60 protein-coding genes (2 of these 60 only partly in view) are annotated in these 57,671 nt (G+C 51.2%); 59 read left to right on the plus strand and 1 reads right to left on the minus strand.

All coding sequences use genetic code 11. From position 1 onward, the window contains the following. The 5 genes from ylqF to H7F31_RS19060 all read left to right on the plus strand — a co-directional run. Positions 1 to 294 carry the final stretch of a ribosome biogenesis GTPase YlqF gene (gene ylqF / locus H7F31_RS19040; RefSeq protein WP_187100066.1) on the plus strand. Its footprint begins 600 nt before the window's first position, so only the last 294 of its 894 coding nucleotides appear in the window; its start codon lies beyond the left edge, outside the window; its stop codon occupies positions 292 to 294. Between the two features lie 117 nt (positions 295 to 411). After that, positions 412 to 1,029: a ribonuclease HII gene (locus H7F31_RS19045; RefSeq protein ID WP_187100067.1), complete on the plus strand. Its 618-nt coding sequence runs from the start codon at positions 412 to 414 to the stop codon at positions 1,027 to 1,029. A 196-nt stretch (positions 1,030 to 1,225) separates the two neighbouring features. Next, positions 1,226 to 3,217, plus strand: coding sequence for a flagellar hook-length control protein FliK (locus H7F31_RS19050; protein ID WP_187100068.1), 1,992 nt, complete (start codon positions 1,226 to 1,228; stop codon positions 3,215 to 3,217). Continuing rightward, on the plus strand, positions 3,214 to 3,525 hold the full coding sequence (locus H7F31_RS19055) for an EscU/YscU/HrcU family type III secretion system export apparatus switch protein (protein WP_187100069.1): 312 nt from the start codon (positions 3,214 to 3,216) through the stop codon (positions 3,523 to 3,525). The genes H7F31_RS19050 and H7F31_RS19055 overlap by 4 nt, the downstream gene beginning before the upstream one ends. Next, positions 3,515 to 3,886, plus strand: a complete 372-nt coding sequence (locus H7F31_RS19060) for a YraN family protein (protein WP_187100070.1) — start codon at positions 3,515 to 3,517, stop codon at positions 3,884 to 3,886. Before H7F31_RS19055 ends, H7F31_RS19060 begins: the two co-directional genes overlap by 11 nt. A gap of 20 nt (positions 3,887 to 3,906) precedes the next feature. Here H7F31_RS19060 and H7F31_RS19065 read toward each other — a convergent pair whose 3' ends face one another. Next, on the minus strand, positions 3,907 to 5,505 hold the full coding sequence (locus H7F31_RS19065) for a YifB family Mg chelatase-like AAA ATPase (protein WP_315970577.1): 1,599 nt from the start codon (positions 5,503 to 5,505) through the stop codon (positions 3,907 to 3,909). Positions 5,506 to 5,835: 330 nt separating this feature from the next. On the opposite strand from H7F31_RS19065, the gene sucC reads away from it, so the two are divergent. The 54 genes from sucC to proS all read left to right on the plus strand — a co-directional run. After that, on the plus strand, positions 5,836 to 6,996 hold the full coding sequence (sucC, locus tag H7F31_RS19070; protein WP_108994289.1) for an ADP-forming succinate--CoA ligase subunit beta: 1,161 nt from the start codon (positions 5,836 to 5,838) through the stop codon (positions 6,994 to 6,996). Between the two features lie 82 nt (positions 6,997 to 7,078). Then, positions 7,079 to 8,011, plus strand: a complete 933-nt coding sequence (gene sucD / locus H7F31_RS19075; RefSeq protein ID WP_087572629.1) for a succinate--CoA ligase subunit alpha — start codon at positions 7,079 to 7,081, stop codon at positions 8,009 to 8,011. Between the two features lie 1,274 nt (positions 8,012 to 9,285). Beyond that, on the plus strand, positions 9,286 to 10,437 hold the full coding sequence (gene dprA, locus H7F31_RS19080; protein ID WP_187100072.1) for a DNA-processing protein DprA: 1,152 nt from the start codon (positions 9,286 to 9,288) through the stop codon (positions 10,435 to 10,437). Positions 10,438 to 10,465: 28 nt separating this feature from the next. Next, positions 10,466 to 12,565 (plus strand): type I DNA topoisomerase, encoded by a 2,100-nt coding sequence (topA, locus tag H7F31_RS19085; protein WP_187100073.1) that lies wholly within the window; start codon positions 10,466 to 10,468, stop codon positions 12,563 to 12,565. Between the two features lie 122 nt (positions 12,566 to 12,687). Beyond that, on the plus strand, positions 12,688 to 14,016 hold the full coding sequence (trmFO, locus tag H7F31_RS19090; protein ID WP_108994291.1) for an FADH(2)-oxidizing methylenetetrahydrofolate--tRNA-(uracil(54)-C(5))-methyltransferase TrmFO: 1,329 nt from the start codon (positions 12,688 to 12,690) through the stop codon (positions 14,014 to 14,016). A gap of 195 nt (positions 14,017 to 14,211) precedes the next feature. After that, complete coding sequence (gene hslV / locus H7F31_RS19095; protein WP_087570983.1) at positions 14,212 to 14,757, plus strand: ATP-dependent protease subunit HslV; 546 nt, start codon at positions 14,212 to 14,214, stop codon at positions 14,755 to 14,757. Positions 14,758 to 14,962: 205 nt separating this feature from the next. After that, positions 14,963 to 16,366, plus strand: a complete 1,404-nt coding sequence (gene hslU / locus H7F31_RS19100) for an ATP-dependent protease ATPase subunit HslU (RefSeq protein WP_187100074.1) — start codon at positions 14,963 to 14,965, stop codon at positions 16,364 to 16,366. 30 nt (positions 16,367 to 16,396) lie between these two features. Further along, complete coding sequence (codY, locus tag H7F31_RS19105) at positions 16,397 to 17,167, plus strand: GTP-sensing pleiotropic transcriptional regulator CodY (RefSeq protein WP_087570981.1); 771 nt, start codon at positions 16,397 to 16,399, stop codon at positions 17,165 to 17,167. Between the two features lie 220 nt (positions 17,168 to 17,387). Next, positions 17,388 to 17,801 carry a flagellar basal body rod protein FlgB gene (gene flgB, locus H7F31_RS19110; protein ID WP_087570987.1) on the plus strand — a complete coding sequence of 138 codons (414 nt, stop codon included), beginning with the start codon at positions 17,388 to 17,390 and terminating at the stop codon, positions 17,799 to 17,801. A gap of 3 nt (positions 17,802 to 17,804) precedes the next feature. Then, on the plus strand, positions 17,805 to 18,257 hold the full coding sequence (flgC, locus tag H7F31_RS19115) for a flagellar basal body rod protein FlgC (protein WP_187100075.1): 453 nt from the start codon (positions 17,805 to 17,807) through the stop codon (positions 18,255 to 18,257). 27 nt (positions 18,258 to 18,284) lie between these two features. After that, complete coding sequence (gene fliE / locus H7F31_RS19120) at positions 18,285 to 18,593, plus strand: flagellar hook-basal body complex protein FliE (RefSeq protein ID WP_187100076.1); 309 nt, start codon at positions 18,285 to 18,287, stop codon at positions 18,591 to 18,593. 41 nt (positions 18,594 to 18,634) lie between these two features. Then, the gene (gene fliF, locus H7F31_RS19125) at positions 18,635 to 20,209 is read left to right on the plus strand and encodes a flagellar basal-body MS-ring/collar protein FliF (RefSeq protein ID WP_187100077.1); all 1,575 of its coding nucleotides are present in this window, start codon (positions 18,635 to 18,637) and stop codon (positions 20,207 to 20,209) included. 11 nt (positions 20,210 to 20,220) lie between these two features. Beyond that, positions 20,221 to 21,237, plus strand: a complete 1,017-nt coding sequence (gene fliG / locus H7F31_RS19130; RefSeq protein WP_087570977.1) for a flagellar motor switch protein FliG — start codon at positions 20,221 to 20,223, stop codon at positions 21,235 to 21,237. Continuing rightward, positions 21,230 to 22,069, plus strand: coding sequence for a FliH/SctL family protein (locus H7F31_RS19135; RefSeq protein WP_187100078.1), 840 nt, complete (start codon positions 21,230 to 21,232; stop codon positions 22,067 to 22,069). Before fliG ends, H7F31_RS19135 begins: the two co-directional genes overlap by 8 nt. Further along, positions 22,056 to 23,384 (plus strand): flagellar protein export ATPase FliI, encoded by a 1,329-nt coding sequence (fliI, locus tag H7F31_RS19140; protein ID WP_087570975.1) that lies wholly within the window; start codon positions 22,056 to 22,058, stop codon positions 23,382 to 23,384. Before H7F31_RS19135 ends, fliI begins: the two co-directional genes overlap by 14 nt. An 8-nt stretch (positions 23,385 to 23,392) precedes the next feature. Next, positions 23,393 to 23,839, plus strand: a complete 447-nt coding sequence (gene fliJ / locus H7F31_RS19145; protein WP_087570974.1) for a flagellar export protein FliJ — start codon at positions 23,393 to 23,395, stop codon at positions 23,837 to 23,839. 31 nt (positions 23,840 to 23,870) lie between these two features. Then, positions 23,871 to 24,782 (plus strand): MotE family protein, encoded by a 912-nt coding sequence (locus H7F31_RS19150; protein ID WP_261800054.1) that lies wholly within the window; start codon positions 23,871 to 23,873, stop codon positions 24,780 to 24,782. Between the two features lie 42 nt (positions 24,783 to 24,824). Then, positions 24,825 to 26,201 (plus strand): flagellar hook-length control protein FliK, encoded by a 1,377-nt coding sequence (locus H7F31_RS19155; RefSeq protein WP_187100080.1) that lies wholly within the window; start codon positions 24,825 to 24,827, stop codon positions 26,199 to 26,201. Positions 26,202 to 26,255: 54 nt separating this feature from the next. After that, positions 26,256 to 26,753: a flagellar hook capping FlgD N-terminal domain-containing protein gene (locus tag H7F31_RS19160; RefSeq protein WP_397372637.1), complete on the plus strand. Its 498-nt coding sequence runs from the start codon at positions 26,256 to 26,258 to the stop codon at positions 26,751 to 26,753. Beyond that, a complete protein-coding gene (locus H7F31_RS19165) occupies positions 26,750 to 27,142 on the plus strand; it encodes a TIGR02530 family flagellar biosynthesis protein (RefSeq protein ID WP_187100082.1) in 393 nt (130 codons plus the stop codon). The genes H7F31_RS19160 and H7F31_RS19165 overlap by 4 nt, the downstream gene beginning before the upstream one ends. A gap of 95 nt (positions 27,143 to 27,237) precedes the next feature. Continuing rightward, on the plus strand, positions 27,238 to 28,050 hold the full coding sequence (gene flgG, locus H7F31_RS19170) for a flagellar basal body rod protein FlgG (RefSeq protein ID WP_108994302.1): 813 nt from the start codon (positions 27,238 to 27,240) through the stop codon (positions 28,048 to 28,050). Between the two features lie 74 nt (positions 28,051 to 28,124). Continuing rightward, positions 28,125 to 28,352, plus strand: a complete 228-nt coding sequence (locus H7F31_RS19175; protein WP_087570968.1) for a flagellar FlbD family protein — start codon at positions 28,125 to 28,127, stop codon at positions 28,350 to 28,352. Next, a complete protein-coding gene (locus H7F31_RS19180) occupies positions 28,349 to 28,813 on the plus strand; it encodes a flagellar basal body-associated FliL family protein (protein WP_087570967.1) in 465 nt (154 codons plus the stop codon). Before H7F31_RS19175 ends, H7F31_RS19180 begins: the two co-directional genes overlap by 4 nt. Before the next feature lie 34 nt (positions 28,814 to 28,847). Beyond that, the gene (gene fliM, locus H7F31_RS19185) at positions 28,848 to 29,849 is read left to right on the plus strand and encodes a flagellar motor switch protein FliM (RefSeq protein ID WP_108994303.1); all 1,002 of its coding nucleotides are present in this window, start codon (positions 28,848 to 28,850) and stop codon (positions 29,847 to 29,849) included. After that, positions 29,839 to 31,089, plus strand: a complete 1,251-nt coding sequence (gene fliY / locus H7F31_RS19190; protein ID WP_187100083.1) for a flagellar motor switch phosphatase FliY — start codon at positions 29,839 to 29,841, stop codon at positions 31,087 to 31,089. The genes fliM and fliY overlap by 11 nt, the downstream gene beginning before the upstream one ends. A 20-nt stretch (positions 31,090 to 31,109) precedes the next feature. Next, positions 31,110 to 31,472 carry a response regulator gene (locus H7F31_RS19195; RefSeq protein ID WP_087570964.1) on the plus strand — a complete coding sequence of 121 codons (363 nt, stop codon included), beginning with the start codon at positions 31,110 to 31,112 and terminating at the stop codon, positions 31,470 to 31,472. A 15-nt stretch (positions 31,473 to 31,487) separates the two neighbouring features. Then, positions 31,488 to 32,129: a flagellar biosynthetic protein FliO gene (locus tag H7F31_RS19200; protein ID WP_187100084.1), complete on the plus strand. Its 642-nt coding sequence runs from the start codon at positions 31,488 to 31,490 to the stop codon at positions 32,127 to 32,129. Beyond that, entirely contained in the window at positions 32,119 to 32,880 is a 762-nt protein-coding gene (gene fliP, locus H7F31_RS19205) for a flagellar type III secretion system pore protein FliP (RefSeq protein WP_108994306.1), read from the plus strand. Before H7F31_RS19200 ends, fliP begins: the two co-directional genes overlap by 11 nt. A gap of 21 nt (positions 32,881 to 32,901) precedes the next feature. Beyond that, positions 32,902 to 33,171 carry a flagellar biosynthesis protein FliQ gene (gene fliQ / locus H7F31_RS19210; protein ID WP_087570961.1) on the plus strand — a complete coding sequence of 90 codons (270 nt, stop codon included), beginning with the start codon at positions 32,902 to 32,904 and terminating at the stop codon, positions 33,169 to 33,171. A gap of 13 nt (positions 33,172 to 33,184) precedes the next feature. Next, positions 33,185 to 33,976, plus strand: a complete 792-nt coding sequence (gene fliR, locus H7F31_RS19215; RefSeq protein ID WP_187100085.1) for a flagellar biosynthetic protein FliR — start codon at positions 33,185 to 33,187, stop codon at positions 33,974 to 33,976. A 17-nt stretch (positions 33,977 to 33,993) separates the two neighbouring features. Continuing rightward, positions 33,994 to 35,085, plus strand: a complete 1,092-nt coding sequence (gene flhB, locus H7F31_RS19220) for a flagellar biosynthesis protein FlhB (protein WP_187100086.1) — start codon at positions 33,994 to 33,996, stop codon at positions 35,083 to 35,085. Between the two features lie 28 nt (positions 35,086 to 35,113). Next, on the plus strand, positions 35,114 to 37,144 hold the full coding sequence (gene flhA / locus H7F31_RS19225) for a flagellar biosynthesis protein FlhA (protein ID WP_187100087.1): 2,031 nt from the start codon (positions 35,114 to 35,116) through the stop codon (positions 37,142 to 37,144). Further along, positions 37,141 to 38,469: a flagellar biosynthesis GTPase FlhF gene (flhF, locus tag H7F31_RS19230; protein ID WP_187100088.1), complete on the plus strand. Its 1,329-nt coding sequence runs from the start codon at positions 37,141 to 37,143 to the stop codon at positions 38,467 to 38,469. Before flhA ends, flhF begins: the two co-directional genes overlap by 4 nt. Beyond that, positions 38,462 to 39,325, plus strand: coding sequence for a MinD/ParA family protein (locus H7F31_RS19235; protein ID WP_187100089.1), 864 nt, complete (start codon positions 38,462 to 38,464; stop codon positions 39,323 to 39,325). Before flhF ends, H7F31_RS19235 begins: the two co-directional genes overlap by 8 nt. Before the next feature lie 26 nt (positions 39,326 to 39,351). Next, positions 39,352 to 40,740, plus strand: a complete 1,389-nt coding sequence (locus H7F31_RS19240; protein WP_187100090.1) for a protein-glutamate methylesterase/protein-glutamine glutaminase — start codon at positions 39,352 to 39,354, stop codon at positions 40,738 to 40,740. Between the two features lie 47 nt (positions 40,741 to 40,787). Further along, the gene (locus H7F31_RS19245) at positions 40,788 to 42,872 is read left to right on the plus strand and encodes a chemotaxis protein CheA (RefSeq protein WP_187100091.1); all 2,085 of its coding nucleotides are present in this window, start codon (positions 40,788 to 40,790) and stop codon (positions 42,870 to 42,872) included. Between the two features lie 12 nt (positions 42,873 to 42,884). Next, entirely contained in the window at positions 42,885 to 43,346 is a 462-nt protein-coding gene (locus tag H7F31_RS19250; protein WP_087570953.1) for a chemotaxis protein CheW, read from the plus strand. Positions 43,347 to 43,349: 3 nt separating this feature from the next. Beyond that, positions 43,350 to 43,973: a chemotaxis protein CheC gene (locus H7F31_RS19255; RefSeq protein ID WP_187100092.1), complete on the plus strand. Its 624-nt coding sequence runs from the start codon at positions 43,350 to 43,352 to the stop codon at positions 43,971 to 43,973. Next, a complete protein-coding gene (locus tag H7F31_RS19260; protein ID WP_187100093.1) occupies positions 43,970 to 44,464 on the plus strand; it encodes a chemotaxis protein CheD in 495 nt (164 codons plus the stop codon). Before H7F31_RS19255 ends, H7F31_RS19260 begins: the two co-directional genes overlap by 4 nt. A 2-nt stretch (positions 44,465 to 44,466) precedes the next feature. After that, positions 44,467 to 44,931: a hypothetical protein gene (locus H7F31_RS19265; RefSeq protein ID WP_187100094.1), complete on the plus strand. Its 465-nt coding sequence runs from the start codon at positions 44,467 to 44,469 to the stop codon at positions 44,929 to 44,931. 4 nt (positions 44,932 to 44,935) lie between these two features. Beyond that, entirely contained in the window at positions 44,936 to 45,721 is a 786-nt protein-coding gene (locus H7F31_RS19270) for a FliA/WhiG family RNA polymerase sigma factor (protein WP_187100095.1), read from the plus strand. A gap of 16 nt (positions 45,722 to 45,737) precedes the next feature. Further along, a complete protein-coding gene (locus H7F31_RS19275) occupies positions 45,738 to 47,144 on the plus strand; it encodes a flagellar assembly protein A (RefSeq protein ID WP_187100096.1) in 1,407 nt (468 codons plus the stop codon). Positions 47,145 to 47,186: 42 nt separating this feature from the next. Continuing rightward, entirely contained in the window at positions 47,187 to 47,516 is a 330-nt protein-coding gene (locus H7F31_RS19280) for a hypothetical protein (RefSeq protein WP_187100097.1), read from the plus strand. A 282-nt stretch (positions 47,517 to 47,798) separates the two neighbouring features. Next, positions 47,799 to 48,401 (plus strand): DUF6115 domain-containing protein, encoded by a 603-nt coding sequence (locus H7F31_RS19285; RefSeq protein WP_187100098.1) that lies wholly within the window; start codon positions 47,799 to 47,801, stop codon positions 48,399 to 48,401. Beyond that, a complete protein-coding gene (locus H7F31_RS19290) occupies positions 48,394 to 48,957 on the plus strand; it encodes a hypothetical protein (RefSeq protein ID WP_187100099.1) in 564 nt (187 codons plus the stop codon). The genes H7F31_RS19285 and H7F31_RS19290 overlap by 8 nt, the downstream gene beginning before the upstream one ends. Before the next feature lie 250 nt (positions 48,958 to 49,207). Further along, positions 49,208 to 49,906 carry a 30S ribosomal protein S2 gene (gene rpsB, locus H7F31_RS19295; protein WP_087570937.1) on the plus strand — a complete coding sequence of 233 codons (699 nt, stop codon included), beginning with the start codon at positions 49,208 to 49,210 and terminating at the stop codon, positions 49,904 to 49,906. 234 nt (positions 49,907 to 50,140) lie between these two features. After that, entirely contained in the window at positions 50,141 to 50,791 is a 651-nt protein-coding gene (gene tsf / locus H7F31_RS19300; protein ID WP_187100100.1) for a translation elongation factor Ts, read from the plus strand. A 115-nt stretch (positions 50,792 to 50,906) separates the two neighbouring features. Then, a complete protein-coding gene (gene pyrH, locus H7F31_RS19305; protein WP_087570946.1) occupies positions 50,907 to 51,635 on the plus strand; it encodes a UMP kinase in 729 nt (242 codons plus the stop codon). Further along, complete coding sequence (frr, locus tag H7F31_RS19310) at positions 51,635 to 52,189, plus strand: ribosome recycling factor (protein WP_187100101.1); 555 nt, start codon at positions 51,635 to 51,637, stop codon at positions 52,187 to 52,189. Before pyrH ends, frr begins: the two co-directional genes overlap by 1 nt. 95 nt (positions 52,190 to 52,284) lie before the next feature. After that, positions 52,285 to 53,055: an undecaprenyl pyrophosphate synthase gene (locus H7F31_RS19315; protein WP_187100102.1), complete on the plus strand. Its 771-nt coding sequence runs from the start codon at positions 52,285 to 52,287 to the stop codon at positions 53,053 to 53,055. A gap of 27 nt (positions 53,056 to 53,082) precedes the next feature. Beyond that, positions 53,083 to 53,877 carry a phosphatidate cytidylyltransferase gene (locus H7F31_RS19320; protein ID WP_187100103.1) on the plus strand — a complete coding sequence of 265 codons (795 nt, stop codon included), beginning with the start codon at positions 53,083 to 53,085 and terminating at the stop codon, positions 53,875 to 53,877. Between the two features lie 19 nt (positions 53,878 to 53,896). Beyond that, positions 53,897 to 55,036 (plus strand): 1-deoxy-D-xylulose-5-phosphate reductoisomerase, encoded by a 1,140-nt coding sequence (locus tag H7F31_RS19325; protein ID WP_187100104.1) that lies wholly within the window; start codon positions 53,897 to 53,899, stop codon positions 55,034 to 55,036. A 90-nt stretch (positions 55,037 to 55,126) separates the two neighbouring features. After that, on the plus strand, positions 55,127 to 56,401 hold the full coding sequence (rseP, locus tag H7F31_RS19330) for an RIP metalloprotease RseP (RefSeq protein ID WP_187100105.1): 1,275 nt from the start codon (positions 55,127 to 55,129) through the stop codon (positions 56,399 to 56,401). A gap of 10 nt (positions 56,402 to 56,411) precedes the next feature. After that, on the plus strand, positions 56,412 to 57,671 hold the 5' portion of the coding sequence (proS, locus tag H7F31_RS19335; RefSeq protein ID WP_087570930.1) for a proline--tRNA ligase. The gene runs 189 nt beyond the window's last position; only the first 1,260 of its 1,449 coding nucleotides appear in the window; its start codon is at positions 56,412 to 56,414; its stop codon lies off the right edge, out of view.

The following is a 57,671-nucleotide window of genomic DNA, read 5'->3' on the forward strand; positions in this document are numbered from 1 at the left end:
AACGTGGACGATATCGCTTATTTTGCGGTGAAGGAGCTCGCGGGACGATACTGGCCCATCATGGAAGAGCGGTATGGTCTCGAGAAACCGCCGGCTGATCTTGAGGACAATGAGGAGATCGTCCGCATAATGGAGGACATCGGCCGTAAACGGGGATGTCTCATGGGCGGCGGGAGAGTCGATCTCGAGAAGGCGTCCGGCATTATTTTGAGGGACCTCAGGGCGGGCAAGCTGGGAAGAATTACGCTAGAGGCTCCTTACGACGATATGCCGATCAGAGAGCCGCGAACTTAAAAGGTCGTTCAATAAGTCCGATTGAAATGCAGATGCTTAAATGCCAGTCGGCCGTGTCGAGCGGGTGAAGCTGGCTCGGCCGCTTGGCAAAGTTAAGAAAACGGGGGGAGATGCGACATGCTGCAATACGAGCAACAGGCATGGGGCAACGGCTTCTCGGCAATAGCCGGCGTAGACGAGGTCGGGCGGGGTTGTCTGTTCGGCGACGTGGTCGCGGGGGCGGTCATCCTGCCGCAAGGCCTCATCATCGACGGAGTCGACGATTCCAAGAAGCTTTCCGAGAAAAAGCGGGAGCTGCTGTATGATGTCATCGCCGAGCAAAGCGTCGCATGGTCGGTAGCGCGAGTTGACGCGGCTTCCATCGATCGGCTGAACATCAAGCAGGCTTCCAGATTAGCGATGAAGCTTGCAGTGGAAACGTTGGCCGTGCCGGCCGATTATTTGCTGGTAGATGCCGAGATCGTGGATCTGTCGCTGCCGCAGGAGTCCATCGTTAAGGGCGACGCGAACAGTCAGTCTATTGCCGCGGCTTCGATTATGGCGAAGGTAACGAGGGATCGGCTTTGCTTATCGGAATGGGAAGCGCTGTACCCGCAGTACGGAATTGCGATACATAAAGGTTATGCAACGAAGCTGCATCGCGAGAAGCTGCTCCAGTACGGCCCTTGCGAGCTGCATCGGCGGACGTTCCTGAAGAAGCTGCTGGGCGAGGAAATTCTCCAGACGGCATTATAATCTATTTCATTCATAACGCTTGAGAATCCCGGGCAGGGGTCGCTTTATCGGCCTTCGGGATATCTCTGGCGTTATTTGCGTTCCGGGGTAATGGAGGAAATTGAGGTTCCCCTTCAACCAAAGAAGGTTATCGCCGATATAAAGGTATCGAATAATGCGGGATGACCGGATGCGAATGACTTAAGGGGTGTTGCGAGTGAATATTAGTCAAATGATGAGAGGGTTGCTGGGAGAAGTGACGAGCGGCGAGACCCGTGCCATGGAGCTGAAAGTCGGGCAGGTCGTACGCGGCGTCGTTCTTCAGGCGCTTGACAATAACGAAGCCATCGTAGGCATTAACGGCGTGCAGGTGAGAGCGAAGCTGGAGATGGCGCTTCAGCCCGGTCAATCTGCAATGCTTCAGGTACAGCCTGAAACGAACGGTTCGCTCATATTGCTGAAAGCAGTCGATCTCAACTCATCCGGCCTTCTTGACGATACGTTTAGAGAATATGCCAAGCTGCTTGGATTGCCGGATCAGAAATGGGCGTTGGCATTGATTCGCGGTTTACGGCAAGAAGGGTTCGCCTTCAACCGAACGACGGCCATGGCGTTCCAGCAAGCGGCCGAGGCTATGCCGAAAGGGGCCGATGCCGAGCAGTGGATGACGGCTGCCGCAACGGCTTTCAAGCGCGGCATGCCAATGACGGCGACGACCATATCTTCGCTTCAGCAGGTTATGTTCGGCAAGCCCGCTCACGAGCTGCTTGATCAGTTGCAGCGCCAATTAACCGGGATGGGTGCAACTGCTTCCGGGGATATACCGGAAACGGGCGCCGGAAGCGAGTCGCGGACGGCGGCATCCCGGGTTCTTGCGCTACTGCAGCAAGGCGCGTCGCTCCTGGATGAAGCGCTCTCTCCCCAAGGTTCCACGCCTTCCAATGCTTCGGGGCGGCCTGTGGCGGATGGAGGGATGCTGCACGTCGACGGACGCAGCGCAGGCAAAGGAGCCGCGACCGCAGAGGGAGGCGCGAACGGCGCTTCCGGAGCCGATGGCAGGACGGCGCAAGCGGATAGCGGAGCTGCGGCTGCTAGAGCAGCTCAAGGCACGGCGCAAAACAACTGGCTGGGGCAGATGATGAAGTGGATGGGCGTTGATCACGAGCTGCAGCTGGCGAAGGCGGCCACGGACACGAATGGTCAAGCTTCGGCTGCACCTGGCTCAAAGAACCTGGCAGCGGGTGACGGAGATGCCAATGCCGTGTCGGCAAGAACAGGGCAAGCGTCTGGGGAAGCCGCAGCAGCGGGCCGAAATGCGGCGACTGCACCTACAGGGAGCGGTCCCTCAACGACTACGCAGTCAACGGCGCAAAATATGGCCGTCCCCCAGACGGCAAATCAGTTGCAGCAAGCCATGACGTCACGATCAGGTGCAGAGACTCTGGCTGGAACGCAGTTGCCTGCTGGAGCTCAGGAAACAGCAGCTGCCGTCAGAATTGAAGGTCAAGGAGCTGCGGTTGCAGCCCGAATAGCAGGCATGCTTGCGGCTGACGGTCCCATTGGCAATGATTTGAATGTCCCGGCGCAAGGCCAGACTTCAACTCCTCCGAGCGGGGGAGTAGGGACGGAGTCGCTCAAGAGCGCTCTCATGCTGTTGGCTGGCGGTGCCGATACGCCTCCGCATGTAAAGGAAACCGCGCAGCAGCTTATTGGGCAAATTACTGGCCAACAGCTGTTGCTGGCTCCTGAACGCAATAACTCCGTATTTACGCATGTGACGATGTTCATTCCGCTAAAGGATGCCAGCGGAGAACAGACTGCATCCGTTCAGATTCAGACGCGGCGCGGGCGTAGGGGAGAGCTGGATGCTGACAACTGCAGGCTTCTGTTCAATCTGTCTATGCATACGCTGGGCGATACGCTTGTCGATGTTCATATTACCGACAAGATTGTCAGTCTGCAGCTCTGGAACGATCATCCTGCGATCGCTCAGTTAACTGACGGCTCTCGTGAAACATTGTCGGAGCGATTAAACGAGATGGGATACCAGCTGTTGTCGATACGCACGAAGCCGCTTGCGAGGAACGAATCCGATGGGATCGAATCAGGAACGGCTTCGGGTTCAGCCAAGGGAAGCAAGTCGGCGGCGCCGCCAAGCGAAGCGTGGCTAACCGCAGCGCGTTATAAAGGAGTCGATTACCGGGCATGAGCAAGGAGCAGAACGACTACATAAAGCGTACGCCGCCCCGGAAGGCGGTAGCGTTAAAATATGAGCCGGGAGAGGGACATGCACCCGTGCTTGTCGCTAAGGGCACCGGCCAGATCGCGGACCGGATTCTGGAGAAGGCGAAGGAAAACGGGGTGCCCGTGCAGGAGGACGCTTCGCTTGTGGAAGTATTGTCCAAGCTGGACATCGATCAAGCAATTCCTCCGGAGCTTTATACGCTGGTCGCGGAAATTTTAAGCTTCGTATACCAATCTGATCGAAGGGCGGGCGAATACCTTCATGACGACTGAACGACTGAGAGTAGGGAAGCTGGGAGAAGAAGAGGCGGAGCGCAGGCTCCGCCTCTCCGGCTGTGAAATACTCGCTCGCAACTGGCGCTGCAGGAGCGGGGAAGTCGATATCGTTGCCAAAAGCGGCGATTGCATCGTATTTGTGGAAGTCAGAAGCCGCAGCAAGGCAAGCGGCTCCCGGTTCGGAACGGCAGCGGAATCCGTCGACTATCGCAAGCAGGCGAAAGTACGGCTCGTCGCTCAGATGTACCTGAGACAGAATCGAATGCCGGAAGCCCGCACGCGGTTCGACGTCATTTCAGTCACTTTAGACGCTCATTACGTGATCGTCGATTACCGACATTACGAATCGGCGTTCTGATTAGCATGCCGAATTTACGACTAAGCCATATCCAGACGGCGATACTGAATAGCCTCCGCTACATGCATTTCTTCCACGCTTATTGAATCCTCTAAGTCTGCTATCGTGCGCGCGAGCTTCAGCAGCCGGTCATAGGCCCTCATGCTGATGCCGAGCGCCTGGAACGCATCCTCGAGCAGTCTCGCGGCTTGCGGTTTCAGCCTTGCCGCTTGCCTAAGACTCTTCCCAGACAATTCACTGTTGCAACTGACGCCATAGGCGGCATTGCGTTCTCTTTGCCGTACTCTCGCGGCAAGCACAAGTTTTCTTAACTCGGCAGTCGAAGTATGCGTCTTGTCTTGTGAGCGATCGAGCGATTGAGGTCTAGGAATTTCAAGCTGCAGATCGATCCTGTCGAGAAGCGGGCCGGACAGTTTGGCTCGGTAACGACTGATGGCGGCAGCGCTGCAGGTACATCTTTTGTCGCCATATTCGTGTCCATGGTAGCCGCAAGGGCACGGATTATAGGAAGCGGCCAGAAGGATCGCTGCCGGGAAGCAGACGGTCGCTCGGGCTCTCGCAATCGAGACGACGCGGTCCTCCAGCGGCTGCCTGAGCAGCTCCAGAACGGAACGAGGGAATTCCGGCAGCTCGTCCAGATATAAGACGCCCCGATGGGCGAGCGTCACCTCTCCCGGCTTGGGGATGGATCCTCCACCGATCAGGCCGCCGGTCGAAATACTGTGGTGCGGGGAGCGGAAGGGAGGCATCTTCATCAACCCGCCTGAATTCGCGAGAAGCTTGCCTGCCACACTGTAGATTTTGGTCACCTCCAGCGCGTCGGCTTCGTCGAGCGGAGGCAAAATGCCGGGCAAGCGCCGAATCATCATCGTTTTGCCGGTGCCTGGCGGACCGCAAAGCAGCAAGTTGTGATTCCCGGCTGCCGCGATCAGCATGGCGCGTTTCCCTTGGTGCTGCCCGACAATGTCCATGTAGTCTTCCGGATCGGCTGCTGTCCTCCCTTGGTTGTAGCCCATGGATGGTCCCTGCGAGAGCGGCCCTCCGTCATTCCGCGCCGGACCTTCCCGCTCGAAAATTCGACGTTCCGTTCCGGCTTGGCTCAGCTTCTCCCATACCGCTTTGGCATGGGCCGAATCCTTAAGCTCGGACAGATGCGTCAAAGCGAACAGCTCCATACCGCTGATCCATTCCGCTTCCTCCCGGTTCTGCAGCGGCAGAAGCACACGCGTAATGCCGACGCGGCGAGCTTCTTCCAGCATGGCTAACACGCCGGTTACTGTACGTACGGCACCGTTAAGCGAAAGCTCGCCAATCAGCAGCGTACCCGCGAACGGCGTCGCATCGAGCTGTCCGCTGGCGGTTAAGATGCCTGCCGCGATGGCAAGGTCGAAGGCCGTGCCTTCCTTGCGGAGATCTGCAGGGGCAAGATTGACGGTAATCCTCTCCATTGGGAATTGGAATCCGCTGTTCTTGATGGCCGCACGAACCCGCTCGACGGATTCCCGCACCGCGGGATCGGGCAAGCCGACGACGTTCACTTGCGGAAGCCCGTTGGCGATATCAACCTCTACCGATATGCCTTTGCCCTCCACGCCGAATACGCTGGAGCTATGAATCATGGTGAACACAAAAAGCACCTCCCGGGGCTATGTAATGAGCCGGCAACGGGGGTGCTTCCCTACGTTTGCAAAATGTTTAAAAAGATTATCATTTTTGCTATGCTTCTTTTAATCATAGCGGCTATGCGGGCGAGGTGTCAATGCTTGGCCTGAAGGCCGATTATTTCCGCTGCATTGGGTCATACTAGTGGACGTGACAAATGTTTGATCTCTTTTTGAGATGATATCCATATCAAAAAGGCTTGCGCTTTCAACTGAGAAAAATGCTACAATGAAAAAGGTTTGTGTACATAGGACGTAATAGAGTCTGTGAAATGGAGGATTTCAACAATGAATATCCATGAGTATCAAGGCAAAGCTGTGTTGAAGCAATACGGGGTAGTCGTGCCTGAGGGCAAAGTGGCCTTCTCCGTCGACGAAGCCGTAGAAGCGGCGCAAGCGCTCGGGACGCCGGTCGTCGTCGTGAAAGCGCAAATTCACGCGGGTGGACGCGGCAAAGCGGGCGGCGTTAAGGTTGCCAAAAATTTGGACGAGGTTCGCGCTTACGCTGGCGAAATTCTGGGCAAGGTGCTCGTTACGCATCAGACAGGCCCAGAGGGCAAAGAAGTGAAACGCCTACTGATTGAGCAAGGCTGCGATATCAAGAAAGAATATTATATCGGCGTCGTACTTGACCGCGGCACAGGCCGCGTTACGATGATGGCTTCGGAAGAGGGCGGCACGGAGATCGAAGAAGTGGCGGAACATTCCCCGGAGAAGATCTTCAAGGAAGTTATCGACCCTGCCGTAGGCATGCAGCCGTTCCAGGCTCGCAAGCTTGCTTATGCAATCAACATCCCGACGGAGCTCGTAAACAAAGCAGTCAAGTTCATGATGGCTCTGTACACGGCATTTGTGGAGAAGGATTGCTCCATCGCCGAAATCAACCCGCTTGTCGTGACTGGCGACGGCAATGTTATGGCGCTTGACGCGAAGCTGAACTTCGACTCCAACGCCCTGTACCGCCACAAGGATATTCTGGAGCTGCGCGATCTGGACGAGGAAGACGCGAAGGAAATCGAGGCTTCCAAGTACGACTTGAGCTACATCGCGCTGGACGGCAACATCGGCTGTATGGTTAACGGCGCAGGTCTTGCAATGGCAACGATGGATATTATCAAATACTACGGCGGAGACCCTGCCAACTTCCTGGACGTAGGGGGCGGCGCGACCAAGGAGAAAGTAACGGAAGCGTTCAAGATCATCCTGTCCGACGAGAAGGTCAAAGGCATTTTCGTCAATATTTTCGGCGGCATCATGAAGTGCGACGTTATCGCGGAAGGCGTAATCGCGGCTGCGAGAGAGCTTGGTCTTGACCGTCCGCTTGTCGTGCGTCTGGAAGGCACGAACGTCGAGCTCGGCAAAAAGCTCCTAAACGAATCCGGCCTGAACATCGTGGCTGCGGATTCGATGTCCGACGGCGCTCAGAAGATTGTCGCTCTAGTGAAATAATGTTGCCAGCGGGCAGACATTAAAATAAAGGTTGAACAACCTCGATAAGAGTTTGAATTTCAATTAGGGGATGTGAGTGAAGTTGAGTATTTTGGTCAATAAGGATACAAAGGTCATCACACAAGGCATCACGGGCAAGACTGGCATGTTCCACGCCAAAGGCGCGCTCGATTACGGTACGCAAATGGTCGGAGGCGTAACACCGGGCAAAGGCGGCTCGACGGTCGACATTACACTGGAGAACGGCTCTGTTGCAACATTGCCAGTGTTCAATACCGTGCTGGAGGCTAAGCAAGCTACTGGCGCTACTGCATCCGTTATTTACGTACCACCTGCATTCGCTGCCGATTCCATTATGGAAGCCGTCGACGCAGAGATGGATCTCGTTATCTGCATCACGGAAGGTATTCCTGTCCTTGACATGGTTAACGTGAAGCGTTATATGGAAGGCAGCAAGACGGTTCTCATCGGACCGAACTGTCCAGGCGTTATTACGCCGGGCGAATGCAAAATCGGCATCATGCCGGGATATATCCATACAGTAGGTCATGTAGGCGTTGTTTCCCGTTCCGGAACGCTGACTTACGAAGCTGTTCACCAGCTGACGACTCGCGGAATCGGACAATCTTCCGCGGTTGGCATCGGCGGCGACCCTGTTAAGGGCTCCGAGTTTATCGACATCCTGAGCCGTTTCAACGATGACCCTGACACGTATGCGGTTATTATGATCGGCGAGATCGGCGGTACGGCAGAAGAAGAAGCGGCAGAGTGGATCAAAGCCAACATGACAAAGCCGGTCGTAGGCTTTATTGGCGGCGCAACGGCGCCTCCGGGCAAACGGATGGGACATGCAGGGGCCATTATTTCCGGTGGCAAAGGCACGGCTGCTGAGAAAATCGCAACGCTAGAAGCTTGCGGCATCAAAGTTGCTCCTACGCCTTCCGACATGGGCTCCACGCTTGTTAGCGTATTGGAAGAGCAAGGCCTGCTGGAGAAATGCATTACGCGCAAGTAATGCCATAACTTTAAGCGCGAGTTCAAAATTTCGGTTTTTGAACAATCTCTAAATAGCGACAATATAAAGGTAAGCAACCTTTCTACCCTACCAAGGGAGGGAGGTTGCTTTTTTTGTTTTACAGGAAATTATGCAACATACCTGACTGTGGATAATGACCTTCAGCTGAAAAAAGGAAGGTGTTAGTAACGCTTATGGCTCCAAAAAGTAGGCGAACGAGCAGCTGTAGACGTCAAAAACGCCGATGGATCGAAAAGTAACTCTGATTAACGGCCATAGGCGTTAGTAACGCTTATGGCTCCAAAAAGTAGGCGAACGAGCAGCTGTAGACGTCAAAAACGCCGATGGACCCGAAAGTAACTCTGATTAGCAGCCATAGGCGTTAGTAACGCTTATGGCGATTAACAGCATAGGTGATAGTGTCTATGAAGCCCAAAAGTACAAGTTTTGCAACTAACTGTGCTGGCAAAGCCAGTGAAACGCAAACGAATGGTGGAGAAAAGAAAAGGAAGACAGGGAGCAAGTTTGGCGGCAAATCGTATATTTGAGTTTGCGAATCACACGTCAGGGCGATCTCGTTCTTGAATTATGAAATGATGCGACTCCAAGACTGATGAACTAAAGGTTGAAAATCAACAGACACCAGCGACTCTATTTGTCCGATTTTTTAACCTCAAACAATTCTAACGGACAGGAAGAGGCTGGCTATTCATTGTGCAAAGGTGAAATTGCAGGCAAGTGTCCGGTAAGAAATGAACGGGAGCAACTGAACTGCAACGGAAATGAGAGGCGTTATTTCAGCAAAAAGCCGCACTTTGCAAATCTAATGGAACTGACAGCCCTTATGATGGGCAAAAGTCCACGGATTGCCTGGATTTCTCACGAATAACGTCGCAGAGTTCCGTTAGATTTTAAAATCACGCCAAACGATCCATATAAGGGTCCTCATTTCCGTAAGAGGTTGGCGATAATGGATTGCAGCTTCATTTCCAGTTTAGCACACAATGAATCGACAGCCTTGGGAAATGGGTCGCAACGGAGCCAATTTGCGCGATGATGAACCAATAATGTCACGTTTGTCCGTTAGCGTCATTTATGTCCATTAGGTGGCTAGTGACTGGACGTTTTTGGGTTTTTGAATCACCTTTAGGTGATTTTGTCGATGATTGCACGGTTGAAATGGCGTCAAAATAAGGGGCGACTTGCATTCTTCCTCCACGTGAAGCAAAATAGACTAGGATGCAACCTGCCCTGATCTCGAGAGGGTTGGGTTAATGGACGACAATAAAAGAGCAATTCGCGATATGGTAGTAGCGCTTAACGAGATTCCCGGTATTGGATGGCATGCGATTAAAAACGCGATTGAGCATAAGCTCTGGACGAAGGATCGAACGCAACCGGAAGCATGGATGGCGGCAGGTTTTCGCGACGATCGAGCCGAGAAGGCAGCGAACTTATTTCGCCAACCCATCTGGAACTCGGGAGACGATAAAGGTTGGATGAAAGCTGAATCCGTTCAAGCCGGAGTTGGGATGGATCGCTTGCTAACGCCATTTGATGCAGGTTATCCTTTCGAACTGAAGCATATTGCGCAGCCGCCGTGGGTGTTGTATGCTAAGGGACGGTCGGAATTGCTAGAACGGCCTTCAGTTGCCATTGTCGGAACCCGAATGCCGACTGCATATGGCAGGCATACGGCCGATAAGCTTGCTCAGGAGCTCTCAGAGGCAGGTATTACGGTTGTTAGCGGGTTGGCCAGAGGAATAGACAGCAGGGCGCATGAAGCGGCTCTAAAGGGCAATGGAAGCACGATTGCCGTATTGCCGACTCCGATCGATACGTGTTATCCGCCGCAAAATTTATCGCTCTTCCGAAATATCGGGGAACAGGGCTTGCTGGTATCGGAGACGCCCCTCGGAACGAAGCTCCATCCCGGCCAATTTCATCAGCGCAATCGAATCATTGCAGGCTTGGCTTGCGCGACGATCGTCGTAGAAGGTGCGCGGCGAAGCGGATCGCTAATAACCGCCAAGTTCGCGTTAGACTGGAATCGGGAAATTTTTGCCGTGCCCGGTCCCATTAATTCGCCTAAGAGCGAAGGTCCTAACGTACTGATTCGTGAGGAGAGAGCTCGGATTATAACGGGAATCGATGATATTTTTGACCAATTGTTGTGGCTGCGAGATGCTGCAAAACCTTGGGGCAAGCAAGGCGGACAGACAGTTGGAAGCAAGGAGAAAGAGGAGAGACCGCAGTTGCCGGAGGAGGCCAAGCTGCTTGCTCTGCTAAGGGATCGGCCGTTGTCGATTGACGAACTGCACGGGCTGACTGCTATTCCGTTTGGACATTTGAACTCACTTCTGCTAAATTTATGTATAAAACGAACAATTGAGCTTCAGCCTGGTTCCATATATAGAATATTGTAACTTGTCGCAAAGAGAGGAGGCACCTCGCGTGGCTGATTCATTAGTTATTGTAGAATCCCCGGCCAAAGCAAAGACGATCGGCAAATATTTGGGGAGCAAGTTTATTGTGAAAGCCTCCATGGGCCATATTCGCGATCTGCCCAAGAGCCAGATCGGTGTCGAGGTCGAGAACGATTTCAGTCCCAAATACATTACGATTCGTGGCAAAGGCAGCGTGCTCAAGGAATTGAAGGACGCCAGCAAAAAAGTGAAAAATGTCTATCTGGCGGCTGACCCCGATCGCGAAGGGGAGGCAATCGCTTGGCATCTGGCTCATTACTTGGAGCTTAACGAAGGCGACACCTGCAGGGTCGTCTTTAATGAGATAACGAAACAGGCGGTTAAGGACGCTTTCAAGCAACCACGCAAAATCAATATGGATCTTGTTAACGCCCAGCAAGCTCGCCGGATTCTGGACCGGCTTGTCGGCTACAAGATCAGCCCATTGTTATGGAAGAAGGTCAAGAAGGGATTGTCCGCAGGCCGCGTGCAATCCGTAGCCGTCAAGCTAATCATTGACCGCGAAAACGAGATTGACGCTTTTGTGCCAGAAGAATACTGGTCGATTACAGCAAAGCTTAGGCAGAAAGACGTCACGTTGGAAGCAAAGTATTATTCCTTGGGCGGCGAAAAGCGCGAGCTAGGCAAAGAAGCCGATGTCCAAGAAGTATTGGCGGCCATGAAGGGCGAAGGCTTTACCGTTCAGGAAGTGAAAGAGAAGGAAAGGCTGCGCAACCCAGCGCCTCCGTTCATTACCAGCTCCCTCCAGCAAGAAGCAGCTCGAAAGATCGGATTCCGAGCTTCCAAGACGATGTCCGTTGCTCAGCAATTGTATGAAGGCGTAGAGCTTGGCAAGGAAGGAACGGTCGGTCTCATTACTTACATGAGAACGGACTCCACTCGGATCTCCCCTGTTGCACAGGAGGAGGCGAAGATTTATATTACCGAGAAATACGGTCCCGACTATATGCCGGATCAGCCACGCATCTATACGAGGAAAAACAGCAATGCCCAGGATGCGCACGAAGCGATTCGTCCGACCTCGATCTATCGAGATCCGGAATCCATGAAGCCTTTCCTTACGAGGGATCAATTGCGGTTATACAAGCTGGTCTGGGAAAGGTTCGCATCCAGCCAGATGTCGTCCGCCGTATTGGATACGATGACTGTAGACCTTAGTGTAGGGGATGTAGTGTTCCGGGCTACCGGTTCCAAGATCAAGTTCCCGGGTTTTATGAAGGTGTATGTAGAAGGCAACGACGACGGTACGGAAGAGGAGCATAAATTCCTGCCGCCGCTGGCGGTCGGCGACCAGCTCACGACCGAAGCCGTTGAACCTAAGCAGCACTTTACGCAGCCTCCGCCCCGTTATACGGAGGCAAGGCTGGTGAAGACGCTAGAGGAACTCGGTATCGGACGTCCAAGTACGTATGCGCCGACATTGGAAACGATTCAGAAGCGCGGATACGTCGCCATCGAAGAGAAAAAATTCGTTCCAACGGAGCTTGGCGAGCTCGTCAGCCAGTTAATGGAGGAGTTTTTCCCTGAAATTCTGGATGCAGAGTTCACCGCCAACATGGAAGGCAATCTTGACCACGTAGAAGAGGGCACGGAGGACTGGGTCAAAGTACTTGCGAACTTCTATGAATCGTTCGAGAAGCGACTGGAAGTCGCGGAAGACGAGATGAAGGAGATCGAAATCCAGGATGAAGTGTCGGACGAAATCTGCGAGAAATGCGGCAAGCACCTCGTCTACAAGATGGGGCGGTTCGGCAAGTTCCTCGCTTGCTCCGGATTCCCTGACTGCCGCAATACGAAGCCGATCATCAAGGATATCGGGGTAGCATGTCCCAAGTGCGGGGAAGGCAAAATTATCGAAAGACGCAGCAAGAAGGGCAGAATCTTTTACGGCTGCGATCAATATCCCGGCTGCGATTACGTGTCCTGGGATAAGCCGACGGGCAAGCCGTGCCCGAATTGCGACTCCATGCTAGTGGAGAAGAGGAGCAAAGCAGGCGTGAAGCTTCAGTGCCCGACCTGCAGCCATACAGAAGAAGTTCCGGACGACGACCAGGAAGAACAAGCATAGAGGATACGACATTGAGAACACAGCGTCCTCCCTTTATAGGGAGGATGATGTCTGTTTAGCCATACCGTGCCAATTAACGTCAGAAATTTCAAAAAGTTTTACCGAAAGGATTGGAATTAATCATGTCCCAGAAAGTTACCGTTATTGGAGCAGGTCTAGCCGGCAGCGAAGCCGCCTGGCAAATCGCTTCGCAAGGCGTGCCCGTTACGCTGTACGAGATGCGCCCGGTCAGACAAACGCCGGCCCATCATACAAACCAATTTGCAGAGCTGGTCTGCAGCAACAGCTTGCGGGCCAATGGACTGTCAAACGCCGTCGGCGTTCTCAAGGAAGAGATGCGCCGTTTGGACTCTCTGATCCTGAGCAGTGCCGATCGCAATGCCGTCCCGGCAGGCGGGGCCTTGGCAGTCGATCGCGATGGTTTTTCAGGCGAAGTAACGAGCAGGCTTCGCGAGCATCCGCTCATCGAAGTGCTTAACGAAGAAGTAACCGAAATCCCTCAGGACGGGATCACGGTCATAGCAACGGGCCCTCTGACGGCACCCGACCTGTCCAAACAAATACAAGGATTGTTGGGCGAGGAATACTTTTACTTTTACGATGCTGCAGCGCCGATCATCGAGAAGGACTCCATCGACATGAGCAAGGTATATCTAGCTTCCCGCTATGACAAGGGTGAGGCGGCTTATTTGAATTGCCCTATGACGGAAGAAGAGTTCGAAATATTCTATGAAGCGCTTGTTAATGCGGAGACAGCCGAGCTGAAGGAATTCGAGAAGGAAATTTATTTTGAAGGCTGCATGCCGATCGAAATCATGATGAGACGCGGCAAGCAGACGGCCTTGTTTGGACCCATGAAGCCAGTCGGACTGATGAACCCTCATACGGGCAAGCTTCCTCATGCCGTCATTCAGCTGCGGCAAGACAATGCGGCAGGGACTCTCTACAACATGGTTGGTTTTCAGACCCATCTGAAGTGGGGCGAGCAGAAGCGTGTCTTCCAACTGATTCCGGGACTGGAGAATGCCGAGTTTGTCCGTTACGGGGTCATGCACCGGAATACGTTCATCAACTCTCCCAAGCTGCTGAAGCCGACGTACCAGACGCAGACGCGTGACTCGTTGTTCTTCGCAGGACAAATGACCGGAGTAGAAGGTTACGTCGAATCGGCGGCTTCGGGCCTGATCGCGGGTATTAACGCTGGAAGACTGGCTCGCGGTCTGGAGCCTCTTGTTTTGCCGGATCACACGACATTAGGCAGCATGGCTCAATATATTACGACGGCGGACTTCAAGCACTTCCAGCCGATGAATGCGAATTTTGGGCTGTTCCCGCCGCTCGAGACGCGTATTCGGAACAAAAAGGACAAAAACGAAGCGATCGCTAATCGGGCGCTTGACGCCATCGACGCTTTTAAATTGCAACATTTGACTCATCCTGCCGTACAGTAGACTATATAGGTGGAAGTTCAAAAAGTACGGTTTTCAGCACCGAGTAGATGGAATGCAAGCTTTTTGAACAACCTCTATAACTCCGCGACGGGAAGTCATCTGCGCAGCACGTCGTGCTGTTCGCGTGATTACTGTCATAGAGTAGATTAAACGAACTTTTTTCGGAACATTAATATACGGAACGGAGGCGCATGGATGGAAATGCAATTTCACGCAACGACGATCTGCGCAATTCGCCATGACGGCAAGGGAGCTATTGCGGGCGATGGTCAGGTGACGTTCGGCAACAGCATGGTGATGAAAAATACGGCCAAAAAAGTTCGGCGTTTATACCGCGGACAGGTCGTTGCAGGTTTCGCGGGATCGGTCGCGGATGCTATCACGTTGTTCGAGAAGTTTGAGGCGAAGCTGGAGGAGCATCACGGCAATCTGCAGCGCGCGGCTGTCGAGATGGCGAAGGATTGGCGTTCGGATCGAGTGTTGCGCAAGCTGGAAGCCATGATGCTTGTCATGGATAAATCCGGTCTGCTGCTCATCTCCGGCAACGGCGAAATTATTGAGCCGGATGACGGAATCCTTGCGATTGGCTCCGGGGGCACTTTCGCATTGTCGGCAGCCAGAGCGCTTAAACGCCATGCCCCTGGGCTCGAGGCCAAGGAGATGGCAAGATCCGCGCTGGAAATTGCCGCCGAGATATGCGTTTACACAAATAATAATATTATAGTTGAAGAGATTGGGTAGGATATCGTGTCAAAAAGTTCGGTTTTCAGCACCGAGAAGATGGAATGAAAGTAGAAACTGAGGAGCGGAGCGTAGTGGCAGCTACGTGAGCACCGGAAGTTTCGCTTGCGTTCCATATTCGACGTCGAGTAGACTTCGTGCTATACTTCGTGATCAAAAGCGGGCTTTTTGAACTACCTCATAAAAGAAGTGGGAGGCGAGAAGGATGGGGAATGATGCTTGGACGCCGCGCCAGATCGTGGCGGAGCTTGATAAGTACATCGTAGGCCAGAAGGAAGCCAAACGATCCGTTGCTGTTGCGCTGCGCAACAGATACCGTAGAAGCCGTCTCGATGAAGCGCTTAGAGACGAAATCGTGCCCAAAAACATTCTAATGATCGGTCCAACGGGGGTCGGCAAAACAGAGATCGCCCGCCGGCTTGCCAAGCTTGTCAAGGCTCCGTTCGTAAAGCTGGAAGCGACCAAATTTACGGAAGTCGGATATGTAGGCCGCGACGTCGAATCCATGGTTCGCGATCTTGTGGAGACGGCTATTCGAATGGTGAAAGCGGAGCGGACCGAGCAAGTGAGAGATAAAGCCGAGAAACAAGCCAACGAACGAATCGTTCAGTTGCTCGCGCCAAGCGCGGCGAAAGTCAAGACGAACAAAAATCCGTTCGAAATGCTTTTTGGCGGCAATCAGGAAGAGAAGGAAGAAGAGAAGGACAAGGAGCAGGACGGCGAATTGCAATTGAAACGTTCGCAGATCCGCGTGCAACTTGCAGAGGGCAAGCTCGAGAACGAAGTGATCGAGATCGAAGTCGAAGACACGACGCCGAATATGATGGATATGCTGGCCGGAGGGCAAGGTCCGGAGGGCATGGGCATGAACATGTCGGAGTTGTTCGGACAACTGATGCCCAAGAAGCCGAAGAAACGCAAGCTCCCTGTTAAGGAGGCGCGTAAAGCTCTCACGCAGGAGGAAGCGAATAAATTGATCGATATGGACGATGTCGTGACGGAATCCGTCATCAGGGCGGAGCAGAGCGGCATCATCTTTATCGACGAAATTGACAAGATCGCAAGTCCGTCAAGAGGCTCCGGACCCGATGTTTCCCGTGAAGGCGTGCAAAGGGATATTTTGCCTATCGTGGAAGGTTCGACCGTTATGACGAAGTATGGCCCCGTGAAGACCGATTATGTATTGTTTATCGCTGCAGGCGCGTTCCATATCGCGAAGCCCTCCGATCTTATTCCCGAGCTGCAAGGACGTTTCCCGATTCGGGTAGAGCTGACTTCGCTCAGTCTGGACGATTTTATCAGTATTTTGACAGAACCCAAAAATGCGTTAACGAAGCAGTATACCGCGCTGCTCGCTACCGAAGGCATCGAAGTGGAATTTTCGCCGGAAGCGATTCGCGAACTGGCATCTATTGCTGCTGACGTCAATCGCAATATGGAGAATATAGGTGCCCGCCGACTGCATACGATTCTGGAGAAGCTGCTTGAAGATCTTAGCTTCGAGGCGCCTGAACTGTCGCTTGACAAGATGACGATCACGCCTGAATACGTACGCGAGAAGCTTGGCGGCATCGCGAAGGATCGAGATTTAAGCCAATATATTTTGTAGTTGTTACAGTTCTGGGAGGCACATGGGATAATGAGCTTATTAAACAAAACAAGAACACTGAACCGGCTGCTCCAACGAGCAGCCGGCAAGGCGCTAAGCTTTAGGGAAATGGCGGAAGTGTTATGTTCGACCGTGCAAAGCAATGTATTCGTCGTCAGCCGCAAAGGCAAAATTTTAGGCTGCGCAGCCGTTGACGTATATGATCACGATTATATCCGTTCCTTATCGGCGGACGAGCTCCGGTTCAGCTCGGAGAGCAACCTCCGTTTCCTTGACACGGCAGAGTCTCTTACAAATGTAGAACTGTATCCCGGAATAATGGAAACGTTCTCCAAATTAACTAGTCATGAAGTCATGACAGTCGTTCCAATTACGGGAGGAGGGGACCGACTAGGTACGTTGATACTGACTCGTCAGGCCGGAGCCTTCGATGATGACGATTTGGTGCTTGCCGAGTATGGTTCCACGATAGTCGGAATGGAGATACTGCGGGAACGGGCAGACGAGATCGAGCAGGAAGTCAGAAGCCGTGCAGTTGTTGCTGTAGCCGTCGGATCGCTCTCGTTCAGCGAACTGGAAGCGGTAGAGCATATTTTCGAGGAGCTGGACGGGAAGGAAGGATTGCTTGTCGCTTCCAAAATTGCCGATCGTGTCGGCATAACCAGATCGGTTATCGTCAACGCTCTGCGCAAGCTCGAAAGCGCAGGGGTTATCGAAACCAGGTCCTTGGGAATGAAAGGAACTTACATCCGAATCCTGAACCACCAACTTTTGCAAGAATTGAAAAAGATCAAATCGTAGTCCTAGTTCCATAAGTACACGTAAGTCCTATCTTTCATCAAAGATAGGGCTTTTTTCTCATTGTAATAATTTAGGAAATTGAAGAAGATATTCGTGGTAGCAAAAAACGACACAAACGTCTCATTTTTTTAATATTTATTTGTCGAATGAAGAAGGAATGAGAGGTATGTTGTTGAATAGGTAAGTTATGATTTTCATAGCGAAAGTGGTGAAACGAAAAGTGAAATTGTTGAATGGTGCGGCATTTGGACGCATGGAAGCGGCTTTGTACACCGCTGAAGCTAGACAACGAGTCATATCGAATAACATTGCAAATGCAGAAACGCCACACTTCAAACGTTCCGAGATGCTGTTCGAAGAGCTGCTGGAGCAATCGATGGGGGATTCGGTAAGCAGTCTTGCCGGAAAAACAACGGATGCCAGACATATCCCGATCGGAACGAATTCTTCAAATCTTCCTGCATCGCAAGTAATAATCGATAATTCGACATCCATGAACAACAACCAGAATAATGTCGACGTGGATCGCGAAATGTCGCTGCTCGCCAAAAATCAACTACGCTATAACTTCTATATCCAACAAATTAACCACGATTTGAAAATGTTGAGAACAGGTATCGACGGGAGGGCATAGAAAGTGAAATTGTCTAACGGATTCGATATTAGCGCATCCGCCTTAACCGCACAACGCATGAGAATGGACGTTATTTCTTCTAACATCGCCAATGCCGAAGTAACCAGGGGAAGCTACGTAAATGGAAAGTTCGAACCTTACAAGCGAAAGCTGGTCGTGCTGGAGCCGACGCAACAATCGTTTTCCTCCCTCCTAGCGGGGCAGATGGGCGGAAAAGAAAATGTGTCCGGTGTCCGGGTAGCGCGTATTCAGGAAGATCATACACCGAACAAGCTTGTATATAATCCTTCGCACCCAGATGCGGACGAGCAAGGGTACGTACATATGCCTAACGTCGATGTTGCTAAAGAAATGGTCGATATGATTTCCGCATCACGTGCTTATGAGGCTAACGTAACAGCTATTAATGCGACTAAAGCCATGTTCGTAAAGGCGCTGGAGATCGGAAGAGCTTAGAGCTAACAACAACAGGGAGGGAAATTCATGATACAATCGATGCAGCTAGGGCCTATTGCACCATCCCAAGCCATCGCTGGAGCGAAACCCGTTAAAGATGCTACGCCTGCGGAATTAACGCAGTCCTTTGGACAATATCTGCAAACTGCTCTGGAGAGCGTAAGCAATCAAGAAAAACAAGTGCATGCCCTGAATGACCAATTCCTCGCCGGCAAGGTGGATGTGACTCAGGTGCTAATTGCCTCGGAGCAAGCGCAACTCGGTTTGCAATTGACCTCACAGGTCCGCAACAAAGTGGTAGAAGCATACCAGGAAATGATGCGGATGCAACTTTAATCCTGCAATATGATCAGCATAGTATTGGGTGAGGTGACAACGTGAACGAGAGAATCGCCCACTATCGCGGCAGGCTCAGTGGTTTCTGGGGCCAGATGGGCAAAAGACAAAAAATATGGTTGGGGGCGTCGATAGGAGGATTGCTGTTAACGGTCATTCTGTTAACGATAGTGTTCACCAGGACGGAATATGAGCTCGCGTTTCAAAATATGGACGCAACTGATGCCGCAGCCGTTATGAATTATTTGGACGGAAACGGCATTCCATACGAGCTCAGCAGCAATGGCAGCAGCATTTCGGTACCGAGCGCGGTTGCATCCCGAGTTAAAGTCGATGTAGGATCGCAAGGTTTAGTTCAAAACGGATCTATCGGTTTCGAAGTGTTCAGCAATAGCGCATCTCAATTCGGCAAGACGCAAAACGAATTCGATGTCATCTACCAAACGGCTCTGAACGGCGAGGTGCAGAAGCTCCTTAACGGACTTCAAGGCGTAGAGAGCTCCAAGGTGCTCATAAATCGTCCAGAGGAAAGTGTATTCCTGACAGCGGCCGACGAACCGCAGGCAACTGCCGCGATCGTCATGAAATTTACGTCGGGCTACCGTCCATCGCAGAAGGAAATTGATGGTTACTACAATCTCGTTAAATCCACCGTATCCGATCTCGCGATCGAAGATATTACGATTTCGAGTCCGCAAGGCGAATTGATCTCCTCCGTTGTCGGGGGAGCAGGCACAGGCAGCGCAGATGCGGTAGATATGCAGTTTCAGATTCAAAACAAATACGAAACAAGTCTCAAAAAAGAAATTCAGCAGTTCTTAGGACCTATCGTTGGCTCCGACAACCTCGTAGTCAGCGTCGCCAGCTCCATGAACTTCGATAAACGCAGGACGGAAGAGAACCTCGTTCGACCGTTGGCTGACAACGACAACAACGGGATCAAGGTGAGCGAACAAATTGACAACTCCAGTTCAACAGGATCATCCGCTCCCGCTGGCGGAGTAGCCGGCACAGGCGAGACGGACATCCCGGGATATGAAGCAGGCTCGCAAGGGGCTAACTCCTCGGAAACCAATTCGCAAGTCACGAATTACGATTACGACCGCATCAAAAACAACATTGAATCGGGACCTTACGTTCTGGAGGACTTATCAATTAGTATCGGCATTGAAGCTGCACAATTAGAGGACGAAAATGCAAGGACAGACATTACCAATTATTTGACTACAGTCGTTCGCGGTCAACTTGCAGGTTCGGGTCAGGATGTTAATGATGACGTATTAATGGGTAAAAAGGTTTCATTAATCGCCCGAACTTTTGCGGAGAACCCATCAGCCGCATCGAAAGCCGGTTTATCGACAGGTTGGGCAATTGGACTGGGTGCAGCCGCGCTCGCGCTTATCGGCGGACTCGTCTTCCTGTTAAACCGCAGACGCAAACAAGCGGAGATTGAAGAAGTCGAAATGGCTCCGGTGTCGACGAAAGTGGAATATCCGACGCTTGATCTGGACAGTGTCAACAACGACAGTCAAGCTCGCAAAAATCTTGAAACACTCGCCAAACGCAAGCCTGACGAATTCGTCAATCTTCTTCGCACCTGGCTTGTAGACGAATAGAGGTGCCATAAATGTCCAAAAACATGATGCAAGGCTTATCCGGACGCCAGAAAGCAGCCATCTTGCTCATTACGCTCGGACCTGAAGTATCGGCGCAAATATTCAAGCATTTGCGAGAGGACGAGATTGAGCAGCTGACGTTGGAAATCGCCAATGTGCGCAAAGTAGACAGCGGTGATCGCGAGACGATTCTAAGCGAGTTTCACCAAATATGTCTGGCGCAAGAGTATATCTCGCAGGGCGGGATCTCTTATGCCAAAGAAATTCTCGAAAAGGCGCTCGGAGAAGCGAAGGCGCAGGACGTTATCAATCGTCTGACAGCTACGCTGCAAGTGAGGCCATTCGATTTCGCAAGGAAGGCGGAGCCGGCACAAATTCTCAACTTTATTCAAAACGAGAATTCGCAAACGATCGCGCTCGTTTTGTCCTACTTGCAGTCGGAGCAATCGTCCCAAATTTTATCGTCGCTCCCGCAGGACAAACAAGCGGATGTCGCACGAAGAATCGCGCTGATGGACAGTACTTCTCCCGAGGTTATCTCGCAAGTAGAACGCGTGCTTGAACAGAAGTTATCTGCTACGGTTACGCAGGACTATACAAATGCCGGCGGCATCGATTCCATCGTGCAGATTCTTAACGGAGTCGACCGGGGAACGGAACGCACCATCCTCGACGCGCTGGAGATTCAGGATCCGGAACTGGCCGAAGAAATCAAAAAACGGATGTTCGTATTCGAAGACATCGTCAATATCGACAATCGCTCCATTCAGCGGATCATTCGCGATATCGAGAACGCGGATCTGCAACTGGCCCTCAAAGTGGCGAGCGAAGAGGTGCGCGAGGCCATCTTCCGCAACATGTCCAAGCGGATGGCCGAATCGTTCAAGGAAGAGATGGAATTTATGGGGCCTGTCCGGCTGCGTGATGTTGAAGAAGCCCAGACTCGAATCGTCGCTACGATTCGCAGGTTAGAAGAGTCGGGTGAAATTATTATCGCGCGCGGCGGAGGAGATGATATTATTGTCTAATTTGATCAAATCCTCCAGCGTGATTTCATTGGAGCAGCTCAAACGGCTTCAGTGGTCCAATCCTTATGCGGCTGCGGCTGTCGATCCCGCTCAGCAGGGAGAAACAGAATCCTGGCAGCCGGATCAAGAGACGATAGCATTGCGGGACCAAATCTTGTCCGATGCCGAATCGTTTGCAGAAGAGAGGCTTCGCGAAACTTCGCAGGAATGCGAACGGATGCTGGGAGAGGCGGAGCAACAGATCGACGTATGGTGGCTTCAGAAACGATCCGAGGACGAGGCCGCATTCGAAGCGTCCCGGGCGGAAGGCTACGAGCTAGGGTTCGGCGAGGGATCCGCGGAGGCTGTTAAGCAGTTGCAGCAGAGCTGGGAATCCCGGTTGTCGGAAGCGGCCGAAGTGTTAAAAGGCGCTTACTCCATGCGTGAACAGATTATACAGGAAGCCGAACCGTTTCTAGTCGAGCTCAGCGTGGCCATAGCGGAGAAGATCATTGGCCAGCAGTTGGCTTCGGCTCCAGATATGGCAGTCGACTTAATTCGAAAGTCGCTCTCCCGCAGAAGAGAGCAAGGCGTCATCACGCTCTGCGTCGCACCTTCGCAGCTGGCTTTCGTTCAGGCATCAAGGGAAGAGCTGCATACCGCGATCGATTCGCAAGCCGAGCTTCATATCCTGCCGGATTCAACGGTTAAGGACAATGGCTGCGTCATACGATCTGCTTACGGCAGCATAGATGCGAGAATCGATACCCAGTTATCCGAGATCAAGCGCGAGCTGTTCCAGCTGGCTCACCAGAGCGGCGAAGAACGGAGTGAACCAAATGACTGGGAGTAGATCGCTTGATATTCACAAATATTTAGAGCATCTAAGACCGCTTGATCCTGTCCGCGTCAACGGCAAAGTGACTCAAGTCATCGGTTTGACGGTGGAATCGGAAGGTCCGGATGCGAGTATCGGCGACTTGTGTTATATTTATCCGTCCAAATCGGCCAAGCCGCTTAAGGCTGAGGTCGTTGGCTTCAGAAATAACAAGGTCATTCTGATGCCGCTTGGCGATCTTCATGCCATAAGCCCAGGCTGCGATGTCGTCGGAACGGGCAAACCGCTCACGGTCCAAGTTGGTTCGGAGCTGCTGGGGAAAGTGCTTGACGGATTAGGCAATCCGCTTGACGGAAGTTTCCTGCCAAGCCGTATGCAGCATTATTCCACTCACAACGAGCCAAGCAATCCGCTAAATCGTCCGCGCGTGACGGAGCCGCTCAGCATCGGTGTCAGAGCCATCGATGGTTTGCTTACCGTAGGTCAAGGACAACGCGTCGGTATATTCGCTGGTTCGGGCGTAGGCAAAAGTACACTGCTTGGCATGATTGCCCGAAATACCTCGGCCGATGTCAATGTAATCGCCCTTATCGGCGAACGCGGCAGGGAAGTGCTGGAGTTCATCGAAAAGGATCTCGGGCCCGAAGGTCTTGCGAGATCCGTCGTCATTGTGGCAACATCCGATCAACCCGCTCTCATCCGAATGAAAGGCGCTTTGATTGCAACGACTATCGCCGAATATTTCCGTGACCGCGGATTAAACGTCATGCTGATGATGGACTCCGTAACCCGTTACGCCATGGCGCTGCGCGAAGTTGGTCTTGCCATTGGCGAGCCGCCTGCAACTAGAGGGTATACGCCATCCGTCTTTGCAGCGCTTCCCAAGCTTCTGGAACGAGCGGGTACGGGACCAAGCGGCTCCATTACGGCGTTTTATACCGTCCTCGTGGACGGCGATGACATGAACGAACCTATCGCGGACGCGGTAAGGGGCATTCTGGACGGTCATATCGTATTAAGTCGGCATTTGGCCCACAAGGGACATTTTCCCGCGATCGACGTTCTTGCCTCTGTCAGCCGCGTCATGAAGGAAATCGTGACGGAGCAGCAACAGGATGCCGCGAACGAACTGAAAAGACTTCTTGCTATCTATAGAGATTCGGAAGACCTGATCAATATTGGGGCGTATCAAGTCGGATCCAACAAAGAAATTGATAAAGCGATCGAAGCAATAGAAACGATCCATGCATTCGCTAAGCAGAAAACGACCGAGAAGGTAACGCTCGGCGAAGCGCAATCGCAATTGATAGAGCATTTTGACAGGAGCTGAACGCTGAAGTGGCAACCTTCCATTATTCGTTCCAAAAAGTAGTCGACCTGAAGACCAGCCAGAAGACTCAGGCCGAATGGCTGTTGTCTGACGCGCTGAGCGCGTTGTCCGTGCAGGAGATGTCGCTTCGCGAGTTGGTGCTGGCGAAAGAGGAATGGGAAGAGAAGTTACAACGATCCGCGCAGCAGGTCATGCCGTTATCCGAAGTACGGATCATCGGAGAATACCTTGAACACTTGCAGACGTGCATCGACAAAAAACGTTTGGACGTGCTGCAAGCCGAACGGGTTGTTGAGCACAGCCGGTCGCGACTCGCGGACAAGGTAAAGGATGAGAAGGTGTGGCTTAAGGCGAAGGATCATGCCTGGGATCGATTCCGTCATGCTCTGCAATTGAAGGAGCAGAACGAGCTGGATGAAATGGCCACCGTCCGATTCATGATGCCAACCCCATAAGAACATGCGTTTGCGCCGGCAGAGGGAGTGAGTGGAATTGGCGGAAACAGGTACAGAAAAACAAAGCTATAACGGATTTGAACGATTTATGTTTCTGATGATACCGATCTTGTTCGTCGTGGTATTGCTAGGCGTATTATTTGCGATATTCGATGTGGAATTCCGCAATAAGGCTCTGCAGGTCGGCAATTCCGTGCCGATCTTGCGCGAGGTGTTGCCGGAGCCCAAGATATCAGAAAACTCGATGGACGATGATGCCATCCGCAACAAGAAGATGAGCGAGAAGATCGAGGAGCTGGAAACGGAGCTTGCCGCAGTGAAAGCGGAGCTGGCGGCCGCTAACGCGACGGCCTCGAACCAGGAGGAAGCCGTAAAAGGCCTCGAAGACGAAAATGCGCAGCTCAAGCAGCTGACCGAACAGGAGTTGCTGGAAGCTGAGCAGTATACCGCCAAGATAGAAGAACTGGCGAGTATGTTCTCGAAGATGACACCTAGCAAAGCAGCCCCGATCGTACAAAACATGAATATTGACGAAATCGTGTTGTTGTTCGCATCCATGCGTTCGGATGACCGCGTGAAAATTATGGAGAAGATGGATCCAAGGATTGCGGCGGAAGCTACGGTTAAATTGAAGGATAACGTTGAAGTAAAGGATCTCCAAATCGCCGCTCTGCAAGCAAGAGTGAACGAGCAGGCAGGCGAAACGGAAACAACGGTTTCCTCCACGCTTAATCAAGAACAGCTGAGCGCAACCTTCGAATCGATGGATGCAAAAAGCGCCGGTGAAATGCTTCTGAAAATGAAGGACATCAGCCCGAGCAAAGTGATTCGTATCCTCAATTCTGTAAGCGATACGGCAAGATCCGGCATTTTAAGCGAAATGTCGAAAAAGGATGAAGCGGCCACCGCTACGATCGTGACAAAGCTGTTGCCAGGCACATAGGCGCTATGGATGGACGAGGATCGGAAAGGAGGTGAAAAAACAATGGAAATGATGATTAACAGCGCTGTAGCAGCTTCAACTCAGACAACGGCTGCCGTATCGCAAGGTGCGTCTAAAGGACAAGCTAGCAACCCGGGCGCGGGTTTTCAACAAACGTTGGTTCATCACATCGCTGGACAATCCGTGGGAGAAGAGGTTGCAGGTCAGCAATCTTCACTTGTGTCGGCAATAGCCGGACTGTCAGCTCTTGCAGAAGCCGAGAGCGAATTGCCAACGCCGACGCTGGAGGAGCTGATGGCTGCCATCGACGGATTGATCGACAGCCTGGGCGAGAACGCGCAAGACGACGAGACGCTGTCCGAGCAAGACTTGATTGAGCTGACTGGCGCAATGGAAAGCATAAACGCGTTGCTCGCGCTATTAGGAGCTCCGATTGTACGACTGCAGCCGCAAGCTGAGTTGCAAGCGGGGTTGGCTGAAGAAACAATCAGCATTCGGGAAGCGGCGTTAAACGTGAAGAGCAGTCTGCAGGACGCTTTGCTTGGGCTGCAAACGAAATTGCAGCAAGGACCTCTTAAACAAGTGCAGGGTCAGGATCCGCTTGCCTTCGTCGGAGAGCAGCTGCGAGCAATCGCCTCCAAGCTCGAGGGTGCTAAAACGAAGCCTGTAGAACAAGCCTTAGCCAGCGAGACGCCTGAGTGGCTGGTCACCCAGCAGACGGGTTCTAACGAAGCGCTTGTCCACCTTCAGCGAATGAGCCGTCAAACGGCGCATCCTGCATACATGCAAGCAATCGCGGAACAAAAAGCCTTGTTTACCGAGACTTTGATTCAAGCGGAAGTCGGAGCAAGCTCATCGGAATCGGCACAGCCCGTTCAGCTTCCGTTCGTGGGACCTGATAACGTTCGGGAATTTGCATCGCTGTTGACCAAGTCCGCAGCACCGACGTCGTTCGTACTCGCTGATGACTTCGCAGAAACGATGGAAGGCCTCATCGTGCAGAAGTTCGATATCCGGGCATTAAACGGTGTTACCGAAGCAAAGCTTATGCTGTTCCCGGAGCATCTTGGACAAGTCGACGTTAAGATTTCCATGCAGAACGGTCTATTGACCGCGCTGTTCCAAGCCGATAATGCTATGGCCAAGGATATGCTCGAGAATCAGATGGCTCAGCTGCGAGCTGCGTTGCAGGCGCAAGGCCTTAACGTAGAGAAGCTGGAAGTCACTCAAAGCAGCTCGGCAGCACAGCTTTCCAATCAGCATTTCGGCAATGGCCAAAATGGCAGCGGTCAATCCGGTGACCGTCAAGGGTTCCGCGAAGACGAGCGCGTGAGTGACAACGCTTTTGAGACGGAGATGGTCGAGCAAGCCGCAATACAGGGGTTAGGCTTTGGCAGATCGATTAACGAAAAGGCATAAATACATTACTAAATTTTCGAGCTTGCAATCTAGTTTATGCTTGGAAGGATGGAGGTGAGGAAATTGTCAGATGCTGTGTCCACCCGAACGGTATGGCCCAACTATGATAAATCCAACGTGCAGGCTGCGTCGAACAAGAAGTCGACCGACACGCTTGGCAAAGATCAGTTCTTGTCCATTCTCGTTACGCAATTAAGAAATCAGGATCCTATGCAGCCTATGCAAGATAAAGAGTTTATTGCGCAGATGGCGCAATTTACTTCCGTCGAGCAGCTGATGAACATGGCGGGAGAGCTCGCGTTAATGCGTCAGAGCATCGGCTCCGCTTCGAGCCTGATCGGCAAACATATAGAATGGTACGAATACAACGAACAAGGCAACGTCATCTCGATGACGGGACAAGTGGATTCCATTTTGTCCAGAGATGGCCTATTGTACGCCAAGTCTGGCGATAAAGAGGTAGCGCTGGATTATGTCGTTGCGATCTCGGATACGGAGATTGAGGCCAAGGACCCTGTGGAAGAGGATGGCGCAGGGGAGGAAACGCCATGAGCGATACGATAAAAATCGGTCATCTGTTTCCGATCAAAACGACGCCTATTCAGCTTGAGAAGGCGGATAAAACCCATACCCATCAGCAGGGAAAACCCGTATCTACGGAATTCCGCGATTTGCTGGAATCCAAAGTATTAAAGTTCAGTCATCATGCCGAGACGAGAATGGAGCAGAGAGGCATTAAGCTGCAGCCCGATTCTTTGACTCAAATCATGCAAGCCGTGGACGATGCCGCATCCAAAGGCGCCAAGGATTCTTTGATCGTCTACCGCGATATCGCCATGATCGTAAACGTTCCAAGCCGTACAGTTGTAACGGCGCTGGAAGGCAATCAAATGAAAAGCAACGTATTTACACAAATCGACAGCGCGATCATTTTGAACTAAGGTTGGACCTCTTTGAGGAAGCCTGGTCGTGGACCGATTGAAGCGACTGAGGGAGCAATGATCGACATTATTTGAACCAATGGAGGAATAGAGCCATGTTAAGATCGATGTATTCCGGCGTGTCCGGCATGAGAGGGTTCCAAACGAAACTCGACGTTATCGGCAATAACATTGCAAACGTAAATACGGTAGGCTTTAAAGCGGGCCGTGTCATGTTCCAGGACATTCTAAGCCAGACGGTAGCCGGAGTTACCGCGCCGGAAGAAGGAGAGCGTGGCGGTGTTAATGCCAGACAGATCGGTCTGGGCGTATCGATCGGTTCGATTGATACGATTCATACGGCTGGCAGCGCCATGACGACGAATCAACCGAATGACCTTCGTATCGACGGGGATGGATTCTTTGTTGTATCGGCCGGTGCCGATGGCGAAATGTTGTTGACTCGCGCAGGCAATTTCACTCTTGACTCGGCCAGGCAGCTGGTTACGTCCGACGGCATGTTCGTACTGGATAGCGGCGGAGCTCCTATCGTGCTTGATGAAGAAGTTACGGCTTATTCTATCAGTCAAGACGGTATGATCATCGGCGTGACGGTTGACGGTCAAGTGGAGGTGGCTCAGCTCGGGATCGCCAAGGTCGTCAATCCGAGCGGCCTCGAGAAGCTTGGAGGCAACTTGTACCGGATGACGGTAAATGCCAATCCGGACGGCGAATTCGATCTGTTGACGGCGAATGACGCAGAGACCGGCACGGGTGCCATTATTTCCGGTCAGCTGGAGATGTCCAACGTCGATCTGACGGCGGAGTTTACAGAGATGATCGTCGCGCAGCGCGGATTCCAGGCGAACTCCAGAATTATTACGACTTCAGACGAAATTTTGCAAGAAGTCGTTAACTTGAAACGTTAAACCTTAGAATAATAGCAAGCTAATTCGGGAGGCCGTTCCTAGCGGTCTCCTCCTACATAGCAAGGGGGTAGCTGATGATTACCGTAACGCGATTGAATGGAACCAAAGTTGTTATTAATGCGCTTCTCATTGAATTGATTGAAGAGGCTGCTGATACCGTGATCACGCTCACGACAGGCAAGAAGCTGGTGGTGAAGGAAAAGTCCTCCGAGCTGCTGCTTCTGAATCAGCAGTTTCTTCAAACAATCGGCCTCGTCGCGGCGGCCCAAAAGAGTGATCAAACGGAGGGTCCTACGTCATGAAAAAAATGTTGCCTTGGTTAATAACGATCTTGTTATCTATTACGCTTATCGCCATTGTATCCATCATTTTGTTCCGTTCGCTGTTCAACGATCCGGCCAGTACAGCAGCGAACAAGGAGCCGGTCGAAATCGAAAAGCTATCGGCCGATAAGCGTGTCGAGGTGACAGCCGAACTCAATGATTTTCGCCGCAATCTGAAAGATCAGGAGAAAGTTGTGATTATCAGCTTTGCGTTCCAGCTCGACGCGAAAAAGACGAAAGAGGATTTTGACAAGCTGCTCGAAATTGAAATCAAGCCTATGATCAGCCGCACTCTCGCCGATACAACCGCAGAAGAATTAAATGGATCGCAGGGAGAAGACGCGCTTGAATCTAAGCTTCTGAACTTGATTAATCCTGCCCTACCGAAAGGCAAGCTGATTAAAGTCGAAATTACGGATTTCATCATTACAGAACTATAACTTATAGGCGATTTCCTCGAAGGAGGTGAGAGAATTGGTTGATGTATTATCGCAGAACGAGATCGACGCCCTGCTAGCCGCGCTGTCTTCCGGCGAGATGGACGCGGAGGATTTGAAGAAGGAAGAGGTTACGCGAAAAGTCAGCGTGTACGATTTCAAACGGGCCGTGCGGTTCTCGAAGGACCATATCCGGAGCTTGACTCGCATTCACGAAAACTTCGCGCGATATTTGACAACCTATTTCTCGGCGCAGCTTCGTACCTTTGTCCAGATCAACGTCGTGGACGTGGAGCAATTGCCTTATGACGAGTTTATTCGTTCCATTCCGAAGATGACGATTCTCAATATTTTCGAAGCGGAACCGCTCGAAGGGCGAATGGTGCTGGAGGTCCATCCGAACGTTGCTTACGCGATGTTGGACCGCATGCTGGGCGGACAGGGTATCGCTCCATCCAAAATAAACAACTTAACCGAGATTGAAACAACCGTCATGGAACGAATTTTCGCGAGAACGTTCGAAAGCCTGCAAGAGGCCTGGAAAACGATTATCGATATATCGCCCAGGCTGGAGGCGTTGGAGACCAATCCGCAATTTATGCAGATCGTATCCCCTAACGAAACGATCGCTCTTATATCGTTCAGCACGAAGATCGGCGATACAACCGGTATGATCAACTTATGTATCCCTCATGTTGTATTAGAACCGATTATGGCAAGACTTTCCGTACATCATTGGTTTGTTTCTCAGAAAAAAGAACGTATTCCGGAAGAAGTGGAAATTCTGGAGCAGCGCGTGAGCAAAGCGAAGCTTCCCATCATCGCGGAGCTTGGCGAATCGTCTATTACGATACAGGAGTTCTTGTCGCTGGGCGTTGGCGATGTGCTGTCCCTTAATAAATCGGTTGAGGATGGTCTTCGAATTAAAGTAGGGGACAAGCTGAAGTTTATCGGAAGTCCAGGCTCGGTCAAAGATCGGTTAGCCGTTCAGATTGACGAAATTGTAAGCGAAGGAGCGGATGAATTACATGATGAGTAAAGATTATTTATCACAAGAGGAAATCGACGCCCTACTTCGTCAGTCCTCTAATGAACCTGAAGAGATTGCGCTTCCTTCCAATGAAGTTCAATTATCGGACTTCTTGTCATCTTTGGAGCAGGATGCGCTTGGCGAGATCGGCAACATTACTTTCGGGAGCGCGGCAACGGCGTTGTCGACGCTGCTAGGCAAGAAAGTAGAAATTACAACACCTCAAGTTACGTTGGTCAGACGAGAGGAACTGGGCGATATTTTCCCGAAACCCCATGTTGCGGTCAGCGTGCAATATGTGGACGGATTCGAAGGAATCAACTCCCTCGTCATTCGCACGAAGGATGCTCAAGTCATTGCGGATTTGATGTTAGGCGGAGAAGGACTTGTCGAAGCCGGTGAATTGAACGAAATTCATATCAGTGCCGTTCAGGAAGCGATGAATCAGATGATGGGCTCTTCGGCAACCTCCATGTCGACCATCTTTAACCGTTTTGTTAATATTTCTCCGCCTGGCATCGATATCCTTGATGTCAATCGGGGCGACGGAATGGGACATCTGCCTCCGGTGGACGTGTTTATTAAAATCTCTTTCCACTTGACGATTGGCGATCTCATTGATTCGACAATCATGCAGCTTTTGCCCGTCTCCTTCGCCAAACAAATGGTGTCGACGCTTATGGGTGATGCCGAGCTGCCGGAGCCTGCAGCTTCCGAACCAGCCAAAGCAACGGCGGAAGCGGAGCAGCAAGCAGCCATTCAGCAATCAGCTGCTGCAGCATCGATGATGGCGCCTCCAATGCAGCCTCCGATGCAGGCCGCACCGCCTATGCAGAATGCTGGAGGGTATGGGATTCCCGCAGCAGGTTACGACAATCCAATGGGTAATCCGGGACCTTCAGCCCATCCGCAAGGACTTAATCGCAACGTCAATGTTCAGCCCGTTCAGTTTGCGAACTTTAACAATGCGTCTTTTGTACCACAAGACAACACAAATCTAAATTTATTGCTCGACATACCGCTGAAGGTCACTGTAGAATTAGGTAGAACCCAGAAGCAAATTAAGGATATTCTAGAACTGTCCCAAGGCTCCATTATCGAGTTGGACAAGCTAGCCGGCGAACCGGTCGACATTCTCGTCAACAACAAACTAATCGCAAAAGGCGAGGTTGTTGTCATCGACGAGAACTTCGGCGTGCGTGTCACGGACATCGTCAGCCAATGGGACCGTATTCAAAAATTACAATAACATCCTAGGAGGAAATGAACATGGCAAACCGGATTCTGATCGTTGACGACGCAGCTTTCATGCGTATGATGATTCGCGATATTTTGTCGAAAAATGGCTACGAGGTAGTAGGAGAGGCGCAGGACGGCGCGCAAGCGGTGGAGAAATACAAGGAACTGAAACCGGATCTTATTACGATGGACATCACGATGCCTGAGATGGACGGGATCTCCGCGCTTAAAGAGATCAAAAAGATGGACGGCAATGCCAAAGTCATCATGTGCTCCGCCATGGGTCAACAAGCGATGGTCATCGATGCGATACAAGCTGGTGCGAAGGACTTTATCGTCAAGCCATTTCAAGCGGATCGTGTTATCGAAGCGATTAAGAAGACGCTGGGATAAGGCATCAGCAACGTTATGAAATTACAACTACGAACCGCTGTGTTGGCCGCGGCAGGCCTGTCCGTTTTACCTGGGGTTGCCGCAGCCAAGCTCGGGGAGAGCGGCGCCGGCAACGAGATCCCCGATACTTTTTCCGGTTCGGAGCCTGGAGAGTTTCTCAGTGGACTCGTTTGGGTGATCATTTCTCTCGCGATCGTGATTACTCTAATCGTGGTCGTGATCAAGTGGCTGTCGAGTCGCAGTCGTTCTTGGGGCGCAAGTCGCTCCATGCGTTCAATGGGCGGCATAGCTCTTGGTCAGAACAGCTCGATGCAAGTCGTAGAGATTGCAGGCAGCATCTACATTGTTGGCGTCGGCAATTCCATTACGCTGATCGACAAAATAGACGATCCCGAACAAGTCGGGAGAGTCATCGCCGCAATGGAGAAGCAAGCCGAAGTCACATGGGCGCCAAAGGATATCGTTTCGTTGGTCAGACGCTGGCGCACCGGCGACAAAGAAGAGAAACAACCTAAGGACGAACGTTGGAACGATTCGGCATCCTTTCAGCAATTGCTGAACAGCAAGCTTTCTCAGCAGAGCGATCGAAAGGAACAATTGGAAAGCTTGCTAAACAAACAAAATAAGAACGAACGGTTGATGGACGATGAAAAATAAGAAGTGGGTGTCTTTCTTCGCCGTTCTGCTGCTATCATTATTGCTTCAGAGTCAGACTTTCGCGGAGCCGTTGCCGGATATTTCGATTAATATCGGCAATAACGGAGGGGATGGAGAAGCGCCCGGCACCAGCGCGCTGTCGTTGCTGCTTATTATTACGGTACTAAGCATCGCGCCGGCAATCATGGTGCTCATGACCAGCTTTACTCGGATCGTAATCGTGCTTGGATTCGTTCGAACTTCAATTGGCACTCAGACGACGCCGCCGAATCAGGTATTGATCGGTCTTGCCATGTTCCTTACTTTTTTTATCATGGCGCCTACTTTCGGGCAAGTAAACGAGGTTGCTCTTCAGCCATACCTGAAGGGCGAGATTACACAAACGCAAGCGTTCGAAGAAGCGGCCAAGCCGATGAAAAAATTTATGTTCGCCCATACGCGCGAAAAAGATTTATTATTGTTCATGAATTACACGCAGACAGAAAAACCGTCTTCGTACGAAGATATTCCGCTGACTGTGTTGATTCCGGCCTATGCCATCAGCGAACTCAAGACAGCTTTCCAGATGGGCTTTATGATATTTATCCCGTTCCTGGTCATTGACATGATTGTCGCCAGTACCTTAATGGCGATGGGGATGATGATGCTGCCGCCGATCATGATCTCATTACCGTTCAAGCTGCTTTTATTCGTGCTTGTTGATGGCTGGTATCTGATCGTCAAGTCGTTGCTGCTCAGCTTCAACACATGATGTCACAGGAGGGTAATGCTCATGAGTGCTGACTTCGTCATCGGATTAGCCGGCGAAGCGGTGTATACGGTTCTGAAAGCCAGCGCTCCAATGCTGGTTCTCGCCTTGGTTGTTGGTTTGTTAATCAGCGTCTTTCAGGCGACGACCCAGATTCAGGAGCAGACGCTCGCTTTTGTTCCCAAGATTGTCGCTGTTTTTGTCTCCATCATTGTTTTCGGTCCATGGATACTGAATACGGTTGTCGACTTCACATACCGGCTGCTGAACAATCTTCATCATTACATCGGTTAGGTTGTGAATGCGGATGAATGCAATCGTTCAAGGGTTTCCTATTTTTTTGCTTATTTTTTGTCGAATAACTGCATTTTTCGTCATTGCGCCTGTCTTTTCTTCGCGAGGCGTGCCGAATGTGTTCAAGATTGGTTTAGGATTTTTTATTTCCTTAATCGTATTTATGACCTATGGGATGGAGCAATCCATCGTTATGAACGCGGAATACATACTCGTCCTCATTCAAGAGATGTTGATCGGCATATTGCTGGGGTTTGTTGTTTATTTATTTTTTATGATTGTCCAAACCGCGGGCTCCATTATGGATATGCAAATCGGGTTCGCGATGGCTAACGTTGTTGATCCCCATACCGGAGCTTCATCGCCCCTATTGGGAAACTTCAAGTATATGCTCATGCTGGTCGTATTTTTAATGATGAATGGCCATCATTATTTATTGACGGGATTGATGGACAGCTATCAGTGGCTGCCTCTAACGAACGACTTGTTTGCCCGAATCATGGAGGGCGGCGTTACCGACTTTCTGACTCGTACGTTCGGCAATACATTCCTTCTTGCACTGCAGGTGGCAGCACCGCTTGTCGTCGCCATGTTTCTGACGGACCTGGGGCTCGGCTTCCTGGTCAAAACAGCTCCGCAGTTCAATATTTTTGTCATCGGCATCCCGTTAAAAATTATCATTGGTTTGATTCTATTGATGTTGTTATTGCCCGGGATGGCGGTGTTATTCGAAAAGCTGTTCGCTATTATGTTCGATTCGCTGGAACACTTGCTCGGAATCGTACAAGGACCGCCAGTTGAGTAGGCAGGAGGCCGATTACCTTGCGAGCTTATCGTTTAAAGCTGGATTTGCAATTGTTCAGTCAGGAAAAGACGGAGAAAGCAACGCCCAAAAAGCGGAATGAATCACGCAAGAAGGGCCAGGTGGCCAAATCCTCCGATTTGCCCGGCGCATTTATTCTCTTATTCGTTTCCGCTTCTTTTTTGATGCTGGGCAGCTATTACAAGACCAAGATTATAGGACTGTTCGGCGGTATCTTTCAGGATTGGCTATTGATGGAGTTAACGACCGAAAATGTGACCGAATTGTTCATGAATCTGTTATGGCAAGCGTTGCTGTTTTTACTTCCGATCTTCGCTATCGCGATGTTGGTCGGCATTATCGGTAACGTGGCTCAGTTCGGCTTCTTGTTGACCGGAGATCCTTTGAAGCTGAAGCTCTCCAAGCTGAATCCTATTGAGGGGTTTAAGCGAATCTTCTCCATGAGAAGTTTGGTTGAATTTTTGAAAAGCATTTTGAAAGTAACGATCATCGGTATTTTGGTATATATGGCGATTTCGCGGGAATGGAACAACCTGCTCGCCTTGTCTTCGCTGTCGATCCAATCCGTATTTAGCTTTACAGCCGGAATAACCATAAAGCTTGGTATCCAGATTGGCTCGGTATTGGTGATACTTGCTCTTCTGGATTATATGTATCAGAAATACGAGCATGAAAAAAGCATTAAGATGTCAAAGCAAGACATTAAAGATGAATATAAGAAATCGGAAGGTGATCCCCTCGTCAAAGGAAGGATTCGCGAACGTCAACGGAAGATGGCCATTCAACGCATGATGCAGGAAGTGCCCAAAGCCGATGTCGTCATCACGAACCCGACTCACTTTGCCATTGCACTCAAATACGACGCATCCCAAATGGAAGCGCCGACGATTATCGCGAAGGGGATGGATCATGTCGCTCTGAAAATCAAGGAAATCGCCAAGGAAAATGGCGTCATAACGATGGAAAATAAGCCGCTGGCAAGAGCGCTGTACGAAAGGGCAGAGATCGGAGACGTTATCCCGAACGATCTGTTCCAAGCAGTGGCAGAAGTGCTGGCGCATGTGTATAAATTGAAGGGCAGAACCAAATAAACGATAAAACGCGGGAGGAGGCGCCATCATGAAACCAAAAGATTTATTTATCATACTCGGCATTATTGGAATTGTGCTCATGATGATTATCCCGATCCCGATCTTCCTTATCGACTTATTGTTGATCTTGAATATCTCGATTGCGCTCATGATTTTGTTAGTCGCGATGAATACGAAAGAAGCGCTGGATTTCTCGATTTTCCCGGCGATCCTGCTCGTTACTACATTATTCCGGCTGGCACTAAGCGTATCCACGACAAGAAGCATTTTAACGCATGCTGAGGCGGGCGAAGTGATCGAGACTTTCGGACGCTGGGTAGGCGGCGGGGAAGTCGCCATTGGTTTTATCGTCTTCCTGATTCTCGTCGTTGTTCAGTTCATCGTCATTACGAAAGGCTCGGAGCGGGTTGCAGAGGTTGCCGCGAGGTTTACGCTGGATGCGATGCCTGGCAAACAGATGAGTATCGACGCGGATTTGAACTCAGGCCTCATCAACGAACAGCAAGCTCGCGAGCGCCGATCCAAAATCGAGAAGGAAGCCGACTTTTACGGCGCCATGGACGGTGCCAGTAAATTTGTCAAAGGCGATGCTATTGCAACAATCATCATATTGATCATCAACTTGATTGGCGGCTTTATCGTCGGTATGGCCATGCATGGAATGAGTTTCGGAGAATCCCTGGAAACATTTTCGATCCTGACCATCGGCGACGGACTGGTCGCGCAAATACCTGCATTGCTTATCTCCACTGCTGCCGGCCTTATTGTGACGAGAGCGGCTTCGGAGGGCACTTTGGCGGATGACTTGACAGGCCAGATGCTTCGGTATCCCAAGATGCTGTATATCGCAGCCGGAACCATCGCGGTGCTTGGCCTTACGCCAATCGGTATACTTACGACTTGGCCTTATGCCATTATTTTGGCAATCGGGGCGTACGTGATGCAGAAGCGCCTCACCAAAAAACAAGAGCAGGAAGAGCTGCTTGTAGAAGAGCAGCAAATCGAAGAGGTGCGCAGCCCGGAAAGCGTGATCAGCTTGCTGCAAGTGGATCCAATCGAGTTCGAATTCGGTTACGGATTAATTCCGCTCGCAGATACGCAGCAGGGCGGAGATCTTCTCGACCGGATCATTATGATCCGCAGGCAGTGCGCATTAGAGCTTGGGCTCGTCGTACCGGTCATCCGAATCCGCGATAATATTCAATTAAAACCGAATGAGTACGTCATCAAGATCAAAGGAAATACCGTAGCAAGAGGAGACTTGCTCTTGAATCATTATTTGGCGATGAGCCCGGGCTTCGAGGATGATTCGGTCATCGGCATCGAGACGACCGAACCGGCTTTTGGCCTGCCGGCCATCTGGATTGATGAAGCGATGAAAGAGCGGGCAGAGCTGTCCGGCTATACGGTCGTTGATCCGCCGTCGGTTGTCGCGACACATCTTACGGAAATCATTAAACGGCATGCGCATGAGCTTATCGGTCGTCAAGAGGCGAAGATGCTTGTCGAAAATGTCAAGGAATCGTACCCTGCGCTTGTCGACGAACTCATTCCTTCCATTCTGACCATTGGCGACGTACAGAAGGTTCTCTCCAAGCTTCTTAAGGAGAAGGTGTCGATACGGGATCTGGTCACCATATTTGAGGCTCTTGCCGATCATGGCTCATATACGAAGGACCCTGACATTTTGACAGAGTATGTAAGACAGTCTCTGTCACGCCAAATTACCCAGCAATTCTCTCCTGGCGGGGATACGCTGCGGGTGATTACGGTAGGGCCGCAATTGGAGAAAAAAATCGCGGAATCCGTGCAGCAGACCGATCAAGGCAGTTACATTGCGCTCGATCCCATCTCGACCCAGCAAATCTACCAAAAGATCGGCGAACATGTCAGCAGGCAGATTCAGTCGGGACAACAACCAATTGTGTTGGCATCTCCGACGATTCGCATGTATTTGAGACAAATTATTGAACGCACCATGCAAGAAGTTCCTGTCTTGTCCTACAGCGAGCTTGAGCCTAACATTGAAGTCCAGAGCGTAGGAGTGGTGAATCTATGAGGGTGAAACGGTATTTGGTCAACGCTTTACCTGAAGCGGTATCGCAGATTCGCACAGATCTCGGCAAAGATGCTGTTATTCTCGAGACGAAGGAGATCAAAGTAGGCGGGTTTCTCGGCATGTTTCGCAAAAAGAAGATGGAGGTCATTGCGGCTGTCGAGACTGGAGCAGTTAAACAGCAGGATCCGCCGCAACGGCATGTCCAGCCGGAAGTGTCTGCCATGGTGGAACAAATTTTGCAGACGGCCAAACGTTCGGGGGCAGCTACCGCTACATTGGAGCCTTTGCCCATGCAGCAAGCTCGCCAGAACGTAACATCTGCCTACCAAGATCAAACACAACCGATTGCAGCCACATCTGAAACGAGACCGCTAACGGCAGTTAAACATCCAGAAAAACAGCAACACGAAATGGAGTCTCCTCAATCCCGTTTCCGGATGGACAAGGAGCAATTCATCATTAATGAGATTCGCGATCTGCGAGAGTACATGGTGAAGTTAACCAGGGAAAGCCAGTCGCAAAAATGGCTGTCCGAATCCATTAATGCGCTTAAGGATCGATTGAGTCTGCAAGAGTTAGATCCTGTCTGGAGCGAACGTCTTATCGAGGCCTTAACGGAGGCCGAAAAAGAGGAGGGCGCCGCATTCTCTTATGACGAGACATGGCGCAGAGCCGCGATCCAGCTTCAGGAATGGATGCAGCCTTATTGTCTTAGCGGTATTCGAGAGGATGCGACGGTGCTTCATTTTGTCGGTCCGACCGGAGTCGGCAAAACAACGACAATCGCTAAGCTTGCCGCCGAATACAAGATCAAGCATGGACGCAAAGTGGGTTTTATTACCTCCGACACTTACAGAATTGCCGCAGTCGATCAGTTGCGAACGTACGCTAACATCTTGAATGTACCATTAGAGGTTGTATTCTCTCCAATGGATCTGCCCAAGGCGTATCAATCCCTGAGCGATCAAGAGCTGATCCTGATGGATACGGCAGGCCGGAACTTCCGCAGCGAGCTTCATGTGTCCGAGGTAAATAGCCTGCTGCAAACTTTTGAACCAAGCGAGACGATTCTTGTCGTTAGTCTTACGGGCAAGACGGCTGATATGGTTGCTATCGCAGATCGGTTCAAGAAGTTCGGCGTTTCGAAGGTTCTATTTACGAAGCTGGATGAAACGTCTGCATACGGTGCGATTTTTAATCTGGTTATGAATATGGAGCTTAATCCAACCTATCTAGCCAGCGGTCAGAACGTGCCTGACGATATTAGCAGATTCGATTGCCATGCATACGTATCTCTTTTGTTAGGAGAGCCTGCACATGAATGATCAGGCAGAAGCTTTGCGGTATTTGGTCAAGCAGCATGAGAACCATCGTGCGAATACTCGGATTATTACAGTTACTAGCGGGAAAGGCGGAGTCGGGAAGTCAAACTTCAGTCTGAATTTCGCGCTTGCGCTTAAGCGTCAAGGAAAAAAAGTGCTCATCTTCGACGCCGACATCGGAATGGCTAATATCGACGTCCTGATGGGAACATCATCTACGTACAGTCTCTATCATCTGCTCAAACAGGAGAAAACGATCTGGGATATTATCCAACTCGGCGTCGAAGGGATCCATTATATCGCAGGCGGCTCCGGATTCCGAGATCTTCTCGAGCTTTCAGCGGAGCAAATTAATCGATTCGCCACCGAGGTAGAGAAGCTGCATGGCGAATATGACGTCATTTTGTTCGACACAGGTGCGGGCTTGTCGAAGGAGACAGTCAGATTTATCGCCGCGGCTCAAGAAACGATTGTTGTTACAACACCGGAGCCGACCTCGATTACTGACGCTTATGCCCTGATTAAGATGGTGAAGTCGATGGACATTGACGCACAGTTTAAACTAATCGTCAATCGTGCTTCCGATGCCAGAGAGGGAAAAGAGACAGCTGAGAAGATCAGTTTAGTCGCCAGTCGGTTCCTTCATTCGGAGCTGCCTTCCCTGGGCACCATCCCGGATGACTCTCATGTCTCCAAAGCAGTTAAAAGGCAAATCCCGTTCCTGATTGCATATCCGAACAGCGGAGCGGCGATCGCGCTATGCCGGATCGCGGAGGCGTATATGGATATTCCGGCAACGGCATCCGGGAACGGCGGCGTCAAAGGATTTATAACTAAATTATTCAGACTAGCAAGGTAGTCCTTTGTTGTTGAGGAGGGATGCAAATGGCTCCTTATCGCGTACTGGTCGTGGACGATTCGGCGTTCATGCGTACGATTATAAGTGATCTCATCGTGCGGGACAAACAATTCACCATTGCGGCGACCGCATCCAACGGGATGGAGGCGATCGCCGCTGTCAGAGAGCATCAACCGGATGTCGTGACGATGGATCTGGAGATGCCCCAAATGAATGGAATCGAAGCGCTGCAATTCATTATGAAGGACAATCCAAGGCCAATCATCATGTTGTCCGGCATCAGCGAGGATAACACTCGCGATACGATCAAGGCGTTGCAATTCGGCGCATTCGATTTCATTCGCAAGCCTTCGGGCATTGGTTCCGATGATATTCTTGCCGTTGGAGAACAATTGCTCGAAAAGCTTCGAACGGCGGCATACGTCAAGACTAGCAAGGAAATGTTGTTGCAAAGGCAAGAGCTCGCGTCCAAGAGCGAACCCATCATACATAATGAGCGGTTGAACCCGCGGTCAGACAAAATCCAGGATGAGGCTCGCAAAGCTCGTCAGACAAAAGCGGCGAACCATTCGCTTCAGAAAGCCGGCTTGGAGTCCTCCAAGTCCAAATCTGCCAAACCACTAGACGATATTGGCGGCGATGTCCAAGTAACCCGGCCTGCTCCAACGTCTCAAAGTTCTGCAAAGAGGACGGAAACGGCCATAGTGGAGCAAGGGGGCCAAGCAGCCGGCAAGCCGAGTATAAAAGACTCCAAGCTTTTGGATGGAACCAGGCAGCCGGCCGCCAGATCAGCGCCTCCTTTAAAGTCCGAAGTTCAGCCTAGACCAGCCGGGGCTTTCCGACATCTCGTAGCGCTCGGAACGTCTACCGGAGGTCCAAGAGCGCTTCATGAAGTCATTTGCTCGCTGCCTGCCGACTTTCCGGCCCCGGTGCTTGTCGTGCAGCATATGCCGCCCAAATTTACAAAGTCGCTTGCTCAAAGGCTGGATAACTTCAGTCAGCTCACAGTAGTAGAAGCGGAGCAAGGGATGGCTGTTCAGCCAGGGAAGGTCTATATCGCGCCAGGAGGTTATCATCTGGAGCTGGCGAAGCAAGACGGCGGATACGTCATTCGGCTTGGGCTACAACCTCAACGAAACGGTCACCGGCCTTCCGTGGACATTATGTTCGAATCGCTGGCGCCGTTCCGCGAGCTGAGCATACATGCGGTCATTATGACCGGCATGGGCAGTGACGGTGCAAAGGGAATGAAGGTGCTGGCAGAGCAAGGCGCCGTTTCATTGATTGCTGAATCAGAGGAAACCTGCGTGGTGTACGGAATGCCGCGATGTGCGATTGAAGGCGGTTATGTCAAGGATGTACTTCCGCTAGGAGAAATTTCTTCTCAGCTGGTGAAGGCCGTGGCAAAAAATTAATTGATAAACGGAGAACGAACGATCATCCTACCAGGAGGTGCATGTGAATGGATATGAATGCTTATCTGTCCATGTTTATCGACGAATCTAACGATCATCTTCAATCCTTGAACGAAAATCTGCTTCAATTGGAAGGCAATCCCGAAGATCTTAGTATCGTGCAATCGATATTCAGATCCGCCCATACGCTCAAAGGCATGTCGGCGACAATGGGCTTCGAGGACTTGGCGGCTCTTACTCACGAAATGGAAAACGTACTGGATCTTGTCCGCAATAGCAAGCTTAAGATGGACAGCTTTATCTTCGATACGTTGTTCAAAGGTTTGGACGCGCTGGAGGCCATGGTACAAGACATCGTGGGCGGAGGGACAGGCAAAGCGGATGTCACTTCTATTGTCGCCTCCTTGCAAGGCATCCTGAAGGGCGATTATAAGTCGCAGGCGGCCGCTTCGACTGCAGCGGCTCCGTCGGCATCAACGAATGCCGGAGGGGGAGAAACATCGGGCGGCGTGCTCCTCGACCAATTCCAATCCTCGATTCTTCTGCAATCCATGGAGGCCGGACATCAGCCTTATTATGTACAAGTTAGCGTTGACGAGAATTGCGTTCTCAAAGCAGCCAGGTCCTATATGGTCTTTAATTTGCTGGAGAGCAACGGAGAAATTGTAAAGTCCGAACCTTCGGTACAGGATCTCGAGCAAGAGAAATTCGACAGAACGTTCACTGTATTTACGATTTCCACACTAACGGCCGAACAACTGTACGAACAGATCATGAATATCTCCGAGATTTCTTCTGTAACGGTAACGCCTCTGGATGCCGAAACTCTCGCCTCATTGACAAGCGCTCCCGCGGCAGCTGCCGTGGAAGCGCCCGAGAAGCCTGCTGCTGCTGCTGAATCGGCAACTGCTCCACTTGCAAACGACAGCGTTAAAATTTCCAGCAAGCCGTCTGCTGCACCGCAGAGCGCTCCTGCAGCCATGAACAAGACGATCAGAGTCGATATCGACCGGCTTGACACGCTGATGAATTTATTTAGCGAGCTGCTGATTGACCGCGTAAGGCTGGAGCAGTTGGCGAGTGAAATCAAGCGTACGGAATTAACGGAGACGGTGGAGCATATGTCGAGGGTCAGCTCCGACCTCCAGAACATCGTGCTTAAACTGCGCATGGTTCCGGTTGACTCTGTGTTCAATCGTTTCCCCAGACTTGTTCGCGATATGGCGAAGTCGCTTAACAAAAAGATGGAGCTTATTATTACGGGAGCCGACACTGAACTAGATCGTACGGTTATCGACGAAATCGGGGATCCGCTGGTTCATCTTATTCGCAACTCTGGCGACCACGGCATCGAGTCCGTCGAGGAGCGAATCGCTTCGGGCAAATCAGAAACGGGGACGATTCATCTTCGGGCTTTCCACAGCGGCAACCATGTGTTTATTGAGGTAGAAGAAGACGGAAGAGGCATTAATAAACAAAAAGTGCTTCAGATCGCCATCAAAAACGGTGTAGTGACAGAAGAGCAGGCACGCAACTTGACCGAAGAAGAAATCCAGATGCTTATATTTGCGCCGGGCTTTAGCACGGCCGACAAAATCTCGGATATTTCTGGCCGCGGGGTTGGACTCGACGTCGTAAAGACGAAAATCACTTCGCTTGGCGGCAACGTTACGGTAACCTCCGCAGAAGGCAAGGGGACAAAGTTCTCAGTTCAGCTGCCGCTGACATTGTCGATCATCTCGGCGATGCTGATTAAATTGGGCTCGGAGAAATATGCGATACCGCTGTCTTCGATTGTGGAGACGGGCATCATTAAGCGATCGGGCATTCTGAACGTGCATGGCAATCAGATGGTGGAATTCCGCGGCTCCATTATTCCGCTCGTATCGCTGAGCAGCGTGCTGGAATCACCGGATTACGACGAAAGCCAGGAGCAGGAAACAGAGATCGTCGTTATTCGCAAAGGCGATAAGATGGCAGCCGTCATGGTCGAGGAGTTTATCGGACAAAGTGAAATCGTGCTTAAAACTTTAGGCAAATATTTGACTAACGTATACGCCATCTCCGGGGCTACTATTCTCGGTGACGGATATGTCGCTCTTATCATCGATCCGAATGCATTGATCAAATAAGGAGGGTTTACAATGGGAGAAGAATTGAAGGTTATCGTATTCGCGCTTGGCAAGGAAGAGTATGGCATCGAAGTGGATAAAGTGCGCACAATCGAGAGACTGACGCCTATCACACGCGTTCCCAAAACGGCTGCTTTCATTAAAGGTGTCATTAATCTGCGCGGCGTCGTTGTTCCTGTTATCGATCTGCGAGGTAGATTCAATCTCAGCGAAACCCAGCCAACGGAAAATTCCCGTATTATTGTCGTAGCCGTAAATGAATTGGAAGTCGGTTTTATCGTGGATTCGGCAAACGACGTTATCGATATCGATTCGGACACGATTGACAATCCTCCGGAGATCGTCGGAGGAATTAAAGCCAAATATTTGCGCGGAATTGCCAAATTAGGCGAAGGTCGTCTGCTGATCATGCTTAATCTGTCAGAGGTTCTTAACAAAAACGAGATTATCCAGCTCGAACAGCTGGAGGTTTAATAGGTGGCCGAATTTAAGAATTTTGAAGCTTTTGAATTAGATGTACTCAAAGAAGTGGGGAATATCGGAGCAGGCAATGCGGCCACCGCGTTGTCCAAGCTGTTGAACAAGCCGGTAGACATGGCTGTACCGAAGGTCAGCCTGCTGCCCTTCGAGGAAATCGCAGAGCTTGTGGGAGGAGCCGAACAAGTCGTGCTCGGAGTTTTCCTGCGGGTGGAAGGCGAAGCCCCGGGAAACATGTTTTTTCTAATCGAAGAGAATTCCGCCGAGCGGATGCTGAATCAACTGTTGTCGTTAAGACACGACGAAGGGGATAAAGGTTACTCCGAAATGGAGTTGTCTGCTTTATGCGAAATCGGCAACATCTTGGCAGGGTCGTACCTCTCGTCATTAGCTGATTTCACTCAACTGCCCATGATGCCTTCCGTACCCGCTATTGCCCATGATATGGCCGGCGCCATCTTGAGCTACGGACTGATGCAATATGGCGAGATGGGAGATTCGGCTCTGCTAATAGAGACTACGTTTCTCGAAGATCATCAATCGTTGGAAGGACATTTTTTTCTCATTCCCGATCCCGGCTCCTTCGGCAAAATATTTAGTTCATTGGGAGTCGGGCGAGAATGACAGGACAGACGATGGTAAAGGTAGGAATGGCGGATTTAAACGTCGTGGATGGCGGAGCCTTATTGAAGACAACGGGACTTGGATCCTGTGTCGGTTTAACATTATACGATGCGAAATCCGGCATTGCCGGAATGGCGCATGTTATGCTGCCATCATCGGATATTGCCAGGGAAGCGCAAATCAATCTGGCAAAATATGCAGATACCGCAATTCCGGAGCTGCTAAATCGAATGACCGTGCTTGGCGCGAACATGAATCGGGTTCAAGCCAAGATGGCGGGCGGCGCTCAGATGTTCGCGTTTGCGGGGCAATCGGATACTCTCCGAATAGGTCCGCGTAACGTGGAATCTTGTATGAGCATGCTCAACAGACTTCGTATTCCAATCGTATCCCACGATACGGGTGGCAATTACGGACGGACAATCGAGTTCGACAGCGGCAGTGGCATACTCATGATCCGGAGCGTGCAGTTTGGAATAAAGGAGATTTAACAATGCTGGGTTCATGGAGATGGAATGTGGGTTTCGGTATTGCGGGAGTCGGTCTGACCGTCATATTCTCCTTGGGGAATAATCCCTTGTCCGTTATACTCATGAGAAGTTTATATGCATTCGTGGCTTTTTTCGTCGTCGCATTTGCCGCCCGGTTCGTTTTGGGCGTAATATTGCAGCCTCCTGCGATCCCAATGGGTCACAGCGAAGAGGAGGCTGACGATCCGCGAGGCGCCGAGATGGACTTGCGTACGCCAGACGAGTCGGATGATTTGAACCAACTGTTAAAGGCTCAATTGCAGCAAGGAGCATCTTCTTCGCCACAGCCAGCAGCGCAGCCGGCAAAAGAAGGCGCTAATGAAGGAGCAAGCAGCTTCAAACCATTGTCTCCGCCGCAACTCGTATCTACCGCCGGCAAACAACCAGAGGAATTGGCGAAAGCCGTACGTCACCTGACAGGAGAGTGAGTCAATGCCAGAGCTAAAGTCGCCTCATTTGACGAACATCCAGATGTGGCAAGCATGGAAAGAGCAAGGGGATATCGAAGCCAAAAAAAGCCTGATTGAAAATTATTTGCCGCTTGTTGATTTTGTTACGAACCGCATGGCAATCGGACTGCCTAAAAACGTCATTAAAGACGATCTGGCCAGCAACGGAGTCATGGGTCTTATTGACGCAATCGAGAAATTCGACTATAAAAGAGGATTGCAATTCGAGACGTACGCATCATGGCGTATTCGCGGCTCCATCATCGACGGACTACGTCAAGGCGACTGGGTGCCGCGCTCCGTGCGCGAGAAGGCTAAACGCGTCGAGGACGCCTATCAAGTGCTGGAGCAGCAATATATGCGCTCTGTATCCGACGCGGAAGTAAGCCGGTATCTGCAAATTACGGAGAAGGAATTTACCGTCATGCTGCAAGATATATCGGTTGCGTCGATCTGCTCCCTTGAGGATCCCATTCGGGAAGAGGAATCGGAGACTCGCATGTCGTTGCTCGTAGACGAGAAGGCCAAAAAACCGGAACAAACCGTGCATGAAGTTTATTTGAAGGAATCGTTAGTAAAAGGAATAGATCGATTGACGGAGAAGGAGCGGACCGTCGTATCCCTATTCTATTATGAGGAGCTGTCCTTAAGCGAAATAGCCGAGGTTATGTCGCTGTCACCGTCGAGAATTTCCCAATTGCACTCGAAGGCCATTCTTCGTCTTCGTGGAGTGTTGGCTAAACATAAAGATCAATTAATGCAGCAATAGGAAGGGGGGGATACAGGTGGACAATCTACAACTGGATTCGTATTTACGATTGCAAACGTCGGCGGACAAGCTGACTGCCTTTATAGCATTCATTCGAATTACGGACGAATTTGCTTGTACGGCCGATGAGTTAGAGCTCTTCGTGCGAAGTAAGGGAGTTGTCCATGGTCTCCGAACCGACGTGCTGGATGGAATAAGCAGAAATCCTCTAGCTTATTGCAGGGAACAGACGATTATTGCGCAAGGCCAGAGTCCAAGTCCGGGCAAAGACGGCATGATACGATTCGTTTTCGATATGGACAATGACGAGCGCCGCCCAGCGGAGGGCGAAGATGGCAAGATAGACTTCAAGCAAGTCAATCAATTAAAAAACGTAAAACGCGGTCAACTGATCGCCGAGCTGGTAGAGCCAAGTGCCGGTCCACCGGGAAGAACGGTCACAGGCGAAGAAATTCCTCCGAAATACGGCAAGCGCGCTCACTTCAAAGTCGGCAAAAACGTCGTGCAGGGCGGGGATGGTTCTGCCTTGTATGCAGCAATTGATGGGTTGATTACGCTTACGGATAAGGTGAAAATCAACGTATTCCCCGTTTACGAAGTAAATGGCGACGTTGACTATCGCGTAGGAAATATCGATTTTGTAGGTACTGTCGTTATTCGCGGCAATGTGCTTAGCGGTTTCCGTGTAAAAGCATCTGGCGATATTCGTATTATTGGGGGAGTCGAAGGCGCCGAGCTTGAATCCGACGGTTCCATTGAGATTACCGGCGGTATTATGGCTGGCAACAAGGGTTATGTAAGAGCGCAAAACAATATACGCTGCTCTTTCATCCAAGACGGCAATGTCATCGCCGGCGCTGATGTATTGGTCTCCCAAAGCATTATGCATTCTCAAGTAAAAGCGGGACACAGCGTCATATGTTCTGGTGCAAAGGGGTTAATCGTCGGCGGAATCGTGCAAGCCGGAGAAACCGTATTAGCGAGGACGATCGGCAATCCGATGTCAACGAACACCGTCGTAGAAGCAGGCGTTAATCCTCAACTCAGGGACGAGCTCATGGAGCTTCGTACATCCCTTAGGCAATCGGTCGACAGTTTGGACAAAACCGAAAAGGCGCTGGTTATTCTTGATCAGATGGCGGCCGCGGGCCAATTGTCACCGGATCGGTTGGCTATGCGCATCAAGCTGAACGCGACCAAACGTCAGACGGTTGCCACCATCGACGAATGCAAAGATCGTATGCTCGAAATCGAGAAACTCCTTGAGGATTCGGGACGCTCCAAGGTGGATGTGAGCGGTACGATCTATGGCGGCGTAAAGATTGTAATCGGCCGTTATACCAAGTTCGTTAAAGACAGTGCGCAAAGAGTATCCTTCCGATTAATGGAAGGCGATATTGCTCTGGCACCCTATCATCCATAGACAGATTCTAGAAGTTAAGAATGTGGCGAAGGAGGGAAATCGATGACGTTCAAACCGTTAGATTTTCAAATATCCGTTCCACGAACACAAGAGTTTAGCGGCATGCAGCAGCAAGCGGCGCAACGACCGATTACGGAGCAGAACATGCTCGCCCATCAAACGGAAAAACATACTGAAGCGCAGCGATCCCAAAGCGCGGCGGTCGAACAGTCTTCGAACTCGGGGATTAAAGCCGATCAGGAAAATAACGGAGGCGGAGACCCTAGACAACAAGGCCGCGGCAAGGGACATGGCAAAGATGAATCCGCGAAGGAGCTTCCGCCGGAGTCCCCTCACCCCTACAAAGGACTGCGCTTTGACGTCAAGCTTTAAAAGGTTGTTCAAAAAGTCCGCTTTTGATCACGAAGTATACCACGGAGCTTATTCGACATCGAATATGTAATGTAAGCGAAACTTCCGGTGCTCACGTAGCTTCTACTACGCTCCGCTCCTCAGTTTCTACTTTCATTCCATCTTCTACAGCGTTTTTGAAAAAAACGCAGCATCGGAAGCATTAGCTCATGTGCTGAAAACCGAACTTTTTGAACTCGCACTTTAAAAGGTTGTTCAAAAAGTCCGATTTCTCTCTAACAAAATGGAAGGGCGGTAGTTCAGGTGGAGCCATGGCATTACATCGCGTTGCTGGGCGCCGTTATAGCAGTATGGGCGCTCAGCCTGCCCAGGAATAAAGCGCCGAATCCGCCTGTACAGTCTGTGCAGAACATGGAGACGGCGCTGGAGCAATTTATGGAGAATATGGAGAAGGATAATGAAGAGTTAATGGAGATGATCGCTAATGCGCAGGCAGACTCCAAGCAGGAAACGGAACGCAAGGATGCACGCATAGCCGCGCTGGAACAACGCTGCGAGGCGTTAGGCGATCAACTGCAGCAAACGCTGGACAAACTGGCGAACACAGCATCAGCAGCGGCCGCTGCTAACGTACCCGTCCATGAGGAGGCTTCTGTTGTTTCGATGCCGGCACAAGGGGAGAACTCCCGATTGGACTACCATGATGCGCAATCTCCGCATCATGAGCAATCAAGCGCGAGACCTTCCGACCAATCACAATCCATAGCATCCAGATACTCGGATCTGTTCCGCCTGTATCAGGAGGGCAAATCCATCGAAGCGATTGCCAAAAAACTTGGCATGAACAAAGGCGAGGTTCAATTGATCATCGGCCTTGCCAAGCAGGAAGAGGCGCGGCATGTTTAACAAACGTTCATTTATGTTGGGATTAGGTCTTGGCATTATCGTCGGCGCCATGCTGCTTCAGTTGTTCAACATGGGCGAATCCAGCCAGAATCGATTGGATGAGCTTGGCAAGGAGATTGAACAAGGCGGCTTGCCATCCTCCTCGCAATCGCCCGTTGAAAGCGGGGCATCTCAAGATTCAACCGATTCCCGCGATCAAGCCGCAGCCGAGTCGGAGGGGCCTGAACCTTCGCCGCAGCCGGAAGCGACTGCTGCGACGCCTAAGGAAGCTCCGTCCGCTACGCCTCTTGCCGAGGCAACCTCCGAACCATTCGAACCATTTGTCGTACGGATCAAGCCCGGCATGAGTCTTACCGAAACAGCCGAGCTGCTGCTGCAAGCAGGCGCTATTAAGGATTCGCAATCATTTATCGATGAAATGAAGTCATCAAGCACGCCGGTACGAGCCGGTTATTTTTTGTTTGACCGCGATGAACTAAACGCGGAGCAAGCAGCCGCCATCGTCTCCGGAAAACCGATTACGGCTAAACAAGCCGAAAGATATCCTGCAAAGTGAAACGTCTATCGTCATCCTATGGCGGCGCAGATCGTTTCATTGCGGGAATTAAACGATAAATTCAACGAAATTCGGCAAATATTGAGAAAAGCTTGTTGCATGCGTCAGTACAATGTGATATATTAATTGACGGTGTTAAAAACACACGCCGCTCAATTCCGTTGACGGTGCTTTCGCCCGGCGAAAGTTTCGACGGAAGAAGCGAACGGCGGAGGGACACACAAAAACCATTACAGGAGGTGTTGAAGAAATGGCGGTTATTTCCATGAAACAGCTTCTCGAAGCTGGGGTACACTTCGGTCACCAGACTCGTCGCTGGAACCCTAAGATGGATCGTTATATCTTCACAGAAAGAAACGGAATTTACATTATCGACTTGCAAAAAACGGTTAAAAAAGTTGACGAAGCATACAACTTTGTTAAATCGATCGCGGCTGAAGGCGGCACAATGCTGTTCGTAGGCACGAAAAAGCAAGCTCAAGACTCCGTAAAGGAAGAAGCCGAGCGTTGCGGCAACTTCTACATCAACCAACGTTGGCTCGGCGGCACGCTGACGAACTTCCAAACGATTCAGAAGCGTATCGATCGTCTGAAGCAACTGGAGAAGTGGGAAGAGGATGGCACTTTCGAGGTTCTGCCTAAGAAAGAAGTTATCATCCTTCGCAAAGAAAAAGAACGTCTTGAGAAATTCTTGGGCGGCATCAAAGGCATGAAGGGTCTGCCAAGCGCACTCTTTATCATCGATCCGCGCAAAGAGCGCATCGCGGTTGCCGAAGCTCGCAAATTGGGTATCCCAATTGTAGGCATCGTCGACACGAACTGCGATCCGGACGAAATCGACTACGTTATCCCTGGTAACGACGATGCAATCCGCGCAGTTAAGCTGCTGACAGCTAAGATGGCGGACGCTATCGTAGAAGCTAACCAAGGCGAACAAACAACGGCTTAAGCCATACTTGCGAATTTACAATTTAGCAAACAACAAAGGGTGGTCAGATGGTGCAAACCTCTCGCTACCCTTTTTTTGACCACAATGGAATTTATAAATTTCCGAGCTTGTCGGAAATCTGAAATTCTTATTGGCGATAAAAACCACCAATAAACGCGGTCGCTCATCACTGAAGTACTTCGATAGAAGTTTTTCTCACAAAAATTATGATGTAAACTTTTAGGAGGGTTTTTTATGGCAGTTAGCGCTAGCGCGGTTAAAGAGCTTCGCGAAAGAACGGGAGCAGGCATGCTCGATTGCAAAAAAGCACTTGACGAAACAGGCGGCGACGTTGAAAAAGCGATCGCATTGCTTCGCGAAAAAGGCCTTTCGGCAGCTGCAAACAAAGCTGGCCGCATCGCCACTGAAGGCGTAGTAGAGTCTTACATCCATGCAGGCGGCCGTATCGGCGTTATCGTTGAAGTCAACTGCGAGACGGACTTCGTTGCGAAGACGGACCAATTCCGCGAATTCGCTAGAGATATCGCTATGCAAATCGCTGCATCTAATCCGAAATTCGTAAGCCGCGAAGAAGTTCCTGGCGACGAGATCGAAAAGGAAAAAGAAATCCTTAAAAACCAAGCTCTCAACGAAGGCAAACCAGAAAAAATCGTTGAAAAAATGGTCGAAGGACGCATCTCCAAGTACTACGAGGAGTTCTGCCTGCTGGAGCAAAGCTTCATTAAAGATCCGGACAAAACGATCAGCAACTTGCTGAACGAAAAAATCAGCAAAATCGGCGAAAACATCTCGATCCGTCGTTTCGTTCGTTACGAGCTGGGCGAAGGCCTCGAGAAAAAAGTAGACAATTTCGTAGAAGAAGTTATGGCTCAAGCAAAACTGTAATCCGAACGCGAGAGGCGGGGCGGGGCGTCCGCCCCGCCTCCTTTTTTTGAAACGGGAACGATCTGAAATACAATTCAAAGAACCTCACCCGAGGTGCATGATGGAGGTTAACATGTTGGAGCATCCTGTATACAAACGCATCGTGTTGAAAGTAAGCGGAGAGTCCTTGTCCGGGCAGGAAGGCTACGGCATCGAGGCATCGGTTATTTCGTCGATTGCCAATCAAGTAAAGGAAGTCGTGGAGCTTGGCGTTGAAGTTGCCATCGTCGTTGGCGGCGGCAACATCTGGAGAGGCATCGCCGGTACGGCGAAAGGAATTGATCGTGCTACGGCCGACTACATGGGCATGCTGGCGACGGTCATGAACTCGCTTGCGCTTCAAGACGCGCTAGAGCAAATCGATGTGCCAACTCGCGTTCAAACTTCGATCGCTATGCAACAAATCGCAGAGCCGTATATACGCCGCCGTGCAATTCGTCACCTGGAGAAAGGCCGCGTCGTTATCTTCGCAGCAGGCACGGGCAACCCGTTTTTCTCTACGGATACAACAGCTGCTCTGCGCGCCGCTGAAATTGAGGCCGAGGTTATCCTGATGGCGAAAAATAAGGTGGACGGCGTCTATTCGGCCGATCCATTTAAGGACGACACTGCGGAGAAATTCGAAGAGCTGACTTACCTGGATATGCTCAACCGCAATCTTGGCGTGATGGATTCTACAGCCTCCTCGTTATGCATGGATAACAATATCCCGCTAATCGTCTTCTCGATTACGGAGAACGGAAATATTAAACGTGTCGTCCTTGGCGAAAAGATCGGCACAATCGTGAAAGGAAGTGCGAAATAATGCCGCAAAGCATCAAAAAAAGCGCCGATGAGCGCATGGATAAAGCAATTGGAGCGTTCCGGCGCGATCTGGCCACGCTTCGCGCGGGAAAAGCAAGTCCCGCTCTGTTCGATCGGATTCAGGTTGAATACTACGGAGCAATGACGCCGCTTAACCAACTTGCGAATATTAATACGCCTGACAGCCGCACGCTGATGATTCAACCATGGGACAAATCGTCCGTATCCGCAATCGAGAAAGCGATTCTGAAATCCGATCTCGGTCTTACTCCATCCAACGATGGTTCCGCGATTCGTATCTCGGTACCGCCGCTTACGGAAGAACGTCGTGCCGATCTTGTGAAAACAGCCAAAAAATTCGCCGAAGAAGCAAAGGTCGCCATCCGCAACATTCGCAGAGATGCGAACGACGATATTAAAAAGCTGGAGAAAACCGATATTTCTGAAGATGAATCCCGCCGCCATCAGGAAGATATCCAGAAGGCAACCGACAAATTTATCGCAGAAGTCGAGAAAGTATTGTCCGCCAAAGAAAAAGAGATTATGGAAGTCTGATTGGCGAAGAACCTGCCTCTACACGCGGCCGCAAACGCATTGCGGCTCCCGATAGAGGTTTTCTCATTTCTTATTTCTGATTGGGAGGAAGTCAGATGATCAAGCGGCTTTGGGCAAATCGAAGCAAAGCGAAAGCGTCCTTACCGCATACCGAAGGCATTCCGCCCGAGAATGTACCGGAACATGTAGCGATCATTATGGACGGGAACGGCCGTTGGGCCAAGCGCAGGGGTCTGCCTCGCATGGCAGGCCACCATTCCGGCATGAAAACCGTGAAGCGCATAACCATTGAGGCTAATCGGCTTGGCGTCAAATATTTGACGTTATATGCGTTCTCGACCGAAAACTGGAAACGTCCAAAAGCGGAGGTGGATTTCCTGATGAAGCTGCCTCAGCAATTTTTGGAGATCGAGCTGGATGATCTGATCGCGAACAATGTGCAGGTTAAGATGATGGGACATCGAGAGGACTTGCCGCCTCACACGCTTAGCGCGGTTGACGAGGCAATATCGAAGACGGCCGGCAATACGGGGCTAGTTCTAAACTTCGCCCTCAATTATGGGAGCCGCAAGGAGATGCTGGAGACGGTGCAAGCGATCGCTGCAGATGTGCGCGAGGGCAAGCTGACACCCGAACAGATCAATGATGAGTTATTCAGCCAAAGGCTGCTGTCAGGCGAACTGCCGGATCCGGATCTTCTCATTCGAACAAGCGGAGAGCTCCGATTAAGCAATTTCATGTTATGGCAATTGGCGTACTCCGAGCTGTGGTTTACGGACGTCTATTGGCCGGAATTCACGGAACAACATTTTCATGAAGCGATAGAAGAGTATGGACGCCGCGCCCGCCGATACGGCGGCGTGTAGCGCAACTAGACGGAGTGTGACCATCCTTTGAAACAACGATTGATAACGGGCATTCTCGCCGGGGCTTTATTTGTTGCGCTAACGATCGCGGGAGGCGCTTTCTATACCGGATTGCTCATTCTGCTTGCCATTATCGGTTTTAGTGAATATGTACGCATGAATGGCGTTAAGCCGCTGCATCCAGCCGCACTGGTTGGTTATGCCGGCGTATTGCTGTTTGTGCTGCCCTGGGCTTCTTGGAAGATTGAGATTCCTTCGATGCCCACCATCGTTTGGATGCTCATGTTCCTACTGTTAGCCGTTACCGTGCTGAGCAAAAACAAGTTTACCATCGACGGTGCCGCTCTAATGCTTCTAGGAGCCATCTATGTCGGCTATGGCTTCTCGGCTATGATCGATGTCCGTACGATGGAATCAAACGGACTTTTCTGGTCATTCTTGTCATTCGGCTGTATATGGGCTTCCGATGTGGGTGCCTACTTCGTGGGCAAAGCGATCGGCAAGCATAAGCTGTGGCCGGAAATCAGCCCCAACAAAACCGTGGAAGGGGCGCTTGGCGGCGTTGCGCTGGCACTAATCGTTGCGGTTGTATTCGCTTTGTCGGCCCCGGATATTATTGGCTTGCCGAAGGCGCTGCTGATCGGACTTGTGGCGGCTGTCGCCGGACAATTCGGCGATCTTATTCAGTCTGCCTACAAACGGGTCAGAGCGATCAAGGATACGGGAACTTTGCTGCCTGGGCACGGCGGCGTACTTGACCGCTGCGACAGCTGGATTATCGTATTTCCGCTGCTGCTGTTATGCGGCCTCATTCCGGTGTAGCAGTATTGGAGGAACATAGATGAAAAAAATAGCTTTGTTAGGCTCCACAGGCTCAATCGGTACGCAAACATTGGATATCGTTCGGCATCATCCCGAACGATTTGCGATAACCGCTTTGACAGCAGGCTCGAATACAGAACTGGTCGTTGCCCAAGCGAAAGAGTTCAAGCCGTCAATCGTGAGCATGGCTACCAAAGATCTTGCGGACCGGGTGTCGCCGCATCTGCCTACGGGTACGCGTGTTGTATACGGCGATGAAGGTTTAATCGAAGCGGCCTCGGGGACGGACGCAGATACGGTAGTTACGGCCATAATGGGCAGTCGGGGCTTGCCGGCAACATTGGCGGCGATCGAAGAGGGCAAGACGATCGGACTAGCCAATAAAGAGACGCTTGTCACAGCGGGTCATATCGTAATGGCCCGAGCCCATGAGAAAAGCGTGCCGATCATTCCAATCGACAGCGAGCATTCGGCCATCTACCAATGTTTGAACGGAGAGCCAATGAGAGGTGTTCGGGGCATTACCCTCACCGCCTCCGGCGGATCGTTCCGCGACCGGACACGCAGCGAGTTGGAAGGCGTGACGGTTGCGGAAGCGCTCAGCCATCCGAACTGGTCCATGGGAGCGAAGATCACCATCGATTCGGCCACTATGGTCAACAAGGGATTGGAAGTCATTGAAGCGCATTGGCTGTTCGATCTTGCGTATGATCAGATAAACGTACTTATCCATCCCGAGAGCATCATTCACTCCTATGTGGAGTTCGTCGACCATAGTATCGTCGCGCAGCTTGGCATGCCGGATATGCGTGTACCGATCCAATATGCCTTAACGTATCCGGAGCGACATACGACACCGACCGAAAGGCTGGATCTGGCCGCAATCGGCAAGCTGCACTTCCGGGAGATGGACTTCGAACGATATCCTTGTCTGAGGATGGCATTCGAATGCGGTCGATTAGGCCGTTCGGCTCCTGCCGTCTATAATGCAGCCAATGAAATCGCCGTGGATCGTTTCCTTCGAGGGGAGATCGCCTTCCTTGACATCGAAAGGGTGCTGGAGACGGTGCTGGCGCGGCATGAGGTCAGTGAAGTCAATGATTTGGACAGCATCGCAGAAGCAGACATATGGGCACGCCGCCTGGCGGCATCGGTCTGACTATCATCCCAGAAAGTGGTTCTCTTGTTTCGTACGGGAGAATAATGATAATCTATGTACAGGCCGTAACGAACAGGAGGCAAGGCTTCTATGGAAACAATTCAGGTCGTATTTATGACCGTGCTCGTTTTTTTCGTCATTGTGACAATCCATGAATGGGGCCATTACTTTTTCGCCAAGAGAGCCGGCATTCTCGTCAGAGAATTTGCAATCGGCTTCGGACCCAAGCTTTTCTCCGTCAAGCGTGGAGAAACCAGATATACGCTAAGGCTGATTCCGGCGGGCGGCTTTGTCCGCATGGCTGGCGAAGATCCCGAAATAGTAGAGGTTCAGCCAGGTCAGACGGTAGCGGTTCGGATCAAGGATGATAAGGTGACGCGCATCTTTCTCGATCGCCTGGATGAGCGCAACGATACCGTTCGCGGCGAGGTTGAGCACGTCGATCTGGAGCGCAGCCTGTCCATCAGGCTGAACGTAGAGGGCGAGTCCGAAACGTATGTCGTGCACACGCAAGCGCTTGTGATCGCGAGAGGCAAAGATACTCAGATTGCTCCTATCGACCGTCATTTCGGCAGCAAACCACTGCGCCATCGCGCGATGGCAATCTTTGCCGGTCCGATGATGAATTTTATCCTGGCTTTCGTTCTCTTCGGGGCATACGTTCAGATGGTCGGCGTTCCGGCAGAGAATCCGACCTACATGTCCATTACGAGAGTGGAAGAAAGCATGCCCGCTGCGGAAGCAGGTCTTAAAAAAGGCGATATCGTCAACTCCATAAACGGTATAGCGATCGGCACCGATCTCGACAAGCTGATTGATATTATCGCTAAGTCGCCGAACGTGGAAGTCAAGATTGATATTGTCAGGGATGGAGCGCCGCTCAGCATAAATGTGACCCCGAGACCGAATGAAGCCGGCGAAGGCAAGGTAGGAATCAGCGCCGCGCCCCCAAACCGCTCGGCATCGTTCGGGGAGACCATTACGAGATCCGCCACGCTCATGAAGGATATGACCGTTTATATTTTTGAAAGCTTCAAAATGCTCATTACCGGCCAGTTCAAACTCGACGATCTGGGCGGTCCGGTTAGAACGGCGGAAGTGACGAGTCAAATTGCCAAACAGGGGATCGTACAGTTGACCTCATGGACGGCATTGCTCAGCTTGTACTTAGGCATCTTTAACCTGCTGCCCGTACCTGCACTGGACGGCAGCAGACTGCTGTTCCTTGGGCTTGAGGCCGTCAGAAGGCGGCCGCTCGATCCCAATAAAGAAAGTATGGTTCATTTCATCGGATTCGCGATGTTGATGTTATTGATGCTGGTTGTGACCTATAACGATATTTTACGATTAGTACGAGGGGAGTAGTCAGTCGCTCATGTCCAAGGATAAAGGATTCGTAACGGAAATTACGCCGCAAAGCGAAGATTTCTCAAAATGGTATATAGACGTCATCAAAAAAGCGGAATTAATGGATTATTCTCCTGTGCGCGGATGTATCGTATTCCGTCCGGAAGGCTATGAGCTGTGGGAAAACATGCAGCGCGAACTGGACTCGAAGTTCAAGGAGACGGGACATCGCAACGCATATTTCCCGCTCTTTATTCCGGAGAGCTTCTTCCAGAAGGAGAAGGAGCACGTGGAAGGCTTCAATCCCGAGCTTCCTTGGGTAACCGAGGCGGCAGGCGAGAAGCTGGAAGAACGTCTGGCGATTCGCCCAACCTCAGAGACGATGATCGGCCATATGTATGCGAAGTGGATACAGTCCTATCGCGACCTGCCTGTATTGATCAACCAATGGGCGAACGTCGTACGCTGGGAAAAGCGCACGCTGCCTTTCCTGCGGACCAGCGAATTCCTGTGGCAAGAGGGTCATACGGCGCACGAGAACGAAGAGGAAGCCCGCCAGGAAACGATGCAAATGCTGGAGGTATACACCAATTTCGTCGAGAATTTTTTGGCGATTCCGGTTATTAAAGGCGAGAAAACGCCTTCCGAGCGGTTCGCCGGCGCGGTGGATACGTATTCCATCGAAGCGATGATGAAGGACGGGCGCGCGGTGCAGGCAGGAACGTCCCATTACCTGGGCACAAAGTTTGCCGTAGCGTTCGATATCAAATATTTGGACCGCGAGAATACGTTGCAGTTCTGCCATACGACTTCGTGGGGCGTCAGCACGCGCCTAATCGGCGCGCTGATCATGGTTCATGGCGACGATCGCGGCCTGGCGCTTCCGCCGAAGGTAGCTCCGACGCAAGTGATCATGATTCCGATTGGTCCCGCGAAGACTCGCGACCAAGTGGTCGGAAGAGTGGACGAGCTGTATGCCGAGCTTAAGAAAGCCGGAGTGCGCGTCCGCGTCGACGATCGCAGCGACGTAAGCCCGGGCTGGAAGTTCAACGAATACGAAATGCGCGGCGTACCGCTTCGTCTGGAGCTTGGACCTCGCGATATGGAGAACGGCGTAGTCGTCCTTGTTTCGCGCATTACAGGGGAAAAGCGCATTGTGCAGCAAGCCGATCTTCTTGTTGAAGTTCAGCGTATGCTGGACGAGACGCAGGTCGAAATGTTTGAACGTGCCAAGTCGTTCCGCGAAAGCAACTCCCGCAGCGTGGACACTTTGGACGAGATGAAGGCA

Origin of the sequence: Paenibacillus sp. PAMC21692 (assembly GCF_014303795.1) — a bacterium.
Lineage (GTDB): Bacteria > Bacillota > Bacilli > Paenibacillales > Paenibacillaceae > Pristimantibacillus > Pristimantibacillus agaridevorans.

What these genes read in the sequence shown, in the direction of transcription:
- H7F31_RS19045 (WP_187100067.1), top strand. Translation starts at nt 412, where the DNA reads ATGCTGCAATACGAGCAACAGGCATGGGGCAACGGCTTCTCGGCAATA.
- H7F31_RS19055 (WP_187100069.1), top strand. Translation starts at nt 3,214, where the DNA reads ATGAGCAAGGAGCAGAACGACTACATAAAGCGTACGCCGCCCCGGAAG.
- H7F31_RS19060 (WP_187100070.1), top strand. Translation starts at nt 3,515, where the DNA reads ATGACGACTGAACGACTGAGAGTAGGGAAGCTGGGAGAAGAAGAGGCG.
- H7F31_RS19065 (WP_315970577.1), bottom strand. Translation starts at nt 5,505, where the DNA reads ATGATTCATAGCTCCAGCGTATTCGGCGTGGAGGGCAAAGGCATATCG.
- sucC (WP_108994289.1), top strand. Translation starts at nt 5,836, where the DNA reads ATGAATATCCATGAGTATCAAGGCAAAGCTGTGTTGAAGCAATACGGG.
- dprA (WP_187100072.1), top strand. Translation starts at nt 9,286, where the DNA reads ATGGACGACAATAAAAGAGCAATTCGCGATATGGTAGTAGCGCTTAAC.
- trmFO (WP_108994291.1), top strand. Translation starts at nt 12,688, where the DNA reads ATGTCCCAGAAAGTTACCGTTATTGGAGCAGGTCTAGCCGGCAGCGAA.
- hslV (WP_087570983.1), top strand. Translation starts at nt 14,212, where the DNA reads ATGGAAATGCAATTTCACGCAACGACGATCTGCGCAATTCGCCATGAC.
- hslU (WP_187100074.1), top strand. Translation starts at nt 14,963, where the DNA reads ATGGGGAATGATGCTTGGACGCCGCGCCAGATCGTGGCGGAGCTTGAT.
- codY (WP_087570981.1), top strand. Translation starts at nt 16,397, where the DNA reads ATGAGCTTATTAAACAAAACAAGAACACTGAACCGGCTGCTCCAACGA.
- fliE (WP_187100076.1), top strand. Translation starts at nt 18,285, where the DNA reads ATGATACAATCGATGCAGCTAGGGCCTATTGCACCATCCCAAGCCATC.
- fliG (WP_087570977.1), top strand. Translation starts at nt 20,221, where the DNA reads ATGTCCAAAAACATGATGCAAGGCTTATCCGGACGCCAGAAAGCAGCC.
- fliI (WP_087570975.1), top strand. Translation starts at nt 22,056, where the DNA reads ATGACTGGGAGTAGATCGCTTGATATTCACAAATATTTAGAGCATCTA.
- H7F31_RS19155 (WP_187100080.1), top strand. Translation starts at nt 24,825, where the DNA reads ATGGAAATGATGATTAACAGCGCTGTAGCAGCTTCAACTCAGACAACG.
- H7F31_RS19165 (WP_187100082.1), top strand. Translation starts at nt 26,750, where the DNA reads ATGAGCGATACGATAAAAATCGGTCATCTGTTTCCGATCAAAACGACG.
- flgG (WP_108994302.1), top strand. Translation starts at nt 27,238, where the DNA reads ATGTTAAGATCGATGTATTCCGGCGTGTCCGGCATGAGAGGGTTCCAA.
- H7F31_RS19175 (WP_087570968.1), top strand. Translation starts at nt 28,125, where the DNA reads ATGATTACCGTAACGCGATTGAATGGAACCAAAGTTGTTATTAATGCG.
- H7F31_RS19180 (WP_087570967.1), top strand. Translation starts at nt 28,349, where the DNA reads ATGAAAAAAATGTTGCCTTGGTTAATAACGATCTTGTTATCTATTACG.
- fliY (WP_187100083.1), top strand. Translation starts at nt 29,839, where the DNA reads ATGATGAGTAAAGATTATTTATCACAAGAGGAAATCGACGCCCTACTT.
- H7F31_RS19195 (WP_087570964.1), top strand. Translation starts at nt 31,110, where the DNA reads ATGGCAAACCGGATTCTGATCGTTGACGACGCAGCTTTCATGCGTATG.
- H7F31_RS19200 (WP_187100084.1), top strand. Translation starts at nt 31,488, where the DNA reads ATGAAATTACAACTACGAACCGCTGTGTTGGCCGCGGCAGGCCTGTCC.
- fliP (WP_108994306.1), top strand. Translation starts at nt 32,119, where the DNA reads ATGAAAAATAAGAAGTGGGTGTCTTTCTTCGCCGTTCTGCTGCTATCA.
- fliQ (WP_087570961.1), top strand. Translation starts at nt 32,902, where the DNA reads ATGAGTGCTGACTTCGTCATCGGATTAGCCGGCGAAGCGGTGTATACG.
- fliR (WP_187100085.1), top strand. Translation starts at nt 33,185, where the DNA reads ATGAATGCAATCGTTCAAGGGTTTCCTATTTTTTTGCTTATTTTTTGT.
- flhA (WP_187100087.1), top strand. Translation starts at nt 35,114, where the DNA reads ATGAAACCAAAAGATTTATTTATCATACTCGGCATTATTGGAATTGTG.
- flhF (WP_187100088.1), top strand. Translation starts at nt 37,141, where the DNA reads ATGAGGGTGAAACGGTATTTGGTCAACGCTTTACCTGAAGCGGTATCG.
- H7F31_RS19235 (WP_187100089.1), top strand. Translation starts at nt 38,462, where the DNA reads ATGAATGATCAGGCAGAAGCTTTGCGGTATTTGGTCAAGCAGCATGAG.
- H7F31_RS19240 (WP_187100090.1), top strand. Translation starts at nt 39,352, where the DNA reads ATGGCTCCTTATCGCGTACTGGTCGTGGACGATTCGGCGTTCATGCGT.
- H7F31_RS19245 (WP_187100091.1), top strand. Translation starts at nt 40,788, where the DNA reads ATGGATATGAATGCTTATCTGTCCATGTTTATCGACGAATCTAACGAT.
- H7F31_RS19250 (WP_087570953.1), top strand. Translation starts at nt 42,885, where the DNA reads ATGGGAGAAGAATTGAAGGTTATCGTATTCGCGCTTGGCAAGGAAGAG.
- H7F31_RS19260 (WP_187100093.1), top strand. Translation starts at nt 43,970, where the DNA reads ATGACAGGACAGACGATGGTAAAGGTAGGAATGGCGGATTTAAACGTC.
- H7F31_RS19265 (WP_187100094.1), top strand. Translation starts at nt 44,467, where the DNA reads ATGCTGGGTTCATGGAGATGGAATGTGGGTTTCGGTATTGCGGGAGTC.
- H7F31_RS19270 (WP_187100095.1), top strand. Translation starts at nt 44,936, where the DNA reads ATGCCAGAGCTAAAGTCGCCTCATTTGACGAACATCCAGATGTGGCAA.
- H7F31_RS19280 (WP_187100097.1), top strand. Translation starts at nt 47,187, where the DNA reads ATGACGTTCAAACCGTTAGATTTTCAAATATCCGTTCCACGAACACAA.
- H7F31_RS19290 (WP_187100099.1), top strand. Translation starts at nt 48,394, where the DNA reads ATGTTTAACAAACGTTCATTTATGTTGGGATTAGGTCTTGGCATTATC.
- rpsB (WP_087570937.1), top strand. Translation starts at nt 49,208, where the DNA reads ATGGCGGTTATTTCCATGAAACAGCTTCTCGAAGCTGGGGTACACTTC.
- tsf (WP_187100100.1), top strand. Translation starts at nt 50,141, where the DNA reads ATGGCAGTTAGCGCTAGCGCGGTTAAAGAGCTTCGCGAAAGAACGGGA.
- frr (WP_187100101.1), top strand. Translation starts at nt 51,635, where the DNA reads ATGCCGCAAAGCATCAAAAAAAGCGCCGATGAGCGCATGGATAAAGCA.
- H7F31_RS19315 (WP_187100102.1), top strand. Translation starts at nt 52,285, where the DNA reads ATGATCAAGCGGCTTTGGGCAAATCGAAGCAAAGCGAAAGCGTCCTTA.
- H7F31_RS19325 (WP_187100104.1), top strand. Translation starts at nt 53,897, where the DNA reads ATGAAAAAAATAGCTTTGTTAGGCTCCACAGGCTCAATCGGTACGCAA.
- rseP (WP_187100105.1), top strand. Translation starts at nt 55,127, where the DNA reads ATGGAAACAATTCAGGTCGTATTTATGACCGTGCTCGTTTTTTTCGTC.